At 43.3% G+C, this 56,897-nt stretch carries 52 protein-coding genes and 1 riboswitch; of the genes, 13 read left to right on the top strand and 39 right to left on the bottom strand.

Features of this window, described 5'->3' with window-relative positions:
- The 4 genes from WKT01_RS11980 to WKT01_RS11965 form a co-directional block, all read left to right on the top strand.
- Positions 1-245, top strand: a 245-nt coding sequence (locus tag WKT01_RS11980; RefSeq protein WP_340312507.1) for a hypothetical protein, incomplete at its 5' end; no start/stop codon positions are given.
- Between the two features lie 39 nt (positions 246-284).
- Complete coding sequence (locus WKT01_RS11975; RefSeq protein ID WP_270396331.1) at positions 285-407, top strand: hypothetical protein; 123 nt, start codon at positions 285-287, stop codon at positions 405-407.
- 141 nt (positions 408-548) lie between these two features.
- Entirely contained in the window at positions 549-860 is a 312-nt protein-coding gene (locus tag WKT01_RS11970) for a DUF4258 domain-containing protein (protein ID WP_008974978.1), read from the top strand.
- A 5-nt stretch (positions 861-865) separates the two neighbouring features.
- Entirely contained in the window at positions 866-1,093 is a 228-nt protein-coding gene (locus WKT01_RS11965) for a type II toxin-antitoxin system MqsA family antitoxin (RefSeq protein ID WP_059070111.1), read from the top strand.
- A 110-nt stretch (positions 1,094-1,203) separates the two neighbouring features.
- Here the strand turns inward: WKT01_RS11965 and WKT01_RS11960 are convergent, their stop codons facing one another.
- Positions 1,204-1,701, bottom strand: coding sequence for an ABC transporter substrate-binding protein (locus tag WKT01_RS11960; RefSeq protein WP_282924112.1), 498 nt, complete (start codon positions 1,699-1,701; stop codon positions 1,204-1,206).
- A 231-nt stretch (positions 1,702-1,932) separates the two neighbouring features.
- On the bottom strand, positions 1,933-2,337 hold the full coding sequence (locus WKT01_RS11955; RefSeq protein ID WP_059070115.1) for a NifB/NifX family molybdenum-iron cluster-binding protein: 405 nt from the start codon (positions 2,335-2,337) through the stop codon (positions 1,933-1,935).
- Positions 2,338-2,470: 133 nt separating this feature from the next.
- Between WKT01_RS11955 and WKT01_RS11950 the strand changes: the two genes are divergently transcribed.
- Both WKT01_RS11950 and WKT01_RS11945 read left to right on the top strand, forming a co-directional pair.
- Positions 2,471-3,589: a CdaR family transcriptional regulator gene (locus WKT01_RS11950; protein ID WP_282924113.1), complete on the top strand. Its 1,119-nt coding sequence runs from the start codon at positions 2,471-2,473 to the stop codon at positions 3,587-3,589.
- The gene (locus WKT01_RS11945) at positions 3,579-3,881 is read left to right on the top strand and encodes a hypothetical protein (RefSeq protein WP_059070119.1); all 303 of its coding nucleotides are present in this window, start codon (positions 3,579-3,581) and stop codon (positions 3,879-3,881) included. The genes WKT01_RS11950 and WKT01_RS11945 overlap by 11 nt, the downstream gene beginning before the upstream one ends.
- Positions 3,882-4,050: 169 nt before the next feature.
- On the opposite strand, the gene WKT01_RS11940 is transcribed toward WKT01_RS11945, so the two are convergent.
- The 10 genes from WKT01_RS11940 to ssnA all read right to left on the bottom strand — a co-directional run bounded on the left by WKT01_RS11940 (position 4,051) and on the right by ssnA (position 18,030).
- Positions 4,051-4,392, bottom strand: a complete 342-nt coding sequence (locus WKT01_RS11940) for a winged helix-turn-helix domain-containing protein (protein WP_059070121.1) — start codon at positions 4,390-4,392, stop codon at positions 4,051-4,053.
- 4 nt (positions 4,393-4,396) lie between these two features.
- On the bottom strand, positions 4,397-5,437 hold the full coding sequence (locus WKT01_RS11935) for a sulfate/molybdate ABC transporter ATP-binding protein (RefSeq protein ID WP_282924114.1): 1,041 nt from the start codon (positions 5,435-5,437) through the stop codon (positions 4,397-4,399).
- Positions 5,438-5,440: 3 nt separating this feature from the next.
- Positions 5,441-6,115 (bottom strand): molybdate ABC transporter permease subunit, encoded by a 675-nt coding sequence (gene modB / locus WKT01_RS11930; protein ID WP_270395645.1) that lies wholly within the window; start codon positions 6,113-6,115, stop codon positions 5,441-5,443.
- A gap of 32 nt (positions 6,116-6,147) precedes the next feature.
- Entirely contained in the window at positions 6,148-6,978 is an 831-nt protein-coding gene (gene modA, locus WKT01_RS11925) for a molybdate ABC transporter substrate-binding protein (protein WP_270395646.1), read from the bottom strand.
- A 437-nt stretch (positions 6,979-7,415) separates the two neighbouring features.
- Positions 7,416-9,977 (bottom strand): selenium-dependent xanthine dehydrogenase, encoded by a 2,562-nt coding sequence (gene xdh / locus WKT01_RS11920; protein ID WP_340312494.1) that lies wholly within the window; start codon positions 9,975-9,977, stop codon positions 7,416-7,418.
- Positions 9,974-11,353: a selenium-dependent molybdenum cofactor biosynthesis protein YqeB gene (yqeB, locus tag WKT01_RS11915; protein ID WP_340312493.1), complete on the bottom strand. Its 1,380-nt coding sequence runs from the start codon at positions 11,351-11,353 to the stop codon at positions 9,974-9,976. Before yqeB ends, xdh begins: the two co-directional genes overlap by 4 nt.
- Positions 11,350-12,117: a selenium cofactor biosynthesis protein YqeC gene (yqeC, locus tag WKT01_RS11910; RefSeq protein WP_340312492.1), complete on the bottom strand. Its 768-nt coding sequence runs from the start codon at positions 12,115-12,117 to the stop codon at positions 11,350-11,352. Before yqeC ends, yqeB begins: the two co-directional genes overlap by 4 nt.
- A gap of 57 nt (positions 12,118-12,174) precedes the next feature.
- The gene (gene ygfK, locus WKT01_RS11905; RefSeq protein ID WP_340312491.1) at positions 12,175-15,168 is read right to left on the bottom strand and encodes a putative selenate reductase subunit YgfK; all 2,994 of its coding nucleotides are present in this window, start codon (positions 15,166-15,168) and stop codon (positions 12,175-12,177) included.
- A gap of 36 nt (positions 15,169-15,204) precedes the next feature.
- Complete coding sequence (locus WKT01_RS11900) at positions 15,205-16,638, bottom strand: uracil-xanthine permease family protein (RefSeq protein ID WP_340312490.1); 1,434 nt, start codon at positions 16,636-16,638, stop codon at positions 15,205-15,207.
- 57 nt (positions 16,639-16,695) lie between these two features.
- The gene (gene ssnA, locus WKT01_RS11895; protein WP_340312489.1) at positions 16,696-18,030 is read right to left on the bottom strand and encodes a putative aminohydrolase SsnA; all 1,335 of its coding nucleotides are present in this window, start codon (positions 18,028-18,030) and stop codon (positions 16,696-16,698) included.
- A gap of 252 nt (positions 18,031-18,282) precedes the next feature.
- On the opposite strand from ssnA, the gene WKT01_RS11890 reads away from it, so the two are divergent.
- The 6 genes from WKT01_RS11890 (at position 18,283) to arcC (ending at position 24,247) form a co-directional block, all read left to right on the top strand.
- Positions 18,283-18,933, top strand: coding sequence for a helix-turn-helix transcriptional regulator (locus tag WKT01_RS11890; RefSeq protein WP_340312488.1), 651 nt, complete (start codon positions 18,283-18,285; stop codon positions 18,931-18,933).
- A 52-nt stretch (positions 18,934-18,985) separates the two neighbouring features.
- The gene (gene dpaL / locus WKT01_RS11885) at positions 18,986-20,191 is read left to right on the top strand and encodes a diaminopropionate ammonia-lyase (protein WP_340312487.1); all 1,206 of its coding nucleotides are present in this window, start codon (positions 18,986-18,988) and stop codon (positions 20,189-20,191) included.
- Between the two features lie 38 nt (positions 20,192-20,229).
- Complete coding sequence (locus WKT01_RS11880; RefSeq protein ID WP_340312486.1) at positions 20,230-21,543, top strand: YgeY family selenium metabolism-linked hydrolase; 1,314 nt, start codon at positions 20,230-20,232, stop codon at positions 21,541-21,543.
- Positions 21,544-21,678: 135 nt separating this feature from the next.
- Complete coding sequence (gene ygeW / locus WKT01_RS11875) at positions 21,679-22,872, top strand: knotted carbamoyltransferase YgeW (RefSeq protein ID WP_059070539.1); 1,194 nt, start codon at positions 21,679-21,681, stop codon at positions 22,870-22,872.
- Positions 22,873-22,902: 30 nt separating this feature from the next.
- A complete protein-coding gene (locus WKT01_RS11870) occupies positions 22,903-23,286 on the top strand; it encodes a RidA family protein (protein WP_059070141.1) in 384 nt (127 codons plus the stop codon).
- 16 nt (positions 23,287-23,302) lie between these two features.
- Complete coding sequence (gene arcC, locus WKT01_RS11865) at positions 23,303-24,247, top strand: carbamate kinase (RefSeq protein WP_117975429.1); 945 nt, start codon at positions 23,303-23,305, stop codon at positions 24,245-24,247.
- A 543-nt stretch (positions 24,248-24,790) separates the two neighbouring features.
- On the opposite strand, the gene WKT01_RS11860 is transcribed toward arcC, so the two are convergent.
- From WKT01_RS11860 to WKT01_RS11835, 6 genes are all read right to left on the bottom strand, one after another.
- The gene (locus tag WKT01_RS11860; protein ID WP_340312485.1) at positions 24,791-26,917 is read right to left on the bottom strand and encodes a hypothetical protein; all 2,127 of its coding nucleotides are present in this window, start codon (positions 26,915-26,917) and stop codon (positions 24,791-24,793) included.
- 384 nt (positions 26,918-27,301) lie between these two features.
- The gene (locus tag WKT01_RS11855; protein WP_340312483.1) at positions 27,302-28,252 is read right to left on the bottom strand and encodes an ABC transporter permease; all 951 of its coding nucleotides are present in this window, start codon (positions 28,250-28,252) and stop codon (positions 27,302-27,304) included.
- Positions 28,252-29,226, bottom strand: coding sequence for an ABC transporter permease (locus WKT01_RS11850; protein ID WP_340312481.1), 975 nt, complete (start codon positions 29,224-29,226; stop codon positions 28,252-28,254). The genes WKT01_RS11855 and WKT01_RS11850 overlap by 1 nt, the downstream gene beginning before the upstream one ends.
- The gene (locus tag WKT01_RS11845) at positions 29,223-30,731 is read right to left on the bottom strand and encodes a sugar ABC transporter ATP-binding protein (protein WP_340312479.1); all 1,509 of its coding nucleotides are present in this window, start codon (positions 30,729-30,731) and stop codon (positions 29,223-29,225) included. Before WKT01_RS11845 ends, WKT01_RS11850 begins: the two co-directional genes overlap by 4 nt.
- A gap of 33 nt (positions 30,732-30,764) precedes the next feature.
- On the bottom strand, positions 30,765-31,841 hold the full coding sequence (locus tag WKT01_RS11840; protein WP_340312477.1) for a sugar ABC transporter substrate-binding protein: 1,077 nt from the start codon (positions 31,839-31,841) through the stop codon (positions 30,765-30,767).
- A gap of 14 nt (positions 31,842-31,855) precedes the next feature.
- Positions 31,856-32,644 (bottom strand): MBL fold metallo-hydrolase, encoded by a 789-nt coding sequence (locus WKT01_RS11835; RefSeq protein ID WP_340312475.1) that lies wholly within the window; start codon positions 32,642-32,644, stop codon positions 31,856-31,858.
- A gap of 250 nt (positions 32,645-32,894) precedes the next feature.
- On the opposite strand from WKT01_RS11835, the gene WKT01_RS11830 reads away from it, so the two are divergent.
- Positions 32,895-33,560, top strand: a complete 666-nt coding sequence (locus WKT01_RS11830) for a FadR/GntR family transcriptional regulator (protein ID WP_340312474.1) — start codon at positions 32,895-32,897, stop codon at positions 33,558-33,560.
- A 79-nt stretch (positions 33,561-33,639) separates the two neighbouring features.
- Here the strand turns inward: WKT01_RS11830 and WKT01_RS11825 are convergent, their stop codons facing one another.
- The 21 genes from WKT01_RS11825 to WKT01_RS11725 form a co-directional block, all read right to left on the bottom strand.
- Complete coding sequence (locus WKT01_RS11825) at positions 33,640-34,320, bottom strand: FadR/GntR family transcriptional regulator (RefSeq protein ID WP_340312473.1); 681 nt, start codon at positions 34,318-34,320, stop codon at positions 33,640-33,642.
- Positions 34,321-34,410: 90 nt separating this feature from the next.
- The gene (locus WKT01_RS11820) at positions 34,411-35,184 is read right to left on the bottom strand and encodes an SDR family NAD(P)-dependent oxidoreductase (RefSeq protein WP_340312472.1); all 774 of its coding nucleotides are present in this window, start codon (positions 35,182-35,184) and stop codon (positions 34,411-34,413) included.
- A gap of 31 nt (positions 35,185-35,215) precedes the next feature.
- Positions 35,216-36,253 carry an alcohol dehydrogenase catalytic domain-containing protein gene (locus tag WKT01_RS11815; RefSeq protein WP_340312471.1) on the bottom strand — a complete coding sequence of 346 codons (1,038 nt, stop codon included), beginning with the start codon at positions 36,251-36,253 and terminating at the stop codon, positions 35,216-35,218.
- Between the two features lie 29 nt (positions 36,254-36,282).
- On the bottom strand, positions 36,283-37,530 hold the full coding sequence (locus WKT01_RS11810) for an enolase C-terminal domain-like protein (RefSeq protein ID WP_340312470.1): 1,248 nt from the start codon (positions 37,528-37,530) through the stop codon (positions 36,283-36,285).
- A gap of 293 nt (positions 37,531-37,823) precedes the next feature.
- Entirely contained in the window at positions 37,824-38,786 is a 963-nt protein-coding gene (locus WKT01_RS11805) for an ABC transporter permease (RefSeq protein WP_282924084.1), read from the bottom strand.
- A gap of 14 nt (positions 38,787-38,800) precedes the next feature.
- Positions 38,801-40,300, bottom strand: coding sequence for a sugar ABC transporter ATP-binding protein (locus WKT01_RS11800; RefSeq protein WP_340312468.1), 1,500 nt, complete (start codon positions 40,298-40,300; stop codon positions 38,801-38,803).
- A gap of 78 nt (positions 40,301-40,378) precedes the next feature.
- Positions 40,379-41,218 (bottom strand): substrate-binding domain-containing protein, encoded by an 840-nt coding sequence (locus WKT01_RS11795; protein ID WP_340312466.1) that lies wholly within the window; start codon positions 41,216-41,218, stop codon positions 40,379-40,381.
- Positions 41,219-42,178: a 1-phosphofructokinase family hexose kinase gene (locus WKT01_RS11790; protein WP_117975433.1), complete on the bottom strand. Its 960-nt coding sequence runs from the start codon at positions 42,176-42,178 to the stop codon at positions 41,219-41,221.
- Positions 42,171-42,803, bottom strand: coding sequence for a dihydroxyacetone kinase subunit DhaL (gene dhaL, locus WKT01_RS11785; protein ID WP_340312464.1), 633 nt, complete (start codon positions 42,801-42,803; stop codon positions 42,171-42,173). The genes WKT01_RS11790 and dhaL overlap by 8 nt, the downstream gene beginning before the upstream one ends.
- Positions 42,800-43,810, bottom strand: coding sequence for a dihydroxyacetone kinase subunit DhaK (locus WKT01_RS11780; RefSeq protein ID WP_340312462.1), 1,011 nt, complete (start codon positions 43,808-43,810; stop codon positions 42,800-42,802). Before WKT01_RS11780 ends, dhaL begins: the two co-directional genes overlap by 4 nt.
- Positions 43,811-43,830: 20 nt before the next feature.
- A complete protein-coding gene (locus tag WKT01_RS11775) occupies positions 43,831-44,718 on the bottom strand; it encodes a class II fructose-bisphosphate aldolase (RefSeq protein ID WP_340312460.1) in 888 nt (295 codons plus the stop codon).
- 19 nt (positions 44,719-44,737) lie between these two features.
- A complete protein-coding gene (locus WKT01_RS11770; RefSeq protein WP_282924090.1) occupies positions 44,738-45,628 on the bottom strand; it encodes a MurR/RpiR family transcriptional regulator in 891 nt (296 codons plus the stop codon).
- 296 nt (positions 45,629-45,924) lie between these two features.
- On the bottom strand, positions 45,925-46,425 hold the full coding sequence (xdhC, locus tag WKT01_RS11765) for a xanthine dehydrogenase subunit XdhC (RefSeq protein ID WP_340312459.1): 501 nt from the start codon (positions 46,423-46,425) through the stop codon (positions 45,925-45,927).
- Positions 46,422-47,327 (bottom strand): xanthine dehydrogenase subunit XdhB, encoded by a 906-nt coding sequence (gene xdhB, locus WKT01_RS11760; RefSeq protein ID WP_340312458.1) that lies wholly within the window; start codon positions 47,325-47,327, stop codon positions 46,422-46,424. Before xdhB ends, xdhC begins: the two co-directional genes overlap by 4 nt.
- 15 nt (positions 47,328-47,342) lie before the next feature.
- Entirely contained in the window at positions 47,343-49,640 is a 2,298-nt protein-coding gene (xdhA, locus tag WKT01_RS11755) for a xanthine dehydrogenase subunit XdhA (RefSeq protein ID WP_340312457.1), read from the bottom strand.
- Positions 49,641-49,714: 74 nt separating this feature from the next.
- Positions 49,715-50,992: an amidohydrolase family protein gene (locus WKT01_RS11750; RefSeq protein WP_117975436.1), complete on the bottom strand. Its 1,278-nt coding sequence runs from the start codon at positions 50,990-50,992 to the stop codon at positions 49,715-49,717.
- A gap of 48 nt (positions 50,993-51,040) precedes the next feature.
- Positions 51,041-51,136: riboswitch (purine riboswitch) on the bottom strand.
- Positions 51,137-51,140: 4 nt separating this feature from the next.
- The gene (locus tag WKT01_RS11745; RefSeq protein ID WP_340312455.1) at positions 51,141-52,163 is read right to left on the bottom strand and encodes an XdhC/CoxI family protein; all 1,023 of its coding nucleotides are present in this window, start codon (positions 52,161-52,163) and stop codon (positions 51,141-51,143) included.
- Between the two features lie 6 nt (positions 52,164-52,169).
- Entirely contained in the window at positions 52,170-53,192 is a 1,023-nt protein-coding gene (locus WKT01_RS11740) for a molybdopterin-binding protein (RefSeq protein ID WP_340312453.1), read from the bottom strand.
- 49 nt (positions 53,193-53,241) lie between these two features.
- Positions 53,242-55,164: an NAD(+) synthase gene (locus WKT01_RS11735; RefSeq protein ID WP_340312452.1), complete on the bottom strand. Its 1,923-nt coding sequence runs from the start codon at positions 55,162-55,164 to the stop codon at positions 53,242-53,244.
- An 11-nt stretch (positions 55,165-55,175) separates the two neighbouring features.
- Positions 55,176-56,051: an Hsp33 family molecular chaperone HslO gene (hslO, locus tag WKT01_RS11730; protein ID WP_340312451.1), complete on the bottom strand. Its 876-nt coding sequence runs from the start codon at positions 56,049-56,051 to the stop codon at positions 55,176-55,178.
- 4 nt (positions 56,052-56,055) lie between these two features.
- Entirely contained in the window at positions 56,056-56,829 is a 774-nt protein-coding gene (locus tag WKT01_RS11725; RefSeq protein WP_059070171.1) for a class I SAM-dependent DNA methyltransferase, read from the bottom strand.
- Positions 56,830-56,897 lie beyond the last annotated feature (68 nt).

Below are 56,897 nucleotides of genomic sequence, written 5' to 3'. Positions count from 1 at the left end.
CAAATGTATTTTTTCTAAACACAAGTATTGTGAAACTAAAATGCTTATACTATAATTTACTTATGCCAAAGTGGAGGAATATGACAATGTCGGAATACGGATTTACAAAAAAGGATTGGGCTTTGTTCAGAGAAAAAATTGCAGATTGGCAAGAAGCCTATATGGATAAATTGAATAAAGAATATATTGAGTTACTGAGTGGTGAAGGAAAACCTTCTGAAAAATTCTGGGCTTTAGAAGAGTGAATTCGCAACAATAAAAAAGATACAGGTGTACAGTTAAGAATGAGCCGTTCTAATTGCATCCCTAACATTATTTCACTTTTAAATGAAGGAGCAATCACGACGAAAGATTTAGAAGAATTTAGCGATGAATTAAAAGAAACAATACATTTCATCACAAGATAAAATTCCTATCTATTCAGAACAGAGTATTCACAATTTTAGAGCAAAGAGATTATTTGGCAAGCGTCGTAATTCTTATGTATTGTTAATAATAAAATTGATGTATAATATTTATAGATTATAACAAAGTTAAGGAGGGAGCGAATGAATTTAGAAATATATCAGAAATTGTGTTCAGAATCAAAAATTCTCTGGACACAGCATTGTCTGCAACGAATGCAGGAAAGAGATATCAGTCGTGCCGATGTAAAAAATGGAATTGCAACTGGTGAAATTATAGAAGATTACCCTGACGATTATCCTAATCCAAGTTGCCTGATTTTTGGATATAACGTAAATGGACGAATTTTGCATATTGTTGCCGGGTGTGATAATATAAATATATATATCATAACGGCATATTACCCAGATACAAAGAAATTTGAAGATGATTTAAAGACTCGAAGAAAGAGGTGATAGATATGTGTATGTATTGTAAAAATAGTACCACTGTCAATAGCACAACAACACACGTCGTAAATTATAAAAATTGTATTATTGTAATTAAAAATGTTCCATGCCTTGAATGTGATCAGTGTGGAGAAAAATATTATACAGATGAAGTTGCTGAACGCCTTGAATTGATTGTTGATATGGCCAAAAAATTAATGCAGGAAATTGCAGTTATCGATTATCCACAGGTAGCTTAATAATTTCGGCGGAAATATCATTGCTGGTATTTCCGCCACTTCTTTTTATATACTCTTCGCACTATTCATCCCATCCACCCAGTTACATAAAATCACAATACTCTCTAAATTTACATTGATATATGTACGCCACCTTTTCGACCTCCAAGTACAGTTGTTCCTTTGACATCTTTCCAAGTAAAATCCAAAATTTCTTCTCTTGCCACGAGAAAATTGCCTGCCCGCTGTGTTAACTGGGCAAAGTTCACAACATAGTCATTCGCGCCCTCATTATATGTGTAGATAGAAGACTCTGATCCCATAAAGCCAATATCCGCTTCACCGGAAATAACCGCTGTCATTGTTTTGTCTGCTCCAAATCCACAAACAAGTTCCAGATTGATCCCTTCTTTTTCAAAGTACCCTTCTTCAATGGCAATATACATCGGGGCGTAGAAAATAGAATGAGCCACCTCGTTTAATGTAACATCGATCATTTTTTCTTTTTCTCGGCTGCCAATCTCGCCGGAAGTTTCTTTGACATCCTCCTCTTTTCCAGAGGCGCATGCGCACAAGAGTGTCATCGTAAGAGATACAGTCATTAAAGCGGTAAATATACGCTTTTTCATAAACTCCTCCTGATAAAGCAATTCTTAATACTATATGACGGAAAAGCAAAAGTGTTCTTCTCCTCACCGCCTGCTTCCGCTCCCTTCATGACATAAAATATCCCGGTATGGAACAATCCCTTAGCATGCGCAGCACGCCCGCCTACAAGGCCTGTATTGCGATATGCACGTGTGAGCATAAAGGGTACTCTTTTTTGTTCCTATACCGGGTTTTGCATTGTACTAACAGCTTTATTTGCCTGTACAGCCATGTTTATCTTCACCGCAGTGGTGACTGCCGCAGGCTTCTCCCTCTGCATGGTGATGATGACTGCAGGTCGTATCTGGATCAAAATTTAACTTGCCGTCCAGAAACGCTCTGATGTTCTCATCTGCGTCTCCGGATGCGCCCGGATACAATTGAATTCCAGCTTCTTGGAGCGCTGTGCGTGCGCCTCCTCCGATTCCTCCGCAGATAAGTACGTCTACTCCATTTTCCTGCAAAAATCCTGCAAGAGCACCATGCCCACTTCCATTTGCATTTATCACCTGTGCCGCCTGCACTTTACCTTCCTCTGTCTCGTATACCTTGAATTCCTCACAATGTCCGAAATGCTGAAAGATCTGTCCGTCTTCATAGGTTACTGCTATTTTCATTAAAATCTCCTCCGTTCTTATTTGTCTTCTATTTTATTATAGCACTGTAAAATATTTTTGCAATTTTCTATGGTATTTATTCTCTTTTTTCTTTATACTCTTTTATAGAGGTTTCTAGAAAAGGAGGAATATTATGCTTTCCAGTATTGATCATGACCTGGCACAGCAGATTGTAAACACTGTAAAAGATGTCTGTGGACATGACGTCAATTTTATCGACTGCTCCGGGATCATTTTCGCAAGTACCGATATACAGCGTATCGGTACATTCCATGAAATCGGCCGAAAAGCGGCCCAAATAGGAAATATGCTGGAAGTTGACACAAATACAGAATTTTCCGGCACGTACAAGGGAGTGAACCTCCCTGTCCACTACAAGGACGTCATCATTGCCGTGATCGGTATCAGCGGAGAGCCGGAAGAAGTCCGCAAATTTGCCTATCTTGCAGAACGGATCACCCGACTTCTTATCCGTGAGCAGGAAGTCAACGCATTTTCCAGAACACAGGCAGAAAAACGTCATTATATCCTCCATGCCCTCATCGGTGGAAAACTTGAGAACTATGACTATATCTTACATTGTTTAGAAGAAATGCATATAGGAAAGGAAAGCGAAAAACGGATCCTTATCATCCGGCTCAGTACCGCTTACCGTCCAGACAGCCTTCCTGTAATGGAACAGCAGATCTTGGATCTGTTTTCCCGCACGCGGACTGTACTGTATACGTATCATTATCCCAACGAATATCTGGCCTTAATGGAAGAGGACTCTTTTATCCAGTATACAGACGATCTGCAAGCATTTGCTGACAAATACGCTGACTGTTTGTGTCTGGCAGTTGGAAAAGCCGTCCGGGGTATTTCTCTATCAGAGTCTTACTCCAGTGCTATAACCGCTTTAAATAGTCTATCCGATACCAAACTGCATTTTGCTGTTTTCGATCATCTCACATTGGAACTCTTTTTATCTTCCTTGACGCCTGAAAACAGGAATGCCTATTTAAACCGGACGATCTTTCCACTGACAGAGGCAGAACTTTCATTGCTCTCCGTCTATTTTGAGAATGATATGTCTCTTTTACAGACTGCACAGCAGCTTTTCCTCCACAAAAACACACTGCAGTATAAGCTGGATCATATTTATAAAAAATGTGGACTGAATCCCCGCAAATTCCGTGATGCGGTCCTGCTCTATCTGGCAGTGAAAATATGCACAGACTACACAAAAAAGGAGACACAAAATGATCGATAAAACACTAATTCCCGTAGGCGGGTTAAAAAAAGAACCTTTCTCAGGCAGCCACAGCGGCATGCGGTATTTTTTTCAATGTGATGAAAGCAAGGAATCTTTTACTGTTTATATTTATCCAGAGCCCTGGTCCTTTGAAAAGACCCCGGACGCGGAAAAAGAAAACGCTTCTTTTCCATTAACCGAAGAAGGCATGGACAATGCGATTGCCTGGCTGCATGAGCAATTTGAGGCACAAAAAGAACGGTGGGTCTCCGCTGCAAAAGAAGCAATGCACACCGTTCTGGCAAAATGATTTTCTTTTTATTTTTTACTTTATTTCTTTTTAATAATGTTTAGAATTTCTTCTAATTCTTGTCACAACAGATTCATATTTTCCTAGTATTCTGAATATATGAAAACAGAAGGCAATGGCTGTGTCTGCAGTCTGCGATGCAGTCATTGGCCTTCGCCTAAAGTATCGATCAGTTCAAACGATATTCCGGAAAATAATCCTGGAATATTTTTTTTGTATATTCCTGCACTTCTGCTTCCATTTTCTCATACCGCTTCATAAGCGAGAGTCCTTTTTCTGTAATTTTGCACTTTCCGCCCCTGCTGCCGCCATGCTGACGACTGATCAGTTCATATCCCAGTTCTTTTTCTGCCCGGTTAACGATCTTCCATCCTTTGCTGTAGGACATCCCCATCACACTGCACGCTTCTTTCATGGATTCTGTCTCTTGGATCCTGGCAAGAAGCATGGTAAGTCCTGGACCAAACACCAAATCTTCATTATAAACTTTAACTTTTACCAATGGATACAACTTATCATTCCTCCAACAGTAATATTTTCCCCGGATCCACTGTCACAAATTCCGGTATCTGCCTGTCGCCGCGTTCCCTCTTCATCCACATCGCTTTCTTTGGATCCTCCGCGTTTTGAAAGAGTAAGATCCACTCAAAGGGAGCTTCTGATCTTTCTCCCGATCGTATTCGGATCCGGTTTTCACATGTCTCAGAAGAACCAACAGGCAAAAAATCATGCGCCCGGATCCCTACATATGCCAGCTTCTGCGGTATGCTTCCCCTTACCTTCAGTTCCACCCCCCAGTCTATAGCATATACAGTATTTTCCTTTATCTGTTTCGCTTTAGATATATTCTTACATCCTGTCAGTCTAGCTGCCAACATTTTCCTTGGACGCGCAAAAAGTCCCTTTGTGTCTCCACAGATCAGATTCACGCCCTCCCCCATAACCATCGTTTTATCACAGAGCCGGTATATTTCATCCCGATCATGACTTACAATGATCGTGCATCCTGTAAAATTCTTTAGATGTTCTCTTAATTCCAGCTGGAGTTCTTCCTTTAAATAACTGTCCATAGCAGAAAATGGTTCATCCAGAAGTAAAATATCCGGCTCTGACGCAAGTATCCTTGCAAGCGCTGTTCTTTGTTGCTGACCACCGGATAATTTATAGGGATATTGTTTTTCCAGACCCTTGATCTGAAATTGTTCTAAGAGCTTTTCTACTTTCTTTTGTTTTTCTTCTCTTTTTCCCTGAATTCCCATTGCTATATTCTCTTTTACAGTCATATTCGGAAAGAGCGCATAATTCTGAAATAAATATCCAACCTTTCTTTTCTGCGGTGTCATATTCGTTTTGGATCTGCTGTCATAAAATACGGTTCTCTCTGTTTTGATCCTCCCGCTGTCCGGCGTTATAATCCCTGCTATAGCCTTTAATGTCATACTTTTTCCACAGCCGGAAGCACCGAGTATCCCCAATATTTCTTCCCTCATGGCAAACTGCATGTCAAGAGAAAAATTCTTCAGTTTTTTTTGTATGTCTGCTTCTAATTCACGCACTGCTTACCTCCGGTCATGCTTCTGGAATATATACGTTACATAATTCATACCAGTTACCACAAAAAAGGAGATTAAAACAAGTATGAGCACATATTTGTATGCTCCTTGCATATCTCCCGCAGCAACATTGGAATAGACTGCCAACGGAAGAGTCCTCGTTTTCCCTGCAATATTCCCCGCTATCATCGCTGTAGCGCCAAACTCTCCCAGACCTCTGGCAAATGCCAGAATACCGCCTGACAGGATTCCCGACATAGCATTGGGAAGCAGCACTTTCCAAAAGATCTTCCACTCAGACATTCCCAACGTCCGGCCTGCATAGAGCAGGTCGACATCCACCTGCTCAAATGCCCCTCTGGCAGACCTGTACATCAGCGGAAAAGAGAGCACAACTGCAGCAAGTACCGTAGCGCCCCAGGAAAAGGCAATCTTCACACCGAAAAACTCTAAAAAAAACTGTCCCAGCGGACGCTTTATGCCAAATATATACAGTAAGAAAAATCCGGCCACTGTCGGAGGCAGCACAAGGGGAAGGGTCAAAAGCCCATCACACAGCATTTTCCATTTTTCATGACGCATACGCACGACTCCGTAGGCAGCAGCCATCCCCAGAAAAAATGTAATAAAGATAGATACTGTTGCCGTTCTCAGCGAGATCAGAATTGGTGACAGTTCCATTGATCCTTCCCCTTTGTACTTCTTATTTTTCTCTATTTATTATATTCGATAAAACCGTATTCTTCAAATACTTTGACAGCCTCTTCACTCTGCAGAAATTCTACGAACTTCTGTGCTGCTTCTTTGTTTTTTGAGGCAGTGACTATGCCTACCGGATAAATGGCCGGTTCTGCCAGGCTGTCTGCCGGCGCCTCCGCCACTACTTTGACTCTGTCTGTCGTAGCTGCGTCTGTCGCATATACGATACCTGCATCTGCGCTTCCCTCTGCTACCCAGTTCAGCACTTCTGTCACATTTGTGCCGAGACTTGCCTTCTCAGATACTGCCTCCCATAATCCCAGATTTGTCAAAGATTCCTGGGCATACTGTCCCACCGGCACACTCGCGGGATCGCCAATGCCGATCGTCTCCGCTTTTGTAATATCGGTGAATTCCTTCAGTTCAAGTTCTGTATCTGCAGGAGTAATGAGTACGATCTTATTTTCCAGCAGATTTACAATCGAGTCTTTATCCACTAAGTTCTCCTCTGCTAGCGCATTCATCTGCTTTGCCGCGGCAGACATAAAAATATCCGCCTCGATTCCCTCTTCGATCTGTGTCTGTAATTTCCCCGAACTGTCATAGGTTCCTTTCACCGTGATATCCGGATTTGCCTTTTCAAACATCGGGATCAATTCATCCTCATAAGAATATTCCAGGCTTGCCGCAGCTGCGATCAAAAGTTCCGTTGGTTCTTCTTTACTTTTCTTCTGCGTATCCTCGGGAACCTCTTTCTTCCCATTTTGATCAGATCCACAGCCTGCAGCCAACATCCCTATCAGAACCACAGTCAATAAAATTGCCGTCATCTTTTTCTTTTTCATACGTTTCCTCCTGTATGTATATTCTCTGCCCATCCGGGCATCCCCTAATACATGCCTTGCAGGCAGGCGGGCTTCGCCCGATAAGGTATACCCATCCGGGCATCCCGTAATACATGCCTTGCAGGCAGGCGGGCTTCGCCCGATAAGGTATATTTTAATTATACATCAAGTTATTTTTAAAAACAACTTGAAATATTACCTACATCCTATTGTCTAGCAAAAGATTTAACTTTTGTCCCAATATAATACCACCGGCAGTTAAATAACATATGCATTATAAGAAATCACCCTTTTGCTGCCGGTGGCATTAGGTGTCTATAACACAAAAAACAGAAAGGAAGGCTGTCTTCTAGATGACAACCTCCGCTTCCTGTTCCTTGAAGATTCTCCTATTTCCTGTGAAATCGGATGAGTAAAATTAAAACGTTATCTGCTCCCTACTTTTTCTTCTTTTCATAAGGTGTCCCGGTCAGAGGCAGTTTTGTCTGGAAATCGTGATTCCATTTGTAGTATGCTCCTGCAACAGCCGGCGCTGTCGGGATGGATGTGATCTCTCCGATACCGATAGCACCGTATCCGACCTCCACTCCTGGTTTTTCTACAATGATCGGCTCCACTTCCGGCACCTTATCTGCCTTAAAAAGTCCTAGAGTTCCGTATCTGGATACCGGATACCCGTCTTTCAGTTCGTATTTTTCTGTCAGCGCGTACCCCAGGCTCATAACTACTCCGCCCTCGATCTGCCCTTCTACACTGACAGGATTTACTGCTTTCCCCACATCATGAGCGGCAACAATCTTTTTCACCGTTCCGTCTTCATTCAATACGCACACTTGTGTGGCATAGCCATAAGCCACATGGGAAACCGGATTCGGCACATCACTGCCCATTTTATCCGTCTTGGCAAGATATTCTCCGTAATATTCTTTCCCCTCCAACTCTGAAAGTGCGTATTTCTCTAAATCTTGCTTCAATTCCTGACAGGCACGTTTTGCTGCTTCTCCGGTGATCAGCGTCTGCCGGGAACCTGAAGTTGTTCCTGAATCCGGTGAATTTGCCGTATTTGGTCTGCAGTATTCTATTTCTTCCAATGTCAGACCTGCTGTCTCGGAAATGACCTGTGTCAATACGGTCCCCAGTCCCTGACCAATACAAGAAGCACCTGCATGGATCTGCACCTTACCTCCTTTTACAAGCAGCCGGCAGCGTCCCCAGTCGGGAAGCCCTACTCCGACCCCTGCGTTTTTCATAGCGCATGCGATACCTGCATAAGGCTCACTTTCATAGACTTCCTTAACTGCCTCCAGTGTTTCTGCCACACCGGTAGACGCATCTGCGATCTGTCCGTTTGGCAGAACCTGCCCTGGACGTATCGCATTCCGGTACCGTATCTCCCACGGTGATATCCCCACCAGTTCCGCCAAAAGATCTAAATTCCTTTCAGAAGCAAAGCAAGTCTGCGTCACGCCAAATCCTCTGAATGCTCCTGCAGGTGGATTGTTCGTGTAGATTGCTTTCCCATCAATATCGATCACCTGGAAATTATACGGCCCTGCCGCATGTGTACAGGCACGCTGTAAAACTGGTCCTCCAAGAGAAGCATATGCGCCTGTATCAGAGACAACGACTGCCTTCATAGCCGTCAGATATCCATTTTCATCACAAGCTGTCGTAACATCCATCCACATAGGATGACGCTTAGGATGTACTACGATACTTTCTTGTCTGGAAAGTTTTACCTTCACGATCCGCTTCGTTAAGTAGGCAACCAAAGCCGCATGATGCTGCACACTGACGTCCTCTTTACCTCCAAAACCACCGCCTACCAGCTTATTTTCCACGATCACTTTTTCCGGTGGAAGCCCCAGCATGATAGAACATTCATGTTGTGTATCATAGGTTCCCTGATCACTAGAATAAATGAATACACCGTCATCATCAAAAGGCATTGCCACCGCACATTCCGGTTCCAAAAATGCATGCTCTGTCCAAGGCGTCTCATAATGTCTTGTAACCTTATATTTCGACGCTGCGATCACCTCATCCGCATTTCCTCTCACCAGATGTTCATGTGCCAGCACATTTCCCGTACTGTGCACAAGAGGAGCGCCTTCCTGCATTGCCTCAAAAGGATCCAAAACCGGCGTAAGCACCTCGTAATCAATCTTGATCTTCGTTTTAGCATTTTCCAGTATTTCCTGATTTTCCGCCGCCACAAGGCATATCGCATCGCCCAGATAATGCGTGATACCACCCACAGGAATCATCGTATCCCAGTCCTGTTTTAAGTGTCCTACCTTGACATTTCCCGGCACATCCTGCGCCGTATAGACCCCGATCACTCCGTCCATGGCAAGTGCTTCCTCTGCATGGATCGCAAGCACTTTCGCCCGCGGATATTCGGAGCGTACTGCGCTTGCGTAGATCATCCCTTCTAGATAAATATCATCCGGATATTCTCCGGTACCTGTCACTTTTTCTTTGGCATCAATCCGCTGCATTGCCTGTCCTACCGTCACTTTTCCACTTTCTTCGTGAACATCCAAGTTTTCTCTGAAAATCTTTGCGCTTAAAAGGATTCCTTCGATAATCTTTTTATACCCAGTGCAGCGGCAGATATTATTTCGTATCGCCGCGATCACCTCTAACCGGGAAGGATCAGAAGTCTTATCAAGCAGACCCTTGGCACACATCACCATCCCTGGAATACAGAAACCGCACTGTACTGCCCCCGCAGTGGCAAAGGCATACGTATACACCTCTTTTTCCCTGTCACTTAGCCCTTCCACCGTCAGGATCTCTTTTCCTTCTACTTTAGAAAGCATTGGTATACAAGCTCTTGTCGTTTTTCCCTCTACAAGAACTGTACATGTCCCGCATGCGCCCTGGCTGCATCCGTCTTTTACAGACGTAAGATGCAGATCATCCCGCAGAAATCGCATCAATTTTTTGTCCTTCTCCACTTCATATTTCTTCCCGTTTACTAGAACAGTGATCATACACCCACTTCCTTTCTTAAACATTCCAGGTCTTTTGGACGATCGATATCCAAAAGTTCTCCCTTTTCTGTTTCTATAATCCGCACCCTGTTTAAGTGGTGTTTTAATATTTGCCTTCCTCCGCTATCTCCCGTCAAAGTCAAAAGTGCAGGAAAGTCTCTTTTATCCCACAAAACCGGATTCCTCGTTTCTCCATCCTCACCGGCGCAGACGATCTGCCCGGGATGGCAGAACGCCTCGTTGAAGATCCTCTGTATCGTCGAGATCTTCAAATTCGGCTGATCGCATACTGTAAAAAGCACTCCCTGTATCGTGCTGTCTATCTCCAACACTTTTTCCAGCCCTAGCTTTACAGAACGGGAAATCCCTTGTTCCGGCTCTTGATTTCTTACTACGAAAAACCCTTTTTGCTCCGCTGCTTTTTCTATCTCCTCATATCCCGTCACCACAATGACAGGATACCCGGAAAAAGCGGCCGCTTTTTGCAGCATGATCTCATAGAGTATACTGTCAGAAAATGAGACTTTAAGCTTATTCTCACCGAATCGCTCTCCTTTGCCTGCCGCTAAAATAACGATCGCAAAGCGCCCGTTCATATGTTCAAACCTGCTGACTGCCTCCAAGACGCCTCCCCCTATCGCACGTGCCTTGTCAGAAATAGAAATGCAATGGGTTGCGTCACTTCTTGCGTCGATATCCCCTATTTTCAGCCCTTGTCTGACCCAGACACCACTTTGCAGCATACCTCTTACGATCCCGGACATCTGTGCAAAGACCGGAATTCCTCCTGTCACCGCCACGATCTGTCCTTTTTCTACCTGCTGCCCGATCTGTACCTTCGGCTCCATGATCCCATCCGCCGACGCGCGTATCAGCCTCTCCGTCGTATAGCCTCCCACCTCTCCGGGTACTCCTGTATTCGCAATAGCGCTTCCCTGCCAAATCAGGCTTCCCAACGTATGCCCCCGTTTTGTCTCCACCACGCAGTGACAGTCCTCTCCTGCCGTAAAGCCCGGTCCTACTCCGATCACGAGGGGCGCATCCATAATGGAAGTTCCCAAATTTCTTTTTGCCAAGATCGCATCTATCACTACATCTGGGCGAAACCAAAAGCGTGTCTCTGCTTTCTCGTCTACAACGACTGGGATGTCTCCTTTTTCCAAAATATCTTCTATCTCTTTGCGTGAACCTGCGCAGATCCCCGTCATATTTTCTACCTGTGCACATTTTTCATAGACTGCTCTGGACAACGCCACGCTTCTTCTCACTGTCAGGGGAACTTCCAATTCTGTCATCACGATCTGATGTCCGCATCCATACAGCCTGGATGCGATCCCCGTTGCCAGATCTCCCGCACCCTTTATCAATATTTTCATGTTCTGCTTTGCACTCCTTCACCCGTCACAAGTACATTTTTTATTCCTTCTCTTTGCAGTATCCAACAGATTTCTTCTGCTGCCGCAAGGCGGGATGCGCCTTCCGCTTTATTCAAAATGACCCAGTATCCTGTGTCCGGCGGACAATTTTTTCTGCCTCCATATTCTGATGAAACCAACATCGCAATATCCTGTGCAGTAATCTTTTCTTTGCCGGATTTCCGCAAAAGTATTTCTGCCCTTTTCCTGCGAAAGCATGCCTCTTCTATCGTACTTCCCACTGCGTCCATTCCATAAACAGCAAATACATGCGTACTCTGCGGCAAGATCACAGGCTCATGCTCCGCCGGGACTTTTACAGGCATATGCTTTGCTCCGTCTGCTTCGATCAAAACCGGGCGTCCCAGCTTCAAGATTTCTCCCAGGAACTCCTTAGGTACACTTTGTATTTTCCCATTTTCGGCCGGAACACCTACGCACACTTTTTTATACGCTTCCAGCAGTCTTTCCATCTCACCTACAGAAGGCTCGCATAAAAACCACGGAAATGTTTCTTTTTTCATATGCGTCGTCGTCGTGACGATCACCGGTTTGTTCCGCTTCACAAATTCTTCTGCCATCCGCCAGATCGTTGTCGTCTTTCCGCCTGCTCCGACTACAGAGATCACCGGGGCATCCATATATGCCGCCCCCGTGATCTCAAGCAGTGAATCTGTTCTGCACCAATCTTGTCCTCTTTTATATCGTATGTCTATTCGCCTCATACCGTTTCTTGCCCTTGTAAAATCACAGTCGGATCATACTGTTTTATAAAATGCTTCTTATCTGAGAAGATAAGCATAGTCTGTGCAGACTGCTTCCATCAGCCTTAACAAAGCCTCCGGAATATGCGTCTTTTCTCCCTTTGTCCAGATGAGAGTCTCGCCCATAAATCTGACCGCGCATTTGATCTTTTCTCTGTCCAATACGGCAAAGCCCTGATTCTTGCTGTCCGCCATATCTTTCTCATCTGCAAAAAGTGTAAATTTATCCAGGTAAGGCGCACTGTCATACGGACAGAAACTTCTGCAGTTTCCACATTCGTTGCACATATAATCTACATGGATGATCTGATGTTTTTCCATTCCCGGAACACGGATGGACAGATTGGCCCTGTTCGGACAGACTTCCACACAGTTCTCACATATAGCAGAGCAGCTTAAGCATCTGCCGCTTTCTTCTTTGTCGGAATGCAGATCGGACAGATTTCCTTTTCTCTCATAGATGACTGTCTCCTCTGTCTTTATTTCTGTTTCCTTGCACAATGCCGCGCCGATGATCGCCTCCGCCGCTTTTTTTCCGTCACGGATCCCCTCTACCACTGTTGCCGGTCCGTAAAGTCCGTCGCCTATCACATAGACGCCGGAAACACTTGTCTCCAATGTTTCTTCATTGACGAATGCTCTGCCCCGTTCATTGACACGGATACCATTAGCCTCATAAAAAGCAGACGGTACTTTTTCCCCTACCGCCGCGATCACGGTATCTGCAGGGATCACTTTCTGCTCCCCTGTCGGAATAACGCTTCTTCGCCCGGAACTGTCAAAATCTCCTAATTTCATTACATCACAGAGCAACCCTTTATCTTCCAGCTTTACAGGAGAAAGCAGTTCCATAAATTCCACTCCGTCTTCCACTGCCAGGACCAACTCTTCTTCATCTGCCGGCATATACCGCTTTGTCCTTCTGTATACGAGATATGCGTGCTCCACACCTTTTGCGCGCTTCGCTGCTCTTGCGGTATCCATTGCCGTGTTGCCGCCGCCGATAACGACAACGTTTTTCCCGATATCTATATTTCCTTCCGTCTCCTTAAATCTGGACAGAAATTCCAAAGCATTTACCGTCTCGCCTGCTTCCAGTTTTAACACACCAGGTTCATATGCGCCTACTGCCAGGATCACCGATGTATAACCTTGTTTTTTCAGTGTTTCCACACCGTCTATTTCTGTATGCAGACGGATATCTACACCCATTTTCTCAAGCAGGGCCTGATCTTTGTCGATCGCCTCTGAAGAGATACGAAATTCTGGGATCACATGACGTACTACGCCGCCAAGAGAGCCTGTCTTCTCAAATAAAGTAACGGACATGCCCGCCCTTCTTAAAAAGTACGCTGCCGCCATACCTGCCGGACCGCCTCCGACCACCGCTGCTTTTCCTTTACTTGTAACAGCCGGTGTCTGTATTTTCTCAAACAACGCATCGTATCCGTGCTTGGCTGCCACCAGTTTCATCGCACGGATATGTACCGGATCCTCGTAAAAATTACGGGTACATTTTCCCATACACGGATGTGCGCAGATCGTGCCTGTGATAAATGGAAGCGGATTTTTTTCTGTGATCACCTTCATGGCCTCTTCATATTTTTCCTCTTTTACAAGCTGAAGATACGCCGGAATATCCTGATGTATCGGACATCCTTCCTTACATGGCGCGACGAAACAGTCTAACAGCGGCACCTGCTTTTTCATCTTTCTGGAAGGAAGCGGTTTAACCGCTTTTACATGATAGGGACTTGTCTTAGCTTCTTCTGCAAGTCTGCTTGTGGCTTCTGCATTGACTTTTTCAAACACGTCCCCTTCTTTTTGCAGCAGTGACGCAATCTGCGTCATTCTATCATATCCACCTGGTTTTAGCAGTGTCGTCGCCACTGTTACCGGCCAGATACCTGCCTCTACGATTCCTTTGATATTGTGATAGTCCGCTCCGCCGGAATAAGAGATGCGAAGCTTTCCGTCAAATTCTTCTGCCAGCTTTGCTGCCAGGGAGATGGACAGCGGATACAGGGATTTTCCTGACATGTACATTTCCTCACTGGGCAGTTCCTTCTGTTTTACATCTACCGGGAATGTATTTGTAATCTTCACGCCAAATTCCAGATTGCGCTCCTCGCACACTTTCACAAGCCTTGTAAGCATCGGGACTGCGTCTTCATACTGCAGATCATCCAGAAAATGAAAATCACCGAAGGCAACGTAATCATATCCCATTTCATCCATTGTCTTTCTGGCATACTCATATCCCAGAAGAGTCGGATTGCACTTGATAAACGTGTGAAAGCCCTTTTCCGTGATCAGATACATGGCGATCTTCTCGATCTCCTGCGGAGGACATCCGTGCAGTGTGGAGATTGTAACAGAATTACATATATCACCAGAAATCCCTTCAATATCTTCTTTTGTCACATGAGCAAACAGATCCACATGCTCTAACAGGTAAGACTTGCACTCTTTAAAAATCGCGGATTCCTGCGCATGCTGCATAGTGTTCAAAAAGCGATCGATCTTCTCAGATTTGATCCCTTCCAAGTCATATCCTACACTGATGTTGAACTGGAAACCATCCATACTGCCCAAGGCAAATTCTTTAGATAACACTTTTAGAAGAAACCATGCCTTGATATATTCTTCCATTGCCTCAGACACATAAAGTTCCGTCGACCACTCACAGTTATAACATTCGTCGTCCGCCTTGATACACGGCTTATTGACACAGGCCGATAATTCTGCTCCGTCCATCACCTGTACAGTCTTCAGTTCAAAAAAACGGCTTCCCGTATAGTACGCAGCTACGATGTTCTGGGTCAGCTGTGTGTGAGGACCTGCTGCCGGTCCGACAGGCGTCTCAAGAGGACGTCCAAAAAGTGTCCTGTTATATTTTGCATCCGCATAATAGGGATGGTGTTCTCCAAATACTGTGCCTGCCTGTTTCTTTTCCGTCAGGATCCATTCTAATAACTGGTCAAAAGCCATCGGTCTCATTATATCACTCATATTCTTTCCTCCAATATCCTTTTTTATCCAATTTATCTACTCCGTCTCAGGTTTGTCCTTTGGCAGCAATAAATTCAAAAGCACTGCGAAAATCGTTGCCAGCACGACCGGGGAAGATGCAAAGGTATTATTGATGATAGACTGGAAGTTCTCCAGACTCATTCCCATATTCAGCGCGCTGTGGATACTCTGCGTCATCTGATCTAAACATCCTTTGCTTAAGGACACGCCCATTCCGATTGCAATGGATAGACCTGCTACAGTCGTGTTACGGAACGTCAGTTTTTCTGTGACAAGCAGTTTGATCCCTGTCATCGCGATAGATGCAAATACAGAAGCTACAGCTCCACCCAGCACGCACTGTGGGATCGTCCGGAGCAATGCGGAAAATTTCGGGATCAGACCTGCTATAAGCAAAATAGCCGCCGACATCGAAAATACCTTTCTCGCCACTACTTTTGTAGAGCCAACGATCCCGACGTTCTGGCTGAACGTCGCAGTCGGAGGGCAGCCAAAACAAGCGCTTACAATATTACTGATTCCATATCCGATGATACCTCCGTTTAATTCCTTATCTGTGGGCAGCCTGTCCATGCCGCCGCTGGTCGTCGCAGAGAAGTCTCCCATCGCCTGTATAGAATTGACAAGGAAAAGGATCGCCAATGGAAGGATCGCCGAAATCTCAAAACTCATACCAAACTCCAAAGGCTTTGGAAGCTGAAACCATCCTGCGCTTGACAACGCGGAGAAATCTACCATTCCAAAACAAAGCGCTACGATATAACCGCAGACAAGACCGATCAAAATGGAGGCGAGTTTGAACAGACCTTTTCCGTAATGATTCAAGACTACTACGATCCCCAGTGTGATAAACGCCACCAGCCAGTTCTGCCAGGAACCAAATACTAACGCCGCTGTCTTTCCCTGTTCTTCTACGATCACTTCATATGTATTAGACGGATTTCCGGCCATGTAATTAACAGCCGTCGTATAAAGCGACAGACCGATCGCAAATATGACGGTCCCGATCACAAGCGGAGGAAATACCTTTCGTATCTGTTTGATAAACAGGCCCACGAGGATAGCCACTATACCACCGATCACCATCGCTCCCAGTATCGTATCCACGCTCTTTGCCTGTGCCGCGATCGCCGTCATGGTCGGCACATAGGCAAAGCTGACTCCGATGATGACCGGAAGGCCGGAGCCTAAATGTATCCTGTTCCCATATAACTGTAAGAAAGTTGACAATGCGGCAAAAACAAGAGACATTTGTATCAAAAGTCCCATATTCACATTTCCGCCTGCATTATTTGCCGCGTTTGCCACCAGGATTGCCGGCGTTACACAGCCAACCACAGCAGCCAGCACATGCTGTGCCGCCAGAGGCAGTATCTGTCCGAAAGAAGGATTCCCATCCCATTTAAATAATTCTGTATTATCCTTTCTGTTGCTTTTTTCTGTATTCACTGTTGCTTCCTTTTATGCTTTGTGCACCCTTTCTATAATTTTTACCTCTTACCGTTTTTACTTACTGTTGATCCTGCTTGCCAGTTCCGCAGCTGCCTGCCGGCAGTCTGCCATCACTTTCGCCTCATCGATCCCCGTCAGTCTCCGGTCTTTCATAAGGACTTTTCCATTTGCTACCGTCGTCACCACGTCATGTCCGGTTACACCAAACACAAGATGTCCGTTAACATTTCCAGCATGCATAGGTGTAAGCGGATCGTAGTTGACAATGATCACATCCGCTGCCGCCCCTTCTTTTAAGACGCCTAACTCCTGCTTGAAATAGCGCCCCGCGATTTTTGCGTTATTTTCAAACAACATCTGCGGAACTTCTGCCCAAGCGGTATTCGGATCACACAGGTGATGTTTATGCAATACATTTGCCACTTTGAAAGATTCCATCATATCATGTGTATATCCATCTGTTCCCAATCCGGTCAGTATCCCTCTGTGAACAAGTTCCATGGTAGGCGGACATCCACAGGCATTTCCCATATTCGACTCCGGATTATGTACAACCATTGTATCTGTCTCCTTGATCAGTTCCATCTCGTGCGGATTGATATAAATACAATGTCCCAACAGTGTTTTCTCACCGAGGATCCCATGATCCATCAAACGATCTACGATCCGCTTTCCATATGTCTTCAGACAGTGATGCAGGTCTTCGATCCCTTCCGCCACATGGATATGATATCCGACTCCATCCGGCTTATGTTCAGCCGCAAGCGCCATTGTCTCATCGGAGATTGTAAACTGCGCATGCATTCCCATCATACCGGCGATCATTCCCGTATCGTCCTGTAAAGCATGGCGGATAAACTCTGCATTTTCCAGTACGCCTTCTTTTGCCTTGTCCTTCCCATCTCTGTCGGAGATCTCATAACACAAGCAAGAACGCACGCCTGTTTCTTTTGCAGCTCTTTCTATCTCAAATAAAGACCCTCTTATAGAACCAAAGCTGGCATGATGGTCGAAAATCGTCGTCACCCCGTTTTTAATACACTCAATATACGTGGCCATAGCACTTAAATATGTGTCTTGCAGCGTCAGATTCCGGTCTATCGTCCACCACATACCGTCTAAAATATCCAAAAACCCTTTCGGATCATATCCATTGATAGCCAAACCTCTTGCAAATGAACTGTAAATATGTTCATGGGCATTGATGAATGCCGGCATGATCAATCCACCTTTTGCATCAATGAACTCTGCGTCCGGATACATACCTTTTATCTCTTCCAGACTGCCCACTTTTTGAATCGAATTTCCCTCAAGAGCTACTGCGCCATTTTCTATAAAGGGGCTGCTTTTGTCTCTTGTGATCACCCTTCCATTTCCTAAAATCAACATATTTTCCGTCTCCTTTTTCATACAAATTTTTTCAGACAGCTTTTGTTGTATATAGAATAACATCAATTTTTTACAATTGCAATACAAATTCTAAATTATTTTTAGTTGCCTAAATTTTTTTTAGAAAAAGTATTGATTTTCGTTTTTTTTATGATATGATGAGTTTAAAGGCGCAGCTCCTGTTTGCTGCAAAAGCAGTGAGCTGCATATATCGCGGTCACTTAAATTTCCCCTGAAGAAAGGAGGATCGACATGGCAAATAGACTCACTTTACTAAAGCAGCTTGCCCATGGTCTCGCTGTACAATTTGGCACTTCCTGCGAAATCGTCATCCACGATTTAAATCAGGAAGATCTAAACCGTTCTATCGTCTATATTGAAAACGGCCATGTATCCAACCGGCAAGAAGGCGACGGACCTTCCGGCATCGTACTAGAAGCATTGAAATCTGATCCCGATAAAATACAAGATAAGTTGTCTTATCTTACGAAAACAGAGGACGGAAGGATTCTGAAATCCAGTACAATGTACATTCGCGGAGAAGATCATACAATCTCTTATATCTTCTCTCTAAATTACGATATAACGCCTCTGATTGCGGCACAGGCGGCTGTTCAGCCACTTATACAGACGGAAGCAGAAAAGCGCACCGACGGCAACGAGGAAGATGCGCCTGCGACCATCACACATAATGTCTCAGAGCTGTTAGATCAGCTCATTGAACAGGCAACTGCTTTAGTCGGAAAACCTGTTGCGCTGATGAACAAAGACGACAAGATCAAAGTTGTGCAATACTTAAATGATGCCGGTGCTTTTTTGATCACCAAATCCGGTGACAAAGTATCTTCTTTTCTTGGCATTTCCAAATTCACTCTCTACAGTTATATGGATGCCGGGAAATAGCTTCTACATCTAGATATCACATTATTCAAATCATAAAAGGAGGTTTCAAACAATGGAAACAATCAAATGGGCAATAAACAATATGCCTAAAACCGAAGATTCACAGCTAAAAGTCATGGCGCTTGAAGAGGTCGAAAAAGCAAGGAACTTCCACAAAAGCTTTCCTCAGTACAGCGTGACACCGCTTGCAGATTTAAAACATATGGCGTCTTATCTGGGTCTTGGCGATGTGTATGTCAAGGATGAATCTTATCGGTTCGGACTCAATGCCTTCAAAGTTCTCGGCGGTTCTTTTGCCATGGCAAGATACATTGCAAAACAGACAGGCCGAGATGTATCAGAGCTTCCCTATCAGGTGCTGACATCAGAAGAATTAAAAAAAGAGTTCGGGCAGGCAACCTTTTTCACCGCTACTGACGGAAATCACGGCCGCGGTGTCGCATGGGCTGCCAACAAACTCGGACAAAGATCTGTTGTCCTCATGCCAAAGGGCACAACACAGACACGTTTAGATAATATTCTCGCAGAAGGTGCGCAGGCGACGATCGAAGAATACAACTATGACGAATGTGTCCGCATGGCAAACGCAATGGCAGAAAAAACAGAGAATGGGATCATGGTACAGGATACCGCATGGGATGGATATGAGGAAATTCCTGCCTGGATCATGCAGGGATACGGTACGATGGCAATGGAAGCGGATGAACAGCTCCATACAGCCGGATGTGATCGTCCTACCCACGTATTTATCCAGGCAGGTGTTGGTTCTCTTGCCGGAGCAGTACAGGGATATTTTGCTAACCGCTATCCAGATAATCCGCCAAAAGTCGTTGTCGTGGAGGCAGAAGCCGCTGCATGTCTGTATAAAGGAGCCTGTGCAGGTGACGGAGAGCTGCGTATCGTAGACGGCGATATGGTAACGATCATGGCAGGTCTTGCCTGCGGAGAACCTAACACGATCTCCTGGGATATCCTGAAAAATCATGTGGATACATTTGTGGCCGCTCCTGACTGGGCTGCTGCAAAGGGCATGCGTATGCTTGCCGCTCCGATCAAAGGGGATACTCCTGTCACTTCCGGAGAATCCGGCGCGGCTCCGTTCGGAGTTTTATCCTGTATCATGACTATGGAAGAATATAAACCTTTAAGAGAGCATCTTGGCCTGGATGAAAACTCTAGGGTACTGCTCTTCTCTACCGAAGGAGATACAGATCCCGGAAGATATAGATCCATCGTATGGGACGGAAATGACAAATAACCTATAAACTATCATTATTTTAATAAGGAGAGAAAATTATGGATTTCAACAAAATCAAAGAAGCAGCCAAAAATTACGAAGCGGATATGACAAAGTTTCTGCGGGAAATTGTCAAAAATCCCGGTGAGAGCTGCGGTGAAAAAGCGCATATCGACCGCATTGCCGAAGAGATGAGAAAACTGGAATTCGACAAAGTCGAGATCGATCCCCAGGGAAATGTGCTCGGATACATGGGAACCGGAAAAACGCTGATCGGTTTTGACGCACATATTGATACAGTAGGAATCGGAAATATAGACAACTGGGATTTTGATCCTTATGAAGGTTTCGAATCTGATACAGAAATCGGCGGACGCGGTGTATCCGATCAGTGCGGCGGTATCGTATCCGCTGTATACGGCGCGCGTATCATGAAAGATCTGGGACTTTTAAATGACAAATATACCGTACTCGTAACAGGTACTGTCCAGGAAGAAGACTGTGACGGACTGTGCTGGCAGTATATCATCAATGAAGATAAAATCCGCCCGGAATTTGTTGTCTCTACAGAGCCTACAGACGGCGGAATTTATCGTGGACAGCGTGGACGTATGGAGATCCGGATAGATGTCAAAGGGGTATCCTGCCATGGTTCCGCTCCAGAGCGTGGAGATAACGCCATCTACAAAATGGCTGACATCCTCCAGGATGTACGTGCTCTGAACGAAAACGATGATGCCGATGAGACAGAGATCAAAGGCCTGGTAAAAATGTTGAACCCGAAATACAATCCCGACTGGGAAGAAGCTCGTTTCCTTGGCCGTGGAACAGTCACTGTATCTCAGATTTTCTATACATCACCAAGCCGCTGTGCAGTGGCAGACTCCTGCGCAGTATCTCTTGACCGTCGTATGACATTCGGCGAGACATGGGAAAGCTGCCTGGATGAGATCCGTGCTCTTCCAAGTGTAAAGAAATACGGAGACGATGTAAAAGTATCTATGTATAATTATGATCGTCCGTCTTACACAGGATGTGTTTACGAAATCGAATGTTACTTCCCAACATGGGCGATACCAAAAAATCACAAAGTAACAAAAGCTCTTGAAAAAGCCTATACTTCTCTTTACGGGGACAAACGAATTGGTACAGAGGAAACGATTGAAATGCGCCAAAGCCGTCCGCTGACAGACAAATGGACATTCTCTACAAACGGCGTATCCATCATGGGAAGAAACGGTATCCCATGTATCGGTTTTGGTCCTGGAGCAGAAGCACAGGCACATGCGCCGAACGAAAAGACATGGAAAGCTGACCTCGTAGTATGCGCAGCCGTATATGCCGCACTCCCGACTGTTTACTGCGAAGAATAGACCAAAAACAAAAATGCATGTCTTATCGGGCGACTCCCGCCCGTAAGACATGTGCTACGAGGTACCCGAACGGGTATATAAAATCTTAAAATCAGATTATACTTTTATCTAAGGAGGAAAACAAAAATGGCAGAAATGAAAACTTTACAGGATTATATTGATAAGCTCAATTCTTTGAACTTTAAGGATATGTACAATGGAGACTTTTTCCTTACATGGGAAAAGACCGACGAAGAACTGGAAGCAGTCTTTACTCTTGCTGACGCACTGCGTTTTATGCGTGAAAATAATATTTCTACAAAAGTATTTGAAAGCGGTCTGGGAATCTCTCTCTTCCGTGACAACTCCACACGTACCCGCTTCTCTTTTGCTTCTGCATGTAACTTACTTGGTCTGGAAGTCCAGGATTTAGATGAAGGGAAATCCCAGGTAGCACATGGAGAAACTGTTCGAGAAACAGCCAACATGATCTCTTTCATGGCTGATGTCATCGGAATTCGTGATGATATGTATATTGGCAAAGGAAATGCTTACATGCATGAAGTAGTAGACGCCGTGACACAGGGAAATAAAGACGGTATCCTGGAACAGAAACCAACGCTTGTAAACTTGCAGTGCGACATCGATCACCCTACGCAGGCCATGGCAGATATGCTCCACATCATCCATGAATTTGGCGGCGTAGAAAATCTAAAAGGGAAGAAGCTTGCCATGACATGGGCTTACTCTCCTTCCTACGGAAAGCCTCTATCTGTTCCACAGGGTGTGATCGGACTTATGACACGTTTTGGAATGGATGTTGTTCTTGCACATCCAGAAGGATATGAAGTATTCCCGGAAGTAGAGGCTGTAGCTGCTGAAAACGCAAAGAAATCCGGCGGTACTTTCACAAAGACAAACAGTATGGAAGAAGCATTCAAAGACGCTGATATTGTATATCCAAAGAGCTGGGCTCCTTTTGCTGCCATGGAAAAACGTACAGAACTGTATGGGAACGGTGATTTTGATGGAATCGATAAGTTAGAGAAAGAACTGCTCGCGCAGAATGCAGAACATAAAGACTGGGCTTGTACAGAAGAACTGATGAAAACAACAAAAGACGGCAAGGCTCTCTATCTGCACTGTCTGCCGGCAGACATTACAGGCGTAAGCTGTGAAACCGGAGAAGTTGACGCCAGCGTATTTGATCGTTACAGAGATCCTCTTTATAAAGAAGCAAGTTATAAACCATATATCATCGCCGCTATGATCTTCCTTGCAAAATTCGCAGATCCGGCAGATATTCTGAAAAAACTGGAAGACAGAAAAACACCAAGAGTTTTTGAGTAATAATTCAAATCAGTAAAGGAGAGAAATCATATGTTAAGATATGTTGATACAAAAAACGCACCTGCAGCAATCGGACCTTATTCACAGGGAATCGTGTTAAATGGCATCGCCTTTTTTTCAGGTCAGATACCTTTAAGCCCGCAGACCGGAGAAGTCGTAGGTACTACAATAGAGGAACAGACAGAACAGGTTATGAAAAATATTCAGGCTTTGTTGGAAAGTCAGGGCGCCGCATTTACCGATGTGGTAAAAACGACCTGCTTCCTCGCAGATATGAAAGATTTTGCCGCGTTTAACGAAGTCTATGCAAAATATTTCACCGGAAAACCGGCGCGTTCCTGCGTTGCAGTAAAGGAACTGCCAAAAGGGGTACTCTGCGAAGTAGAGACCATAGCCGCTGTAAAAGAAGCTTAATTCTGGGAGGTCCTCTATGGAAAAGAAAAAGCGTATCGTCATCGCCCTGGGAGGGAATGCTCTTGGCAACACTCTCCCCGAGCAGATGAAAGCCGTAAAAATCACCTCCCGCGCAATCGTTGATCTAATAGAAGAAGGCTGTGAAGTCGTTGTCGCACACGGCAATGGCCCGCAGGTCGGTATGGTAAACAACGCCATGCTCGCTCTTACCCATGAAGATCCTCAACAGCCAAACACACCGCTGTCTGTCTGTGTCGCCATGAGCCAGGCATATATCGGATATGATCTTCAAAATGCATTGAGGGAAGAGCTTTTAAACCGGCATATCACGGATATACCTGTCGCTACTATGATCACACAAGTCCGTGTAGACGCAGATGACCCGGCATTTTTATCCCCCTCCAAACCGATCGGGCGGTTCCTCACAGAAGAACAAGCCCGCCAAATGGAAGAAAAATATGAGTATATCATGAAGGAGGACGCCGGCCGCGGCTACCGGCGCGTCGTCGCTTCTCCTAAACCGCAGGAGATTGTAGAGATTGGTACTATCCGTACCATGGTGGATTCCGGCGATCTTGTTATCGCCTGCGGCGGCGGCGGCATCCCGGTCACACGTCAAGGGAATCATCTAAAAGGTGCCAGCGCCGTGATCGATAAAGATTTTGCCAGTTGTCTGCTCGCCAAAGAATTAGATGCAGATTTTCTCATCATTTTGACTGCCGTCGAAAAAGTAGCTATCAACTTTGGCAAACCCGAACAAAAATGGCTTGATGAGCTGACTCCTAACGAGGCCCGTAAATACATGGCGGAAGGACACTTTGCTCCTGGTTCCATGCTTCCAAAAGTGCAGGCTGCCGTAGAATTTGCAGAATCTAAACCTGGACGCCAGTCCCTTATCACACTGCTGGAAAAAGCAAAAGATGGAATACTGGGAAAAACAGGTACAAGGATCCACTTGTAAATATAAATTTAACGAAGCAACAAGCAGTGCGAAAAGGAACAGCTCATGCCATGTGTCATGCTTGTATGTAAACAGAGTATCAGCTGCTCCTTTTCATTCGGCGACTGCCGATAGCGAAAATGAAGCGTAAACGGAATTGAGCTAACACTGCGGAAGCGCTCGAAAGAAAGAGTAAAATTTATATAGAAGGTACGCAAAGAAACACTGTGTTCTGACACAGTGTTTCTTTGCTGTCTCTTTCAATCAGAAGTTTCACTCCACTATCAGAAGGCAGATTCCTCAATTAAATTTCAAAAAAAGACGACTTCACGCTGCTACAGAATTCCAAACAAAAGTGTTTTTTACCTCCCGTCGGAAATACCCTGCAGCGTGAAGTCGATTTTTTACGTTTTGAATATAAACTTAAATGCTCAAGAACGTAAGCGCGATAACTGTATGTTACACAAGCGAGGAATTTCGGAAACTCCCTGACGAGCATTGTAATATGCAGTTATCGCGCGACCATTCTTTCGAACACTTCCGCAGTGTTAGCTCAATTTTTGTCTATTGATTATATTTTTTCTTTCGACTGTAAAAAGCCGTACAGATCAAAGCTGCACCTGAAGACAACATAACTGCAAGCCAAAGAGCAGTTTTACTGTTATCTCCAGTTTGCGGGATGTTCTTGTTGCCATCAAGTTTAGAAGGAGTTGACGACTCTGGATCATAATTCGGATCAGCCGCACCGCAGACCATACACTTGCCATCTGTATAGGTATGGGCGAGCTTAGCGATCTTCAGCTCGTCTGCCGTCACTTCCTCACCATTGAGGAAATTCTTACCACACACAGTACAATGCTGATGTGCTTTTACACCTTCTGTCTTGCAAGTGCCTTCCTGCGCTGCAATGGTTTCTAACTTATGTGCCGCAGGGATAATCTGCACATCTTTCTTTTCTGTACAGTTAGGATCTGTACAGTGTATGGACTTACTTCCATTTTCTGTACATGTAGCTTCCTTATCGATCGTGTATTTCGTATCCCATACATGGGCAGTCGAGGTTTTGCCGACTTCAACCTTATCACCGTTGACCGTTATATCATTTCCTGTGCTATTTGTTATTTCTATGCCTTCAGGAAGCGTAATCTTCGTATCATCTGCTGCTTTTGTAAATGTTATTTTGTCACCCTCCTCTAATGCTTTAACGATCTGTTCTATGACTGTTTTTCCGATGACATATTTCGTTTCACCCTTAGAAGTTACAGTCGCCTGCATATCGCTGTTTATGATATCTTCTGCAATATCGGAAGAGAAGCTTCCGCCGCTTACTTCAACAACAGTGCCTGCCTCCGGCCATTCTCCTTCCGTCTTGTCTGTATTGTTAAACGAATACGCCTTGACCGCTTCCACATCTGCCGCGGAATTAAACACGCCGTTTTCGATGTTTACAGTTCCCAATTCTTTATATCCGTCACGATTAACGATCGATACAGCCGCGCCGTCCGTAATAGCGCCGTCGCCGTCAGTTTTTTCCTGTGGCTGGCCTGTTACTGTAATCGCAGTCTCGCCTGTGATCGTAAGATCTCCGGAACAAATCTGTATACCTGTATGTTTTGCATTGATCACCGAATTTTCAATCCTTACCTCGCCATCTGACGGGAAATAAATACCAACGCCATTTTCTACATTAAGCGTAGAATCTTTAAGAATTACCTTGTTGCCTGTTTCTGTACCGTTTGTAATGATTCCATATGCATCACCCGGTACCGTCAGTTCCACTCCCTCAAGTATAAGCCCTCTGTTGTTCATCATAGACGTGTTTGGCGCGCCGATCAAATGTGCGCCGTCCGCCGTTTCATCAACAACAGCAACTTTACCGTTTTTGATCGTAAATGTTACATTCGGATAGTTCACATCAATTGCAGCAGCATTGCCGATATAAGTGTAGGTATACCCGTCTAAATTGAGAACCGCATCTTTCGAGCCGGAAGATATGTTTTCATTTCCCTCATAATCATGCACCAGTGTTATATTGCCGTCTGCCGATTTGCCCGCCGCGTTTGCATAAGACCCGTAAATGTAAGAATTTCCGTCCGCTTCTTTTACGGAAAAACCACCGTTTGGCACTAACGTGCGAGCGCTCTCTGTATCCAATAATTTAGCGCCTGTTCCCAGCTTGATCCCAAGTGGTTCTACACCTTCCGCTATATTCTGAAAAACAATATCTCCCTCTAATTTAATGATCTGATTATACCGGGAGTCTCCGCTGCGGGTTGTGATCTGATACCCGCTGCTCGCTAAAACAGACTGCTTATTCCCGCTGTTTTTAATTGTTACGGTATTATCGCGCGCGCCTCCATAGTTCTGCTCCAGCTTCAGCGCATATCCATTGTTTTGATTGGATGTCACACTGCACCCGTTTAGGTCTATCGTAATACCTCGTATATTGCCATCTATAGATATACCAAAATTATAATCCGGCGTTGAAACATAGTCCTTTAAAAGTTTTAATGTATAACCATCTTTCATCGCCTTGCGTGCTTCCTGCACAGTCACGTATTGGGTAGTATTTCCTTCTGTATCAATCACTTCAAATGCGGCTTCCCCTGCCGCAAAAGCTGTCGTAGGCACAAGCATAAACACCATGCATACTATCAGCAAAATCCCCCAAAATTTTTGCTTTACTTTCATTGTTTTTCCCTTTCTAACTATAATTTTTAATTGTGTTGTAAATTTTCGTAACACGAAAGGTATACTCTGCCTATATAAAACGGGTAGAACACGCCTTCTGAAACACCTGAAAATTTCAGACATCTTAATAGATATATATTATCACAAAAAAGCGTGCTTTTTCAAGGGATTCCTAGTTCTTTCTATAGTCGTTTCACAAGCCGGCCGAACTTACTATTTTTATTTGATACAAAAAAGAGCGAGCACATAAAATGACTGTACCCCCTCTTTAGAACTTTCTTAATTTATTACCATTGGCTGCGAAAGCGAGAAATTGGGGTACCCCCCTGGTAACCGATGCAAAATACACATTCCACGCGTCCCTTTTGTCAATTGACTTCCTATTTATGATTCTGCTTTTTTCTTCCTAGATGAAATCATAACAGCTAAGAACAAAACAATACCATAAATAATTTTTTGGATTCCTTGCGAAAAGTTCATTGCAGCCAACAAGCTTTCTAATATTACGATTACAAAACATCCGGCCATAGTACCTACATAGCTTCCGCTTCCTCCAACTAAAGATACCCCGCCTATTGCAACTGCCGACACAGACGCCATCTGATATGTATCGCCCATTCCCAGATAAAGCTGGCTTACTTTTCCTGCATACAACATCCCTGCCAATGCCGCCATCATGCCACATACAGCATACGCTGAAAGCTTTAAAAACTTTACATTTATTCCTGAGTATAGTGCACAGGTTTCACTATTTCCTACAGCATATATTTTTCGCCCATAAGGAGTTTTCGAGAGTATGATCCATGCTCCAAATGATACAAGCAGCCAAAAAAGAAATATCCAGCCTACGACACCGCTTCCTTTAGTAGCAAATATTTTTAATATGCCTGGAATGCTTCCTCCCGGCGTACCTTCCGTAATACCGACAAGAAGCCCTTGAAAAATAATATTGGAAGCCATTGTCATAATAACCGGCGCAATTCCTACATATGCAATTCCCAAGCCATTAAATGTCCCCATAATAAGACCTGCTATCAAAACAATCGGGATCGCATAAAACAATTTATTATTATCTCCCGCTGTTAACCCAGCACACAGATATCCTCCTATACAGAACATCCATGGAATAGACAGATCCATCCCACCTGTTAAAATCGGGAGTGTTTGTCCCAATGCCGTAAGCCCCAGCACTGCCACCGATATGGAAAGGACATTCAGATTTGCTGCATTTGCATATCCCGGCTTTACAATAGATATAAAAGCAAGCAATAAAAATGCGACCATAAAAGTCAGTATTATGGAACCACTTTTTCTCCAAATCGTCTTTACTGCCATTATCCAATCCCCACCTTTCTTTTTCTTAAAACATTCCCATATGCGCTTAAGGCTACGGCGAGAATAAGCAATACTCCCTGCACCAGACTAGACCAATAAGACGATACCTGCATAAATACAAGAAGATCTGATATATAACGCAAGACAAACGCTCCGACAATCGTTCCGATTATTCCTCCGATCCCTCCTGTTAATGCCGTTCCGCCTATTACAGCTGCTGAAATCGAAGTCATAACAAAATCACCGCCTGCTGTAGGTGAACCGGATGCTACTGCCGCTGTACGAAACAGCCCTGATAAAGCAGCAAATCCTCCAGAAACAGCATATGCTATTACCATTGTTTTCAATACAGGTATCCCATTTAAATTTGCAGATTTCTTATTGCTTCCTATAGAATATATATTCATACATACTTTGGTTCGCTTAAAATACAGCCATATAAAAATAATACATACCAACAAAATTCCAGATACCGGAAGCACTCCTACTCTTCCCAGTAATACGTTTACATATTTAAACGGTACATTTCCTCCATCTACTTTTAAGATCAGCAGTGCAATACCCATACATACTGACTGTGTTGCTAAAGTTACAATGAACGGCTGTAATTTTGTATGCTCAATAATATATCCGTTAAAGCATCCTATTCCTATTCCAATAAAAATACATATTCCCGCCCAAAGTAAAATACTGCCCAAATTGTCCTGCATATGTACTGCCGCAAGGCAATTTGTAATACATATAACGCCCCCTACAGATAAATCAAATCCCCCGGTAAGTAAAACAAATGTCTGACCAACTGCCACCAATATCAGTGAAAATGAAGAATCACATTTATTTGCCAGATAACTGATATTAAGTGTTCTAGGATTTAAGATACCCATAATGATAATAATCAGAAGCAGCATCATATAGGGAACCATTGCTACCCAATTGTCTGAAAGAAATTTACTGAACTTCTTCTTTTCTTTCATTCTGTTTCTCCTTTCAATTCAGCCCCTATTGAAGCCCCTATTATATTTTCTTTCGTAAGTGTCACGGTCTTTAGGCTGGCTGCTATCTTTCCATCACGCATGACGACAACCCTGTCACATACATTGACTAATTCTTCTACATCTGTTGAAAAATAGAGAACAGATTTTCCCTCTTTGGCCAATTTTCTGACCAAAGTAAACATTTCTTTTTTTGTACCCACATCAACACCACGCGTAATATCATGCATCAAAAGTAATTCCGGTTCGCAGGATAATATTTTTGCCATCACGACCTTCTGCTGATTTCCTCCAGAAAGTTCACGCGCTGGTGATTGTTCATTTGCTGCCTTAATCTCCAGAATTTTCATATATTCTCCGACCAAGTCATGTTCTTTTTTTCTGTTCACCAAAATTCCGGAGGTCAATTTTCCGATTGAAGGAATGGAAATATTGTAATCAATGCCAAGATTTAAAAATAACCCCTGAATTGCTCTTTCTTCCGGCACAAGCGCTATTTTCTTGCGTATAGCATCTTTTGGAGATTTAATCTGTACTTCTCGTCCATTTAAAATCACTTTGCCTTTTACATGATGGATCCCATATAATGCTTCGAGAAGTTCCGCCTGCCCTTGACCTGCCAAACCGCCGATCCCTAATACTTCTCCTTTATGTAATTTTAGATTTACGCCATTAAGAACATGTCCTGACGTCACATTTTGTAGCTCTAATGCTATTTCTTTTTGTGTACAATCTTCTATCTGTGGGAAATATCCGGATATCTGCCGCCCCAGCATCATTTGGATCACTTTATCCATATCCAAATTTTCATCTACTGGCAGTGTACCCGCATAAGTCCCATTGCGTAAAATAGAGATTTTACTGCATCCATCTTTTATTTCTGCCATTCTATGAGAAATAAAAATAACAATTTTACCGGCTTTTGCAAGTTTGGCGGCAAGTCCTAACAGCCATTTCACATAATTTTCTGATAATGCCGATGTTGCTTCGTCTAAAATGATGACTTCCGGCTCTTTAGACAAGATTTTCAGTATCTCTACGATCTGTTTCTGAGAAAGTGAAATCATTCCTACCTTTTCATCCGGATCTATTTCCTTCACGTCATAACGTTCGAATAATTCCATTGTCATCTTTCTTAATTTCTTATAATCAAAATTACCGAATCTTGTCTTTGGTATTCTCCCGATAAATATATTTTCTGCTACTGTCAAATCTGGAATAAAAGAAAGTTCCTGATAAACACATCCGATTCCATATTTCATCGCATCCGTAGGTCTTTTTATAACTGCTTTCTTCCCAAATATCACTATCTCCCCTTCATCAGGGTGATATGCTCCTGCCAATACTTTCAGCAGCGTACTTTTTCCTGCTCCATTTTCGCCTAGTAGGGCATGTACCTCTCCACGGTTGAAGGATAAAGAAACATCCTTCAACGCATAGTTACCATTAAATGCTTTAGACACATGATTTAGTTCTAAATCCGCCATATTGTCACCTCGTATTATTTTTTGATACTGCAATTATGACTGACTAAAATCTGATACTTCGTCTACGTCGATCGTAATCGTTGTAAAGTCTGCCGGTAATACTGGCCAATCCAATCCATCTGCCTGATCTGTCCAGCAGTTAACGCCCTCTTCAATGACTTCCGTATCTAACCCTAAATCCAGATCTTTATCTTTCTCATTTACAAAAAGTCCTGATGTTACATAAATATCTTCTTCTACTTTCTCTCCATCCAATACCTTCACTGCTGTATCCAGAGCGATCACGCCGACTCCCGGACAGTTATTTCCGATCACAACATCCATATCATTTTCAAGTGCTGTCATCATTCCTAAATTTGTGTCAAAAGCCGCACATGGGATTAAATCCATTCCAGCCTGTGTCAGTGCTGAATAGCAAGACTCAACATATGCTTGGCAGAAAATTCCATCCAAATCCGGATTTGCTGCAAGTACACTCGCTAATTGCTCCTGGCAGATTCCATCTGCATATTCTGAAGCAAACTCTGCGACGATCTCCATATTATATTCTTCAAATACTTCTACTGCCGCTTCATAAATCGTATTCCCATTTGTGGATCCCGGCATTCCTGTATCTACTGCAATTTTCGAACCTTCTCCGCATTTTTCACATAAATATTTTGCCCACGCCTGTACCATGGATACAAAATCTGTCTGTACTGTATATACGCCCTCCTGATCTACAACAGAATCAAATGTAACAACCGTGATTCCCTGTTCCAAGGCCCTGTTAATAGAAGGTACTAATGCTGTGGAAGAAGAGGCATCAATTAAGATCGCATCATATCCTTGTTCCACCATTGCATCAATTGCGGATGCCTGCGCCTCTGCAGAATTTTCGCTATTCACTATATCCAACTCAACTTTATCTTTGTACGCATCTTTTTCTGCCGCTACTTCCAGACATTTGATCATAAGCTGCCGCCAATCATTTCCCATATAGGCATTAGAAACTGCAATTTTATATTTTCCATTTTCTCCTGGATCTTCTTCCTTGCTTTTATTCCCACATCCTACCAGTAAAGATACACACATGATCAAACTTAATACAACACTCAATACTCTTTTCATTTTTCCCTCTCCTTTTAATTAAAAAATACATTCTTCTTTTTGTTATCCCATTCTAGGATTTCTCCCTGCGCCATTACATAGGCAGTCTGCTCTGGCGCTGTCATCCGCATAGCGGTCTCAAATAAATACGGATTCCCTTGATGTCTGGAAAAAGTCCAGAAATGGCATGGAATCGTCAAGTCAGCTCCTGATTGCTTCGCCAGCATAGCTGTGTCACATTCATTCATATTTCCATATTCTCCATTGATCGGTGCGATCAATATATGTACTTTTTCTTTGAACGCTTTTTTCATTCTTTCACTTTGATAACTGGTATCTCCTGTAAAATAAATCCGGATTCCTTCACTTTCTATCAAAAAGCCAACTGCATCCAAATCTGTATCTCCATGATCTGCAAATACAGCTCTAACCTTATATCCGGCATCTTCTATCTCTTTTCCTTCTTTCATAATCTGTATTTTCTCAGCAGGAATATCACTTTGAAGGCATAATTCCACACAACTTTCGGAACAATAAATTTTGGTTTCTCCTTTTAGTATTTCTGGCAGACTGTCTAAATCCAAATGATCTGTATGGCTGTGAGAAGCAAGCACTATATCTGCCTTTAATTCTTCTTTACTTATAACTGCGGGAGTCAGTCTTTTATTTCCATCCTTTTTCATCGCCAGATCTGATAGATATATATCCACTGCCAAAACTTTCTGTTTACTGTTTTTAAACAAAAAGCCTGCCTGTCCAAGCCACATAATCTGCAAATTTCCTTCTGCGCATACCGTGGCACTAAATTTCTCCCATATACTCATTTGCACCTCCTAATCTTAACGCTGTAAACTTATCAGACAACCTACATGTTTTTATTATAACTTTATTCAAAATAATGTCAATATAAACCACTTATCACAAGCTATTTTCATCAATTTATACTTGTTTTCATAATAAAATATGTTACTTTTATCCACATGACTTAAAAGTGTTCTTTTGTATATCTTGTAAAACTATACACATACTGTTAGAATAAAATGGATACTTCAAGTAATTATCGTGAGGGTGTATATGGAAAAATTTGATTCAATCAACCTAATTGTAGGATATATTCGACACGGGCTTATTTATAAAACATGGGACATCGGAGATAAACTTCCTTCTGAAAATGAAATATGCAAACTTCTTAATGTCAGCCGTTCTTCTGTGCGCTGTGCACTTGCGCAGTACACTACATTAGGTATATTAAAAAGTGTGCATGGGAAAGGCACATATGTCTGTTCCAATCAAATAACTGCTTTAGGTTCTGGAAACATTTCTGATTCATTACGGGATCATATTATCTGCCATCTGGAATTTCGCCGCATGTTGGAGCCAGATATAGCGTATTATGTTTCCTCCAAAATCACACCGCAACAGTTAAAGAATCTTCATTCTATTCTGGATTCCATGTTAGCTGCAGCCGATCATCCTGATTTATTTGTACAGCAAGACTGCTGTTTCCATCTGTTTCTGGCTCAAATATCCGGAAATCCAATTGCATATCAAACACTTCAGAATCTTTTTCGGGATAACCTGGTCTTCCTTCAAGATATGAACCGTGCGCTTGGTTCCTGTAATGCATATTATTATCATTCCGATATTTTAAAGGCACTGGAAAACATGGACAGCTCACAGGCCAGGCAGCTTATGCGAAATCATATAGATAAATCTTTAAGTGAGATAAGGATTGTATAAAAGAGCGGTATGGAGGACTGCTATTCGTCACCATACCGCTCTTTTATAAACTCTATAAACTAAACAACATATATGTATATTATTTTAACTCCTGTATCCGTTTGATACCATTTTGCAAATGTTCATACATGGCTGTTCTCGCCGCACACGGATTTTTCTCTCTCATTGCTTTTAAGATTTTTTCATGATACAAGATTCCGTCTTTATACCCAAAAGCCTTACGGGTCAACTGCTGACTTCTTCTATTTTCAGCAAATACCTTATTCATGACTTTCTCCAACAAAGGATTTTCTGCTGCTTGACAAATGGCTTGATGAAAGCCTATATCTGCATTGATAAATTTTTCTGTGTTTTCTTTATTATTTTTCATAGATGTTATATAGTGTTCTAATTTACGCAGCAAAGCACTTGTCTGCTTTTGTGCGGCTATATAACAGGCTTCACATTCGACAATCCGACGAAATTCCAATACTTTTTCCACATCTTTACAATCATTAGCTGTAATCCTATTCTCATTATCAATTGCCTCTTGAACCTGGTCATCCAAAAGAAACGTTCCTTTTCCGTGCACAGTTTCAAATACGCCTACACCCGCAAGCTGACTGACCGCCTGACGAACACTTGCCCGGCTTACGCCTAATTCTGCTGTAAGACGATTTTCTGATGGTATCTTTTCGCCGACGACCCATTCTCCGCTTTCAATTTTTTGAATAAAATATGCTACCAACTGCTCTGTAACATTCTTATGAATAATTTTCATCTGATCATCCGCCTCTATGTCTGTTTATTTACTATTTTACCTGTTATTTCTATATTGTCAACCAATCATCTTTTTTAATCCTATATAGCTTTATTTTACTAAATACGCTCCGTCTACAGGTATCACCGCCCCATTCAGATAAGAAGATGCCTCTGATGCCAAAAACAGCACTGGACCTTTCATATCGTCCGGCGTCCCCCATCTGCCTGCCGGTATTCGCAGTGTTGTCTCCTCTTTCCGCGCCTGTGTCATATTTGCACACATTTCTGTATCCATATATCCCGGAGCAAGCGCGTTAATATTAATATTTCTTCCTGCACAGTCTACGGCAAGACTCTTCGTCAACTGCGTAACCGCGCCCTTACTTGCAGTATATGCAGGCACAGTCGTACCGCCAAACCATGATACCATGGAAGCGATATTAATAATCTTTCCCCCAGACTTCTGGTTCAGCATTACCTGCAGCGCTTTTTGACACATGATAAATACATGGTTCAAATTAATATTTAATACCAGATCCCATTCTTCTATTGGAAATTCCTCTGGTAAATGACGTCTTTGTATGCCGGCTGCCGGAATCAGTACGTCTAGTTTACCTTCCAGTATTTCCATCGCTTCCTCAAACATACGGTCAATCTCTGTACGATCCGCCAAATTGCCGCATACTCCATATGCCTGATATCCCATATCACAATATTCTTTTACAACCTGATTTAGTTTTTCTTCCTGCACATCCATCAATACAACTTTGCATCCATTTTCCAACAAAGCCTCTGCCATTCCACGTGACAATCCCTGTGCGCCTCCGGTAACAATGCAATGTTTTCCTTCTACACTAAATTTTTCTTTATAATCATATTTCATTTTTCTTCTCTCCTCTTAATATTGCGATTTTTCAAAAAATAATGACCATTTTTTTTGATGACGCATCGGGATGATCCATGTAGTAAAAGACTTTTTCAACTTCATTGAAGGGAATAAATTTTGTCGCAATTCCTCTTGTCTCAAATTCATGATTTTCCATCCTTTTGATCGTAGGTTCAAACTGGAAACAAGACATACGGGTACCGATGACATCTAATTCCCTCTGATTGATCATAGCCTGTGTGATTTCTTCTTTTGCCGTAGAAAACCCAAGCGGTACCATGCGTCCCGCATTGCAGATAATTCCAGGTTCCATGCACATCGTCAATGAACCAGGAAAGCATGCCGCATCAAACGCAATCGTCACCCCTTTTCCATTCGTAATTTCCTGTATCTTTTCTACTACTTTTTCTTCCTTGGAATTTATTGTATAATCTGCACCATAGTTCTTTGCTCTTTCCAGTGATTCTTTATCTATATCGCAGCATATTACCGTCTTACATCCTTTTGCCTTACAAGTCTGCAAAATAATAGAACCTATCGTTCCAGTCCCCAGGATAAACACTACGTCATCTTCTGTGACTCTTCCTCGTGTCGTAGAGTGTGCCCCAATGGCATAAGGTTCTACCAATGCCGCATCTTCCCATGATACGGAATCACTGATTTTATATACTTCTAACGCCGGTGCTGTGAAATATTCTCTCCACCCGCCGTCTGCGCCCGATCCCCTTACCTTTACATGCTCGCACACGTTTTTTCTGCCGATTTTACATTGATAACAAGTTCCACAAGTAGAGATCAGATCTACGATCACATGATCTCCCTCTTTTACATTTGTTACTTTGCTTCCTGTCTTCACAACAATACCTGCATTTTCATGTCCCGGAATCCTTGGATATGTAGAGCATGGATTTAAACCATGATATATATGATGATCACTGCCGCATACCCCGGCTGCCTTCATCTGTATCAAAACGTCATGATCATCTGTCAATTCTGGAACAGGGACTTCCCGCACTTCAAATTTATGTGGCTCTACAACCACTACCTCTTTCATCATTTCTTCCATGAATTTTCCTCTTTCCATTTACTTTTTCATTATGGTGTCTGCAATGCACCGTCCATCCTTCTTGTCTGCGTCCATGTTGTCACAGTATTCTCACATGGATATTTTTCTGCCTCTTTCTCATCAATATCCACGCCCAAACCTGGATACTCATTTGGATATACATATCCATCTTTGTATTCCGGCAATCCCGGAAATACTTCCAAAAGCGCTCCATGCGGACCCTTTAATTCTTGTATCACACTATTGGGCGGTTCTATTCCCGACCATTCCTGCACCCCGAAATTCGGAGCTGCCAGATCAATATGAATATTAGCTGCATGCGCAAGCGGAGACATATCTCCAGGTCCATGCCAAGCAGTTCTCACCCCAAACTGTTCCGCAAAAATAGCCAATTTTCTTGCCGGAGTAATTCCACCGATCTGACTGATATGAACCCGTATATAATCAATTAATTGTTCAGAAATCAACTTTTTCCATTCTTTTGGATTGTTAAATAATTCTCCCTCTGCTATCGGTATGCTGCTCTGCTGCCGTATTCTTCGCAGCCACTCTGTCTGCTCAATACTCACTGGATCCTCCAAAAAAAGCAGATCAAATGGCTCCAACTCTTTTGCTAATCTTATCACTTCCGGCGGCGCGATTCTTTCATGAACATCATGAACCAGATTCATCTCATATCCTATTTTCTCTCTGATTCCTGCAAACAAGTTTACTGTATCCCTGATGTATTTTCTGGAATCCAGATATACCCCCGGCTTCGCCCCCTCAGGTGTTCCTTTGGGATAACACCCATATTCATCGCCACCATACCCACCGCACTGGCAACGAATATTTTTAAGACCCATTTCTTTAAATTTCAAAATGTTATCACATAATTCTTCCAAATCACGCCCATCTGCATGACGATACACAGGGATCCCTGAACGACATTTTCCACCAAACAGCTGGTATAAAGGCATGCCAGCCATTTTCCCTTTAATATCCCACAACGCCATATCTATACCTGAAATTGCATTGTTTTCAATCCCGCCATTACGCCAATATCCATTTTGATGCATGAGCTGCCATATGTCTTCTATCTCTTCAACATTTCTTCCTTTTAACAATGGATCCAGATACTCTTCTACCACTGTTTTCACAGCCAAATGTCTGTACGCAAATGTGCCGCATCCCAAACCGTATAACCCAGGCTGGTTTGTCTCTACTTTTATGACCGTTAAATTAATACCTTCCGGCGCAGTACAGATTGTCCGAATTTTTTCAATATTAGTGGACATTTTATTTCTCCATTCTTTTTTTGTTTAACATGTAGGTTGTCTGATATGTAAACAAAAACTCTCCTTACTTGTCTGACATCTTTCAAGTTTATTATAATTCTTCCCTTGTCTATGTCAACCAAATTTCTAAAATAAAATTTATTTTGGCACTGCGTACAAAAAATCACCTTTATTTTTATTTATATTTACCAATATCTATTTTGCACTAAAATAACAGGGAGCATATCAAATTGATATGCTCCCTGTTATTTAAATTACACTTTTCTATCATCGTCTATTCTTCTTGTGTCCTCTCATTTCCTGTACTGATCTATGATAACGGCTATAAGTATTATAATTCCCATTGCAACTGTCTGCCAATAAGAAGAAACCCCCAAAAGACTTAGTGTATTATTGATAATCCCGATTACAAAGAGACCAAATATCGTCTGTACGATCCCTCCTCTGCCGCCGGCCATACTAGTTCCGCCCATCGCAACCGCAGCAATTGCATTCAGCTCGTATCCTTGCGCTGCTGTAGCCTGTCCATTCTGCAGTTTAGACGCCAGGACCAGCCCTCCCAGCGCAGACAAAAAGCCGGATATAATATACACACTGAATCGTATTTTCATCACATTGATTCCTGTAAGTTTGGATACTTCCTGATTGCTTCCCACAGCATAGATGTGTCTTCCATACGCTGTCTTAGATAAAATAATATAAGCAATCACTAAAACAATGATCATCAGTATGATCGACACCGGAATAGGTCCTATTTTACGCAGACCTACAAAACCAAAGCTTTCTGGAAGTCCAAAAACTGGTTTCGCATCTGTAGCTACATAAGCAAGACCTCTGGCCACATTCATCATAGCTAACGTAGCAATAAATGGAGGGACATTCAGTTTTGCGATGCAAAATCCATTCATACATCCACAGAGTCCGCCTATGACTAATGAAGTCAATAGGATCAAACCTAAGGAGACTGCTATGCTCGCATCCGGAAGCAGCTTGATCACAGAAGCGCCCACTACTCCTGACAATGCTGCTACCGAACCTACCGACAGATCAATTCCATCAGACAAAATGACAAACGTCATTCCACACGCGATCAATGCATTGATCGAAATTTGAATCAAAACATTCAAAAGATTTCCTGCTGTCGCAAATCTTGGCACAAATATCATAGAGACCACAAACAAAATAATTAAGAAAAATAGCATTGTATTATTTTTTATAAAATTTCTGCTTTGTACCATCATCTTCTTATCATTCATACCTTTACACCACCTTATTCACTGCCTACGCTTGCCAGAGACATTATAATTTCTTCTGCTGCTTCTTCTTCATTTACAAATCCAGAGACTTTTCCTTCCCGCATTACCATGATTCTATTGGCAACTCCTAAAATCTCCGGCAATTCTGATGAGATCATAATAATACTTCCACCATTTTCTACAAACGCTTTCATCAAAGCATATATTTCTGATTTTGCGTTTACATCAATTCCTCTGGTCGGTTCATCCATGATAAGAATCTTTGCCTCTGCCAGAAGCCACTTTGCAATAACAACTTTCTGCTGATTCCCTCCTGAAAGATTTTTTACCACTTCTTTTTCTGACGGTGTCTTTATACTCATTTTCTTTATGTATTCCAAAGCAGCATTTTTTTCCCACTGAAAGTCAATAAAACCTTTTCTGGCTCTTTTTAGGATAGATGCCAATGATGCGTTTTCCTTCACATTTTTTTCTAATAAAAGGCCTTGCTGTCTCCTATCTTCCGGAATGAGTCCTACGCCTCTTCGGATAACATCTTTCGGAGTCTTTGCATGATATACCTTTCCGAATAACTGACATTCTCCACTGTCTGGTTTTTCCGCTCCAAACACTGTCCTCATGACTTCTGTACGCCCTGCTCCTATCAAGCCTGCAACTCCCAGTATTTCTCCTTTATATAATTGAAAAGATACGTCCTCAAACTCTCCCTTTCTTGTCAAATGAGAAACTTGTAATACTACTTCCTTATTTTTATATCCTTTTGGCTTGTAATAGTACTGTTTCATTTCCCTGCCGACCATCATAGTTACCATTTGATTTTCTGTTACTTCCGCAACAGGGAGCGTCTTTACCAAAATTCCATCTCTCAGGACAGACAACGTATCTCCTATTTCCATAATTTCTTTCAGACGATGAGAGATATAAATGATTGCCACATTCTCTTTTTTCAACTTCTCAATCACTTCAAATAATGCCTGTACTTCATGTTCTGACAGAGATGAGGTCGGTTCATCCATAATAACCATCTCACTGTTCTGTGAAACAGCTCTTACGATTTCTACCATCTGTTTCTCTCCGTTATTTAAATCCCTGATATACGACTTGGGATTAATATGGATCCCTATCGTATTCATTAACTTTTGTGTCTCTTCTATCATCTGTGCTTTATTCAAAATTTTTCCATTTTTCTTAACTTCTCTTCCCAGAAATATATTCTCATAAACCATTAAATCTTCAATTACACTCAGTTCCTGATGTATAACACTGATTCCACTTTGCTGCGACTGCTTTATATTTGTAAATTTTACTTTTTCCCCTTTCACAAACACTTCGCCTTTATCAGCCTGGTATACTCCGGATATAATTTTAATGATCGTGGATTTACCGGCTCCATTTTCTCCTAATAACACATGTACTTTCCCTGGATAAAATGAAATCGAAATATCCTGCAGAACTTTAACGCCCGGAAATTCCTTATATATATGTCTTAACTCTACCAAAGGTTTTTTTTCCATTATGCGGGTTCCTCCTTTTAATGAATGGGGATGGAATATACCCATCCCCATCTGGAAATCACACTTGTCTGGAATATATTATTCCGCATTCTCTTTATCAATGATATATGGTTCAATTTTAATTTCTTTTTCCGGAGTGCCGCCCTCTAATTTTGTTTTCACTGCTTCCAAGGTTTTCTCTGCGATTGCTGTTGGATCCTGTGCAACATCTGCCACCCAGTTTCCTCCAGCCTTAATTGCCTCAATTCCTTCCGGATTTCCATCGTATCCTATGATCAGCGTATCTTTTCCTGCAGCGTCGATAGAAGACTGCGCACCAATTGCCGCCGGATCACCTACTGCGAATACAACGTCAATATTTTCATGTTTTAAAAGCATATTCTGCATTACATCTGCTGCCTTCTGCTGATCTCCTGAATAATTTTGAATGTCTACGACATTGACATCCGGAGCATTTTCCGCAAGATAATCTGTAAAACCTTTTTCTCTCTGGATGCATGCTTCTATTTCTGATTCGATATCCATAGTAAATACTGGAATATCTGCCTCATCCGCAAGTTCTACCATAGACTTGCTGCCCGCTGAATTTGTCGGGCAGATAATGATCGCATCTACGTCCTGGGTAATAAAATCCTGTACTTGGCTGAGCTGCTTATTTGCATCTGCTGCCGCATCCTGGATGATCAATTCCCATCCTAATTCTTCTGCCTTGTTTTCCAGACCTTTCTGAATATTGTTATAGAAAACATGTGTACAATTCAAAAGGCTGACGCCAATTACCTTCTTATCTCCCTCTGTTTTTTCATTTCCTTCTGTCTTAGAATCCGTTCCCTGTGACGAACCACATCCAACAGCCAGTGACAGTGCCATAATAACTGTCAACATAATTCCTACGAATCTTTTACTGAACTTTTTCATTTATTTTATTCCTCCTTCATTTAATTTTTCATGCACCTGCACCAAATCTGCCGTCTCCAACATATCTTCTTTTCCACATAATTCTGTTCCTTCATGAAGCAAAGAGCCTGTAGCAGCTGCCACTGCATACTTTAAATAGTCCTTTTCTTCCATAGCGTGTTCCATGGCATAGCAGAAACCTGCTATCATAGAATCCCCCGCTCCTTGTATGCCTTTTACTTTTACCGCTACACCGTCTGCTGTATATATCTTTTTTTCAGTTACCAAAACTGCTCCCTTTTCTCCTCGGGAAACACAAACATATTTCACTCCTTTCTTAATAATTTTATTTGCTGCCTGGACAATTTCTTCTTCTGTTGAAGAAGGCATATGGAATGTCTTTTCCAATTCATCCGTATTCGGTTTAATCAAAAATGGCTTACTTTTTACTGTTTCCTCTAGTATTCGGCCCGATGCATCAGCAATCACCCGTATTCCCTTCTCCGCTGCCATAGCTGTCAGCCACTTATATATTTCTATAGAAATACCGGGCGGAACGCTTCCTGATACAATAAGTATTTTTGTTTCTTCCAAAATTTCTTCCATCATCGCAAGAAAAGCATTTTGGGTTTCTGTATCCACATAGCAACCTTTTCCATTAAATTCGCTCATAATTTTTTGAGAATTATCAAATATTTTTATATTTGTTCTCATATTTCCCGGTGCCAAAATAAGCCTGTTCGGAATTTTATTTCTTTCCAAAAAACCTTTCAGTGCATCTTTATCCTCTAAAAACATGAGGCCCGCCGCTATATTTTCTATTCCCAGATTTTTCAGTACGACACTGGTATTGATCCCTTTCCCTGAAATGTCTTTTCTCGTTCCTATTACATTATTCGTTCCTCCGTATAAAAATTTGTCTACTGTTAAAGTCAGATCCACACAAGGATTCAATGTAACTGTCACAATTTTTTTATTCATGCACATTCACCCAATCTGCAATTTCCTGGAAAATCAGCCATATAGAGGTAGCTCCTGCATCCTGAAGACCTATCGCATTATCGCCAAAATATTTTGCCCGTCCAAATTTGGCTCTGTATTTTTTTGTATTCTCCATACCCTCTTTTGCTGCCTTTGCCGCATCCGCAGTTCCCTCTTTCATGCTGCGTCCCGTTTTTACGCTTTCTTCAAGAGATAGTACTGCTGGTTCAAAAGCATCCACCATTGTTTTATCACCACATTTTGCTTTGCCTCTCTTTTTCAATGCATCTAAAGACTGGCGAAAGATTTCTGCCAAATCCTGCAGCCCAATCTCTGTATGAGGTTCCCTATATGTAATCCCGCTTATGAAGACTGTTCCAAATAAAACGCCTGACGCCCCTCCCATGGTATCTAACAAGGTCATACCTACTAATTTAAAAACTTCTTCCGCCGAATCTGGCTCTGCGCTTTCTAATTCTTTTCTGACATTTCTAAACCCGAGTGCCATCCCCGTTCCATGGTCCCCATCACCGATCTGCATATCTATTTTTGTCAGCATATCTTCACTCTGGATGATTTTATCCGCCACTGCAAGGAACATCTCTTTTAATTCTTCTGTTTTCACCGGCTGCCACTCCTTTCCCCCACTTTAAAAAATGGTGCCTCGGCAGATCTGTCATAGTACTTCATTAATTCCTCGTCCATCTTCATCATCGTCACAGATAATCCTCCAGCTCCCGGGGTCACATACAGTCGTTCTATTAATATGTCATACAGCTCGATTTCTTTTTCCTTAAGAACGTCGCAACATTTCCCTGCTATGATACTTAGTTCTATCTGGCTGGTCATACTATATCCATTGATCCAGACAACGACCTTATCATGCGGCTTTATATTCAAATCTTCCGTTAAGCCATCCATCAATTTTTCTGCGATTTCATCTGCCTCTTTGATCTTTTCTTTTCTAATCCCAGTTTCACCATTGAACCCCATTCCAAATTCCATTTTGCCTTCTTCCAGTTCAAAACATTGTTCCCCGGTAACTGGCGAATAGGACGGCGCAGTTGTAACACTGTATGTTCCTATATTCTGATTTGCTTTTACTAATATCCTTTCTGCTTCATCCAGAGAATGTCCGGCTTCTGTAACCGCTCCCGCTAATTTTGTAAGCACAGCGACTCCGCCGATCCCCCGGCGTTCTTTCTTCTCCTCAGCTGATGCAGAAGTTATGTCATCTGCAATATATATCTGCCGTGTCTGTATACCTTCCAGTCCCGCCAGTTCGCTTACAAGCTCAAAATTCAAAACATCTCCTGCATGATTCGTCACAATATAAATCACACCTTGATCATGAGGAAGGTTTCTGGTCGCCTCAAGAATAGCTTTTGCCGGAGGCGCTGTAAAAATATTTCCCACTGCTGCTCCATCTGCCAAGCCTTTTCCCACATATCCTATGGGCCATGGATCAAGTCCACTTCCTCCTCCTACGATTACAGTGACTTTATCCTTTGGATAAGCTTTCACAACAGCATTGACTCCTGGTACTTTTTTTATGAAGCCCCGATTTATCTTTACATATCCGTTTATCATGTCCTCAACTATTGTTTCTGCTTTGTTTATCAGCCTTTTCATTCACTACACCTGCTTTTTGATTATTGTAATGCGAAAATTTTCATTGCTGCTTTTACATTTTCTTTCATTTCTTTTATTGCTAATAATGGAATTTCATGGAAAAATATATTTTCATTTTTCTCCTTTTTATCCATTGCTGCTTTCACTGCTTTTCCTCCGGCCAGTGCCATATATGTATAATAATTGATCTTTTTGACACCATTTTTGATTGCCTGCCTGTATTCTTCTTCCGATAAACCAGAACCTCCGTGCATAACAAATGGAATATCAATTTTTTCCTTTATCTTTGCTATTCTTCCCAGATCCAACACCGGCTTTTTAATATAAACACCATGGCTTGTTCCAAATGCGATCGCCAATACATCTACTTCTGTCTTTTCCACAAAATCTTTTGCAACGTCTGGATCTGTATAGACATCATCGACACTCTGGAAATTGTCTATCCCTTCGATCTCGTCATATGTTTTTTTCTTCCCTACTCCCATGTCCGAAGTAAAGATATGTCCTAATTCCGCTTCTACTGTAATCTCCATTTTATGGGCGATTTTTACGACCTGACGAGTAACTTCTATGTTTTCTTCATAACTTTTTGCAGAAGCATCGATCATGACAGAAGTAAACCCTTCTTTCATTGCTTCCACACAACTTTCTAAGGAAACGCCGTGATCAAAATGCACACATACTGGAACACAAGACTTTTTTGCAAAGTGCAGCATAATCGGCGCTATATCTCTGATCGATATAATATCTTTATGTACCTCTGCATAGCTAATGATTACCGGTAAGTTCAACTCCTCTGCCGCGCCTACGACCGCCGCTACAGATTCATAATTACAACAATTGAATGCGCCCACTGCATTACCATTTTTACGGGTATACTCCATAATTTCTTTTAATGATACTAACATATCCTACCTCCTTTTTTAGTTACCCTTTTATATGCTCGCTTTCCAGTTCTCCTGAAATAGCTTCATATACGTGTAAAATACGATCTTCTTCCTGCATGGCCAGCAACATATAGATACAGTCTGCAATTGTAACCTGCGATACATTTTCGCAAGACGGTTCATAATATTTTCCCATTTCTCCTGCCTCATAGTCATAGGCGCTAAAAATCGTGTATTCTGCTTCTCTTGCAAGAGGCGACTGCACGACACTAGTGATCCCCAATGTCCTCGCTCCTCTTTTTCTTGCTCTTATAACACCTTCTACTACGGATTTTGTCTTTCCAAAATTACTGACAGCAATGACAAAATCTTCTTTTTCTGCCATGGACGTCACAATGATCTGCTCATGTGGATCGCTGTATGCCTGTACGTTATATCCTAGCCTGTAAAGTCTTGAAAACAGGGCTTCTGTAGTAACCTTCGACCTGCCTACACTAAGCAAAAGTATCCGACGAGATGTTCTTATCATATCAACTGTTTTCTCTATTGTTGTTATATCCAGATTTTTCCATGTATCTTCCAGCATCTGAATACTCCTTTGAAAAATCGTTCTGCAGACGGTTTCATTATTATTTCTTGCGATCTCTCCACTGTACTGGAATCTATTTGTAATAGGCTCCCTGTGTTCTATCGCATCTCCCTGCGATAGAGACGTTGCTAATGACAATTGAAATGCCTTAAAATTTTCATATCCCATGTAACGGACAAAACGTGTAACTGACGCATCGCTGACGCCGCTCAACTCTGCCAATTCATGAGAACTCTTTTTTACCGCTTCATGAGGATCACCGATGATATAGTCGGCAATTCGTTTCATGGCTGTGTTCATTTGTGGATATTGATTCCTTATTTTGATAATTTCTAGTGACATATCTCTCTCCTAAAAATAACTTTATGAAATTTATTTTTACAGTTAATTTTTTTCTGTAATTTAATTTCATTATATATTTTTATTAATTTTTGTCAATATAATCTGATTATATTTTCATTTTTTATATACATTTCACAATTCATCTCTATGATACTTATATTTTCAAATTATTTTTCAGTATTTTTTCACAATTTTGCTGTATCATCATAAAAAACTGTAAATTAGTACAAAAAAACACTGTATCAGATAAGCAGGTCTTGCCCCGTTTTCTGATACAGTGTTTCTTTGCGTACCTTCTATATTTTTTTCAGCCGTTTCTTCATTGTCTTTTCTACTGCATTGAGTATATTCTCATACCCAGTGCACCTGCACAGGTGACCGGAAAGAAGTTTTCTCAATTCTTCTCTTGTATATTCTTCGCCCGATTCGAGGATTTCTACCGCACTCATAATAATACCCGGCGTACAAAATCCGCACTGCACGGCTGCCTCGTCGATAAATGCCTGCTGTATATCCGAGAGTTCTCCGTTTTCTCCCATGAGTCCTTCCACTGTCCGGATTTCTTTTCCATCTGCCCAGACGGCAAGATAAATGCAGGAATTATAACATTCTCCATCAATTAATACATTACATGCTCCACATTCTCCAACCTCACAGCCCTTCTTCACACTGTTTAGCTGATACTCTCCACGCAGCATATCTGTAAGAGACGCGCGTACATCTACCATCGTCTCCTTCATCACACCGTTGATTTTACAGCGAACCAATTTATACTGTATATTTTGTTCTTTACTCATACCTGCTCACCTCCGACACCGCCTGCCCGCACGATTGCTTCTTGCAAGGCACGTTTACAGAGCACTCTGGAAATATGTTCACGGAACGCTTTGCTCGCCCTCCAGCTGTCCCGTGGAGTCACATCTTCCAGAACTGCCTCAGATATGGTTTCTATGGTCTGGTCTATCGTTTTCTTTGTCACTTCTTTTCCCCTGCCGATCTGCTCCGCATGCTGCGCGCGCAGAGGGATCGGTCCTGCCACTCCATAGGCGATACGGACATCTTCGAGTCTTTCTTTATCTTCTGTCAGTTTTACATTTACAGAACATCCTAATGTAGCAATATCCATTGCATTTCTCATGGCATATTTGATATATTTTCCCGCATATCCTTCATAGGATTCCTTTCGGAGCAAGATGCCCGTCTGTATCTCCGCAGGGCGCAGATCCACTTTGCCCGCCCGGATATAAAACTCCTGGATCGGAATCCTGCGGATACCTTCCGGGCCTGTCAGTTCTATCACTGCATCCCAGGCAAAAAGTGTAGATGCCGAATCTGCCGACGTCACTCCATTACATGTATTTCCGCCTATCGTTCCAATATTACGTATCTGCGGTCCGCCCACCATGTCCACAGCCTCGCCTAATACAGGCATGTACTTCTGGATCAACGGATCTTTTGTAATATGAGAAAAACTAGTCAGAGAGCCGATCCTGAGCATGCCTTCCTCCTCCAGACAGACGCCTCTTAGTTCATCCAGCCCATATATACTGACAAGTTCTGCACCTGCACGTTTTCCTTCTCTGATCTGTACAAGTACGTCACTTCCTCCTGCGATGATCTGTGCCTGGGGATGTTCCACAAGCAATTGAATCGCATGGGATACATTTTGTGCCTCATATAGTGCTTTTATATCATACATATAACATCCCCTCCTTTAAATCAGTCCTTCTTCTTTAAACCGTTTAAACAAAATATGCGGTGTCAGTGGAATCTCATTTATCGCAACGCCTGTGGCATTAAACACTGCGTTGCGGATCGCCGGCGCAATAGAACAAGTAGGGGGTTCCCCCAGCGCTTTCGTTCCATATGCGCTCGTCGGCTCATAGTTTTCTATAAATTCTGCCCGCAGATCAGGATGATCCATAAATGTAGATAATTTATAATCCAGCAGATTATTATTTAAAGGTCTGCCTGTCTTCTCATCATACAGAAGCCGCTCTGTCAATCCATATCCGATTCCCATACTCATCCCGCCATGTACCTGTGCCTCTGCAAGAGAAGGGTTGATCAGTTTTCCACAGTCATGTACGTTCAAAATATCCACGACCTCCGCCCGGCAGGCTGGTATATCTACCTCTACTTCCGCAAACGTGCACCCAAAGGAGTACGCGTTATTTTTGATCTGGCAGCTGCTTTCCGCTGTCAGATGTCCGTTATTTGTCAGACTGTACAACTTCTCCATTGCCAGTTCTTCCATTGTCATAAGCGTCCTGCCGTCTGTCGTGCGGATGATATTTCCGTTTACGATATTCATATTCCCTTTGATCTGCCTTGTCATCTCACAGGCTGCATCCAGAATTTTATCTTTCAGAAGCTCTGCTGTCTGCCGGATGGAAAATCCTGCCATATACGTCTGTCTGGACGCATAGGCTCCAAGGCCAAAAGGCGTGATATCCGTATCCTGCACTGTCATCACATGTACATTTTCAAATGGAACACCGAGCGTCTCTGCCGTCATCTGCGCAAACGCCGTATCTGCTCCCTGCCCGATCTCCGTCTCCCCCACCTGCACCTGGACAGAACCATCTTGATTCAGGATCATCCTGCACGCAGATGTCTCCAGAGAGATGGGCCACACACCTGTATTATACCAGAACACTGCCATACCCACACCGCGCCGTATATCGCCGGTCTGCTTTCTGTATTTTTCTTTCTTTTCCTCATATCGAAAACTCTTGCTGCCTTTTTCCATACATTCCCGGAAAGTATCATAGTAATTCACATTTTTTGAAAAACCATCCTGAAAGCCTTTTGGCATGACATTCTGAAAACGGAGCTGATAAGAAGGGATGCCCATTGCTTTTGCCACATCTTCTGTGTGACTTTCCATTGCGAACATGGCCTGTGGGATCCCATAGCCTCGCATAGCCCCCGCCACAGATTTATTCGTAAACACTGTGTACGAGTCGCCTTCTATATGCGGACAGGGATACAGCTGCGGAAAACAGTTCATACATTTTGCTCCAATACTGTGTCCATGGGATGCATAAGCTCCCTGATCGGAAAAACATTCGATCTTCCGCGCGGCAAATGTTCCATCCTTTCGCACCCAGGAAATGATATGTATCCGTATCGCATGTCTGACCCTGTTGCAGACAAAGGTTTCCTCTCTGGATACGTCCAGCTTTACCAGCCTTCCTCCCACAACAGTACTTAAATATGCACAGAGAGGCTCGTATAAGATATCCTGCTTATTGCCAAATCCCCCGCCGATATAAGGTTTAATGACCCGTACCTTTCCCCAGGGTATTCCAAGCGCCTGCCCTACGACACGCCGACAGATATGGGGGATCTGGGTGGATGAAACAACAACGATACGGCCCTGTTCCATGTAAGCATAACAGATAAAGTTCTCAATATGACAGTGCTGTACAGTCGGTGTCTGATACCATCCTTCTACTTTTGTAAGCCCCGGCTCCCTGCTTGCCTCCTCATAATTTCCATTCCGTATCGTCGTGTGTTTTAGGATATTATGAGGAAATGTTTTGTGTATCTGCGGGGCGTCCTCTTTCATGGCTTCCTGCACATCTAAAACAAACGGAAGCGTTTCATATTCCACTTTCAATGCCCGCACCGCCTGCGCCGCCGCCACTTCATTCTCCGCGACCACCGCTGCTATATCGTCGCCATAGAATCGTACGTGTTCCGTCAAAAGCAGCCGGTCCGCCACATCCTGATGCGTCGGATCCGTAGACCAGGGGTGTCCCGCTGTAGGAAAATAATATTTTGGCACATCAAAGCAAGTAACGATCTTTACTACCCCTGGTATTTTCTCCGCTTCTTTTGTATCAATCGATTTTACGATCCCATGCGCCACTGTAGAATGCAAGATTTTCGCCACATATGCTTCTTTTCCGCACAGATCGTCTGTATACTTGGCACGTCCGGTGACCTTTTCAAAAGCATCTACTCTTTTTACACTTTTCCCAACTACATGTTCGCCGTTCTCCATCTTATCACCTCCGCAGAATTTTTTATAAATACTATATTTTTCTATCGCTTCCTTCTATAAATCTATATTTTTCTTTACAAAATCTTTCTGCCGTCTACATATTTGGCTGCGATCTCCCGATCATCGCCAAGATAGATCATGCGCTCCAGCCGTTTTTGTATATCCAGATACTGAGGGTGTTTTAACCGGCTGTCATCTAAGACGACCACGTCAAATGCATATCCCGGTTCAAAGCTGCCCACCTTTCCAAAAAACGCACCGCCGCCCTTTGTCGCCATATAAAAAACTTCTTCTGCTTTCAATGGCTGTAACCTTTCATCCTGTATCCTCCATCTTAACTTTGACGCCTGGATCGCATGCGCCATAGCCGTAAACAGATTTTCTGTAGCGCCTCCTGCCACATCGCTCCCAAGCCCTATGTGCAGACCTGCTTCTATAAATCTTCGCACAGGGGCAATCCCGGAAGATACATTCATATTAGATTCCGGACAATGAGCAATAAACACCTCATTTTCCTTCATCCTTTGTATCTCTTTTTCATCACTGTATACACAGTGTGCCATTACTGTAGGAGCATCCATTCCAAACAGACCGAAACGGTCATATGCATCCCCATAAAATTCTGCCTGCGGACACAAGTCTTTCACCCAGTCTATTTCACTTATATTTTCCGACAAATGGGACTGTACAGGGAGATCGTACCGCATCTGGATCTTTTTCAGATCTTCCAGCAGTCCGTCCGTGCAGCTTGGGATAAATCTAGGCGTCAGGATAGGCTTTGTATGCTCATATTTTCTATGTGCCGCATCCTTGATCCATTCTATTGTCTCAGCGGCAGAATCCGCAGAGTCTTCCCGTAGATAATCTGGGCAGTTCCTGTCCATGTTGACCTTTCCCACCATCGTATCCAGCCCTGCTTCCTCCAACATATCCATCAAAAGAAGAGTGGCTTCCCGATGTACCGTAGCAAAAATGCACGCTCTTGTTGTAGCACTCTTTTTTAAATTCTCCACGAATATCTCATATGCTTTTCCTGCATATGTAAGATCTTTATACTTTGCTTCTTCGGGAAATGTATTGACCTCCAGCCATTCTAAAAGTTCCATGTCCATCCCCAATCCCCGGAAAGTATACTGGGGCGCGTGCATATGCAGATCCACAAGACCCGGGATCAAAAGTTTTCCTCTGTAGTCTTTGACAGGAACGGCTCCCAACGAAAATGGAAGCGTCCGGTACACATCTTTGACTTTTCCATCCTCACAGACAAGATACCCGTTTTCTATGATCTCAAATTTTCCCGGCTCCTTTGTATAGATCACATTTCCCTGTAAAATAAAAATAGATTCATTCATCTGTAAAACACTCCTTTTCCATACATTCTATAAGAAAACAGCAGATCTAATGTTACTGCTTCTACTTATAGTCAGTTGTTATGGCAACTGGTAGAGACGTTCAACCGATTATGAACCTATATAAGCACGTATTCTTTTTACTATCCTATCATTTTTTTATTCCGGCGTCAACCAATTCTAACATCACCTCGATCACACCGCCGCAGACCATACCTTCATCCTCTGCTTCTTCTGCCGTCATGTCCACCTGGCAGATCTGAAATGCTGCCGTTTCAGCGCGCATCATGCAAAGTGCTTTCTGTATGATCTTACTCTCCGCACAACCTCCGCCGATTGTTCCCACGGTCGAGCCCTTCTCATAAATGAGCATTTTTGTCCCCACACTTCTGGGCGCTGAACCTTTCCGTGAGATGATCGTCGCAAGTACTTTTTTCTGTTCCTTTCCTTTCTCACCCGGAATTTCCATTCCCGGTCTGTCTCGTCCCAAAAGGCTATCCAGTATTTCCTTAGAATAACCCATACCGCTTTTCTTCTCATTTTTTATCTGGATGATCTCGGCAAAGATGGAGACAGCGATCTCTTCCGGTGTCTCCGCGCCGATATCTAAACCGATCGGTGTGTGCACGTTCTGAAGCACATTCCGCTTATATCCTTTTGCTTCCAACTGCTTCTTTACGATATCTGTCCTTCTTTTGCTTCCCATCATCCCGACATAAGCTCTTTTTTTCTGCAAAACAGCCTCCAGACACAATGTATCATACCGATGTCCCCTTGTGACGATCACAAACCAGGTATCCCCATTGCCGGAAATTTTAGAAAGCCCGTCTTCAAAAGCCTCACAATATACCTGATCTGCTCCTGCCTGTCTTGCATTATCTGCAAAGCGGGGACGGTCTTCTAAAACTGTCACCGTAAATCCCAACATTTTCCCTATCTGTATGACCGGGATAGATACATGTCCCCCGCCGCAGATGACCAGCCTGGGCATACGGCCTACACGCTCTTGAAAAACCTTTTCTGCTCTTTTTGCAGGAGTTCTTTGTCCACATTCTTTTTCTGCTGTCAGCAGATACTTTGCCCCTGCTTCCGGCCCTTCCAATACCGTCTCCACCCAGATGTCACCGGCAAAATCTGCCAGCATCTCATCCAATTTTCCATAAAAATCAGCCACGTTTCTCTATACTCCTTTTCCAAAGCCACAATTGGGAAAGGTACACGTCGGACAGTTTAAGCATAATCCGCCTTCTCCCAACCTATAAAAATCTTCCGCACACAGCCGCTCACCTGCCGCAAGCCTCGGCAGGACCAGATCAAAGATCGTTCGTTTGGCGTACATGACACATCCAGGCAGCCCTACGATCGGGATGTCTCCCGCATAGGCAAGCATGAACATTGCTCCCGGCAGTACAGGCGCGCCATAGGTGATCACTTCGTCCGCCGCGTTTCGGATAGAAAGCGGTGTCCTATCGTCCGGATCTACACTCATGCCGCCTGTACAGACAACCATTTGAGCGCCTTGTTCTATAAAGGAACGTATCGCCCCTGTCACCATCTGCGCATCGTCATTGCAGAGTGTATCTCCCATGACTTCCATCCCTATCTCTTCCAATTTTTGTCTCACTACAGGGGTAAACTTATCTTGGATACGTCCATAGTAGACTTCACTTCCCGTGGTAACGATCCCTGCCTTCATTTTATGAAAAGGAAGCAGACAAAACAGCGGTCTGTCTCCGCCTATTGCCTCTGCCTGCTGCATCTTTTCCTCTTCGATCACAAGGGGAACGACTCGCATGCCTGCTATCTTATCGCCCTTTTTGACCGGAAAATCTCCGTGTCTTGAAGCAATGACGATCTGCCCCATAGCATTGATCGCCTGTAATTTCTTCCTGTCTATTTTCAGAAGTCCGTCACACTGCGCATACAATTCGATCTTTCCTTCTTTTACTTCCGAGGCATGCATATACTCTCCCTGACAAATCTCGCATAAGATCTGTGCCGCCTCGTTTTCATGGAGCATACCTTCCTCTTTTTCCCACACATAGAGATTTTCTTTTCCCACGGAAAGTAAGACGGGAATATCCTCCTCCGTTACCACATGTCCCTTTCTAAAGACTGCATCCTTCACCACTCCGGGGATGATCTGCGTAATATCATGGCAAAGCACACAGCCTACAGCATTCTGTGTTTTTATTAATTTCATCTCCAAACGCCCCTTTCTATACGATCGCTTTCTGTCTGGAATCTGCCCTTTACAGCCCCTTATACAGCTCTTTTATCTCCTGCAGCCAGACTTCTGCACTGGCATCACTAGGCATTCTTAAATCTCCCCGCGGAGACAATGCCACCGTTCCGATCTTCGGTCCGTCCGGCAGGCAGGATCGCTTAAACTGCTGCGAAAAGAAACGTCTTACAAAGGTCTCCAGCCATTTCAAGATAATTTCTTTCTCATAGATATCTTCAAACGTATACACTGCAAGACGGAATATTTTCACAGGATTATAGCCAAAACGGAGCATATAATACAAAAAGAAATCATGCAGTTCATATGGCCCTACCAAGTCCTCTGTCCGCTGTGCGATGTCTCCTTCCTTAGGAGGAAGAAGTTCAGGACTGACCGGCGTATCCAGCACATCATAGAGCACATCTTTTAATTCTTTGTCTTCTGTCTCATCCGCAGCATACTGCACAAGATAACGCACTAATGTTTTCGGAACAGAGGCATTGACTCCGTACATAGACATATGATCTCCGTTGTAAGTTGCCCATCCCAACGCCAGTTCCGACATATCTCCGGTTCCAATGACCATGCCTCCCATCCGATTGGCAATATCCATCAGCACCTGAGTCCGCTCCCGTGCCTGCGCGTTTTCATACGTAACGCTGTGCTCGTTTTCGCTCTGCCCAATGTCTCTAAAATGTACTCTGACCGCTTCTGCGATCGGCACTTCCTGAAGTGTCGCTCCTACTTTACATGCCATATGGCAAGCATTCTGATACGTCCGATCCGTCGTTCCAAAACACGGCATGGTCACGGCAATGATCTCCTTTTTATCCCGGTTCAGCATATCAAACGCACGGGCTGTCACCAGCAGTGCAAGGGTAGAATCCAAACCGCCGGAGATCCCGACGACGGCTGCTTTCGCTTTCGTATGTGCAAGGCGCTTTTTCAGGCCTAACGCCTGCATCTCCAAGATTTCTTCACAGCGGATCCGACGTGTCTGTTCATCAGAAGGCACGAATGGCTTAGAAGGAAATTTTCTTGTAAGTTCGGTTCGTTCCATTTCTACATGAAATGGTATCCGCATAAGACGCCTTTCTTCTGCCACTTGAAAAGTCGTATTTTTTCTGCGTTCTGAAAGCAGCCTTTTTACGTCTATCTCCGTATAAATGATTTCATTTTTAAACCGCCTTGCCTCTGCAAGCACCGTACCATTTTCCGCGATCATATTATGCCCGCCGAACACCACGTCCGTTGTAGATTCTCCCTCTCCTGCATTTGCGTACACATATCCCGCGATCAGGCGGGCAGACTGTCCCTTGATCAATTCTCTTCTATACGTATCTTTTCCTACGGTCTCGTCACTGGCAGAACAGTTGACCAGAATCACAGCGCCTTCTCTTGCCGCCTGTATACTAGGCGGGATTGCAGACCAGACATCCTCGCAGATTTCCGCGGAAACCAGCAGATGTTCGTCCATATCTGCCTGAAACAGAAGCTGTGGGCCAAAAGGAACCTGCTGTCCCTCAAACAGAATCTCCCTTGCGCTTTCAGGCCCTGGCGTAAACTGACGCATTTCATAAAATTCTCCGTAATTTGGCAGAAAGGTTTTCGTCGTCAGTCCCAGGATTTTTCCTCTATTTAGCGCCGCCGCCACATTATACAATTTCTCTTCTACATAAAGCGGCACACCGACAAAGATTAGACCGTCTTTGTCTTTTGTAAATTCCGCTATCTCAAGCAAGGCTTCCTTCGCCTTTTCTAAAAGTATATCCTGTGCAAACAGATCGCCGCATGTATACCCTGTCACGCATAATTCCGGAAACACGATGATCTTGGCATGTTCTGCCGCCGCTGTCTCGATCGCCTCACATATTTTTTTCGTATTGTATGCGACATCTGCTACTCTGATATTTGGTGTTGCCGCTGCTGCTTTTACAAATCCGTCTTTCATCTTTTTCCCACCTATCTGCTTTTCTTTAACAACTCTTTCAATTCTTCTACGGTGTATGCATATGCCGTATTGCAGAAATGACATTTTACTTCGATTTCTTTTCCCTCGTCTATCATAGACTGGATTTCTTTTCGCCCAATACTGATGATTGCTTTCTCTATGCGCTGTTTGGAACAGTTGCAGTAAAACTGTGCCGGAAGGGTATCTGTCACTTCTACATCCAGTCCGTCTAATACTTGCTCCAACATTTCCTGCGGTGTATGTCCATTGTCAAGCATGGCCGTCACTGAGTCAATTTTCTGGATATTCTGTTCCAGTTTATCCAACACGCTATCCTCGATAAACGGCATGACCTGTACGATAAATCCTCCTGCGCACCGCACCGTATTGTCCTTCTCCATCAAAACGCCCAGTCCCACAGAAGAGGGCACCTGTTCGGAAGTCGCAAAATAATAGGTCAGGTCTTCTGCGATCTCCCCGGTCTGCAAAATTGTCTGTCCTGCATAAGGCTCTTTTAAACCCATATCCTTTATCACGTTTAAGAAGCCTGCGCCAAGGGCTCCGCCCACATCCAGCTTTCCATTTTTAGGCGGCAGCAGCACTTCTGGGTTGACTACATATCCCTTTGCTCTTCCCTGGCTGTCCGCTGTGACCGTCATTCCTCCGATCGGACCGGAACACTTGATCTGCAGCGTCAGCATATCTGTCTCATTTTTCATCATACTTCCCATCATCACACCGCCGGTCAGCAGGCGGCCCAAAGCGGCTGTGGCGACAGGGCTCGTCCCGTGTCTTCTCCTTGCTTCTTCCACCATCTCTGTGGTTGAAGCGGCAAATGCACGGATCTGTGTATGTGCCGCTGTTGCTCTTACAATATAATCTTTCATCTGTCTATATCCTTCCTTTTTCTTTTCCATGTTCCCTGGCAATGACATAGAGACGTTCACTCTCCTGTGCAGGCGGTTTCCTCGTAAATGCGTCATACGCCGCCACGAACTCCATTCCTGCACGTTCTATGAAATGCTTGATTTCCTCTAAAGTATACGCCTTTTGGTAGTGTATTTCCTTATATTTTCTGTACAAATCTTTTTCCTCTGTACAGCGGATGAAAAGACTCAGATCATACTCATTGATCTTCTCTTCCTCATAATAATAATTGTCCCATATGAAACTGCATTCTTCTCGGTTCTCTGCGATCGTCCTGTCTCCTAGGATTTCTTTATACTTATACTCTGTATTCAGATCAAAGATAAAAACACCTCCGGGATCCAAATAATTGTTCACCAGAGAAAACACCCGTTTAAGATCCTCCGCTTCTGTAATATAATTTATGGAATCGCAGATACTGACGACCGCGCGCACAGTTCCATAAAGTTCGAATTCTCTCATGTCCTGCAGCAGATAAAGAATATCCTGTCCGGACTTTTCTTTCTTTTCCATAGCCAGTTCCAACATTTCCTCTGCGTTGTCCACGCCGATCATATCGTATCCATATCCGGCGAGGATCTCCGTCATGGTGCCCGTGCCGCACCCCAGGTCCAGCACCAGACCATCTGCAGCGCCATATTCTGATAAAAGCCCGCGCAGATACACGCCCCATTCTTCATAGGGTACGTTATCCATAAAAGCATCATAAACCGATGCAAAACTTGTATATGTTTCCACTTATATCCCTCTTTTATCTTTTCTTTCCCCAGCTTTATATCCTCTGCCGGATATTGTGCCTTCTGGCT

The organism is Mediterraneibacter sp. ICN-202921, assembly GCF_037890075.1.
Taxonomy (GTDB): Bacteria; Bacillota; Clostridia; order Lachnospirales; family Lachnospiraceae; genus Mediterraneibacter; species Mediterraneibacter massiliensis.
Note: the sequence above shows the minus strand (reverse complement) of the source record. Positions and strands in the feature narration are given on the sequence as shown.

Bases quoted from the DNA above. Each gene is read 5' to 3' on its own strand.
- ygfK (WP_340312491.1), bottom strand. From the start codon at position 15,168: ATGAGTGATATAATGAGACCGATGGCTTTTGACCAGTTATTAGAATGG.
- xdhA (WP_340312457.1), bottom strand. From the start codon at position 49,640: ATGGAGAACGGCGAACATGTAGTTGGGAAAAGTGTAAAAAGAGTAGAT.
- yqeC (WP_340312492.1), bottom strand. From the start codon at position 12,117: ATGAGGCGAATAGACATACGATATAAAAGAGGACAAGATTGGTGCAGA.
- WKT01_RS11805 (WP_282924084.1), bottom strand. From the start codon at position 38,786: ATGAATGATAAGAAGATGATGGTACAAAGCAGAAATTTTATAAAAAAT.
- WKT01_RS11890 (WP_340312488.1), top strand. From the start codon at position 18,283: ATGGCAAATAGACTCACTTTACTAAAGCAGCTTGCCCATGGTCTCGCT.
- WKT01_RS11855 (WP_340312483.1), bottom strand. From the start codon at position 28,252: ATGGCAGTAAAGACGATTTGGAGAAAAAGTGGTTCCATAATACTGACT.
- WKT01_RS11800 (WP_340312468.1), bottom strand. From the start codon at position 40,300: ATGGAAAAAAAACCTTTGGTAGAGTTAAGACATATATATAAGGAATTT.
- dpaL (WP_340312487.1), top strand. From the start codon at position 18,986: ATGGAAACAATCAAATGGGCAATAAACAATATGCCTAAAACCGAAGAT.
- WKT01_RS11735 (WP_340312452.1), bottom strand. From the start codon at position 55,164: ATGAAAGACGGATTTGTAAAAGCAGCAGCGGCAACACCAAATATCAGA.
- WKT01_RS11880 (WP_340312486.1), top strand. From the start codon at position 20,230: ATGGATTTCAACAAAATCAAAGAAGCAGCCAAAAATTACGAAGCGGAT.
- WKT01_RS11975 (WP_270396331.1), top strand. From the start codon at position 285: ATGAGCCGTTCTAATTGCATCCCTAACATTATTTCACTTTTAAATGAA.
- WKT01_RS11775 (WP_340312460.1), bottom strand. From the start codon at position 44,718: ATGTTAGTATCATTAAAAGAAATTATGGAGTATACCCGTAAAAATGGT.
- ygeW (WP_059070539.1), top strand. From the start codon at position 21,679: ATGAAAACTTTACAGGATTATATTGATAAGCTCAATTCTTTGAACTTT.
- WKT01_RS11770 (WP_282924090.1), bottom strand. From the start codon at position 45,628: ATGTCACTAGAAATTATCAAAATAAGGAATCAATATCCACAAATGAAC.
- WKT01_RS11810 (WP_340312470.1), bottom strand. From the start codon at position 37,530: ATGTCCACTAATATTGAAAAAATTCGGACAATCTGTACTGCGCCGGAA.
- WKT01_RS11820 (WP_340312472.1), bottom strand. From the start codon at position 35,184: ATGAAATATGATTATAAAGAAAAATTTAGTGTAGAAGGAAAACATTGC.
- xdhB (WP_340312458.1), bottom strand. From the start codon at position 47,327: ATGTATGATATAAAAGCACTATATGAGGCACAAAATGTATCCCATGCG.
- WKT01_RS11960 (WP_282924112.1), bottom strand. From the start codon at position 1,701: ATGAAAAAGCGTATATTTACCGCTTTAATGACTGTATCTCTTACGATG.
- WKT01_RS11780 (WP_340312462.1), bottom strand. From the start codon at position 43,810: ATGAAAAGGCTGATAAACAAAGCAGAAACAATAGTTGAGGACATGATA.
- WKT01_RS11850 (WP_340312481.1), bottom strand. From the start codon at position 29,226: ATGAAAGAAAAGAAGAAGTTCAGTAAATTTCTTTCAGACAATTGGGTA.
- WKT01_RS11795 (WP_340312466.1), bottom strand. From the start codon at position 41,218: ATGAAAAAGTTCAGTAAAAGATTCGTAGGAATTATGTTGACAGTTATT.
- ssnA (WP_340312489.1), bottom strand. From the start codon at position 18,030: ATGTTGATTTTAGGAAATGGAAGGGTGATCACAAGAGACAAAAGCAGC.
- WKT01_RS11750 (WP_117975436.1), bottom strand. From the start codon at position 50,992: ATGAATGAATCTATTTTTATTTTACAGGGAAATGTGATCTATACAAAG.
- WKT01_RS11860 (WP_340312485.1), bottom strand. From the start codon at position 26,917: ATGAAAGTAAAGCAAAAATTTTGGGGGATTTTGCTGATAGTATGCATG.
- WKT01_RS11970 (WP_008974978.1), top strand. From the start codon at position 549: ATGAATTTAGAAATATATCAGAAATTGTGTTCAGAATCAAAAATTCTC.
- arcC (WP_117975429.1), top strand. From the start codon at position 23,303: ATGGAAAAGAAAAAGCGTATCGTCATCGCCCTGGGAGGGAATGCTCTT.
- WKT01_RS11740 (WP_340312453.1), bottom strand. From the start codon at position 53,192: ATGAAATTAATAAAAACACAGAATGCTGTAGGCTGTGTGCTTTGCCAT.
- WKT01_RS11845 (WP_340312479.1), bottom strand. From the start codon at position 30,731: ATGGCGGATTTAGAACTAAATCATGTGTCTAAAGCATTTAATGGTAAC.
- WKT01_RS11835 (WP_340312475.1), bottom strand. From the start codon at position 32,644: ATGAGTATATGGGAGAAATTTAGTGCCACGGTATGCGCAGAAGGAAAT.
- WKT01_RS11955 (WP_059070115.1), bottom strand. From the start codon at position 2,337: ATGAAAATAGCAGTAACCTATGAAGACGGACAGATCTTTCAGCATTTC.
- WKT01_RS11825 (WP_340312473.1), bottom strand. From the start codon at position 34,320: ATGAAAATTATTCATAAGAATGTTACAGAGCAGTTGGTAGCATATTTT.
- xdhC (WP_340312459.1), bottom strand. From the start codon at position 46,425: ATGAGTAAAGAACAAAATATACAGTATAAATTGGTTCGCTGTAAAATC.
- WKT01_RS11830 (WP_340312474.1), top strand. From the start codon at position 32,895: ATGGAAAAATTTGATTCAATCAACCTAATTGTAGGATATATTCGACAC.
- WKT01_RS11870 (WP_059070141.1), top strand. From the start codon at position 22,903: ATGTTAAGATATGTTGATACAAAAAACGCACCTGCAGCAATCGGACCT.
- modA (WP_270395646.1), bottom strand. From the start codon at position 6,978: ATGAAAAAGAAAAAGATGACGGCAATTTTATTGACTGTGGTTCTGATA.
- WKT01_RS11840 (WP_340312477.1), bottom strand. From the start codon at position 31,841: ATGAAAAGAGTATTGAGTGTTGTATTAAGTTTGATCATGTGTGTATCT.
- WKT01_RS11790 (WP_117975433.1), bottom strand. From the start codon at position 42,178: ATGAATAAAAAAATTGTGACAGTTACATTGAATCCTTGTGTGGATCTG.
- xdh (WP_340312494.1), bottom strand. From the start codon at position 9,977: ATGATCACTGTTCTAGTAAACGGGAAGAAATATGAAGTGGAGAAGGAC.
- hslO (WP_340312451.1), bottom strand. From the start codon at position 56,051: ATGAAAGATTATATTGTAAGAGCAACAGCGGCACATACACAGATCCGT.
- modB (WP_270395645.1), bottom strand. From the start codon at position 6,115: ATGGAACTGTCACCAATTCTGATCTCGCTGAGAACGGCAACAGTATCT.
- WKT01_RS11950 (WP_282924113.1), top strand. From the start codon at position 2,471: ATGCTTTCCAGTATTGATCATGACCTGGCACAGCAGATTGTAAACACT.
- WKT01_RS11945 (WP_059070119.1), top strand. From the start codon at position 3,579: ATGATCGATAAAACACTAATTCCCGTAGGCGGGTTAAAAAAAGAACCT.
- WKT01_RS11815 (WP_340312471.1), bottom strand. From the start codon at position 36,253: ATGGAAGAAATGATGAAAGAGGTAGTGGTTGTAGAGCCACATAAATTT.
- WKT01_RS11965 (WP_059070111.1), top strand. From the start codon at position 866: ATGTGTATGTATTGTAAAAATAGTACCACTGTCAATAGCACAACAACA.
- yqeB (WP_340312493.1), bottom strand. From the start codon at position 11,353: ATGAAAATATTGATAAAGGGTGCGGGAGATCTGGCAACGGGGATCGCA.